Source organism: Mycobacteriales bacterium, assembly GCA_036497565.1.
Classification (GTDB): Bacteria; Actinomycetota; Actinomycetes; order Mycobacteriales; family QHCD01; genus DASXJE01.
In genome coordinates this window covers 57,672-110,226 of record DASXJE010000257.1, presented here as the reverse complement: position 1 = coordinate 110,226, position 52,555 = coordinate 57,672, and the positions used below count along the sequence as shown (strand labels likewise).

49 protein-coding genes and 1 pseudogene (1 of these 50 running past the window's edge) are annotated in these 52,555 nt (G+C 70.6%); 19 read left to right on the top strand and 31 right to left on the bottom strand.

The genetic code is table 11. The features are described 5' to 3' along the window. The 3 genes from VGH85_20795 to VGH85_20785 form a co-directional block, all read left to right on the top strand. On the top strand, nucleotides 1-805 hold an 805-nt coding region (locus tag VGH85_20795), incomplete at its 5' end, for an ABC transporter permease (GenBank protein ID HEY2176252.1). Further along, nucleotides 798-1,652, top strand: a complete 855-nt coding sequence (locus VGH85_20790; GenBank protein ID HEY2176251.1) for an ABC transporter ATP-binding protein — start codon at nucleotides 798-800, stop codon at nucleotides 1,650-1,652. The genes VGH85_20795 and VGH85_20790, both read left to right, overlap by 8 nt. After that, complete coding sequence (locus VGH85_20785) at nucleotides 1,649-2,584, top strand: ATP-binding cassette domain-containing protein (protein HEY2176250.1); 936 nt, start codon at nucleotides 1,649-1,651, stop codon at nucleotides 2,582-2,584. The genes VGH85_20790 and VGH85_20785 overlap by 4 nt, the downstream gene beginning before the upstream one ends. On the opposite strand, the gene VGH85_20780 is transcribed toward VGH85_20785, so the two are convergent. After that, nucleotides 2,581-3,477 (bottom strand): alpha/beta hydrolase, encoded by an 897-nt coding sequence (locus VGH85_20780; GenBank protein ID HEY2176249.1) that lies wholly within the window; start codon nucleotides 3,475-3,477, stop codon nucleotides 2,581-2,583. The genes VGH85_20785 and VGH85_20780 overlap by 4 nt on opposite strands. Before the next feature lie 77 nt (nucleotides 3,478-3,554). Here VGH85_20780 and VGH85_20775 point away from each other — a divergent pair, with 77 nt between their 5' ends. Further along, nucleotides 3,555-4,022, top strand: coding sequence for a MarR family transcriptional regulator (locus VGH85_20775; GenBank protein ID HEY2176248.1), 468 nt, complete (start codon nucleotides 3,555-3,557; stop codon nucleotides 4,020-4,022). A gap of 3 nt (nucleotides 4,023-4,025) precedes the next feature. Here the strand turns inward: VGH85_20775 and VGH85_20770 are convergent, their stop codons facing one another. Next, a complete protein-coding gene (locus tag VGH85_20770) occupies nucleotides 4,026-4,922 on the bottom strand; it encodes a LysR family transcriptional regulator (GenBank protein HEY2176247.1) in 897 nt (298 codons plus the stop codon). Between the two features lie 110 nt (nucleotides 4,923-5,032). Here VGH85_20770 and VGH85_20765 point away from each other — a divergent pair, with 110 nt between their 5' ends. Next, nucleotides 5,033-5,752 (top strand): SDR family oxidoreductase, encoded by a 720-nt coding sequence (locus VGH85_20765; protein HEY2176246.1) that lies wholly within the window; start codon nucleotides 5,033-5,035, stop codon nucleotides 5,750-5,752. Continuing rightward, on the top strand, nucleotides 5,749-6,525 hold the full coding sequence (locus VGH85_20760; GenBank protein ID HEY2176245.1) for an SDR family NAD(P)-dependent oxidoreductase: 777 nt from the start codon (nucleotides 5,749-5,751) through the stop codon (nucleotides 6,523-6,525). Before VGH85_20765 ends, VGH85_20760 begins: the two co-directional genes overlap by 4 nt. A 29-nt stretch (nucleotides 6,526-6,554) precedes the next feature. Here the strand turns inward: VGH85_20760 and VGH85_20755 are convergent, their stop codons facing one another. After that, nucleotides 6,555-9,542, bottom strand: a complete 2,988-nt coding sequence (locus tag VGH85_20755) for a glycosyl hydrolase (GenBank protein ID HEY2176244.1) — start codon at nucleotides 9,540-9,542, stop codon at nucleotides 6,555-6,557. A 318-nt stretch (nucleotides 9,543-9,860) separates the two neighbouring features. Between VGH85_20755 and VGH85_20750 the strand changes: the two genes are divergently transcribed. Further along, entirely contained in the window at nucleotides 9,861-11,189 is a 1,329-nt protein-coding gene (locus VGH85_20750; protein HEY2176243.1) for an MFS transporter, read from the top strand. On the opposite strand, the gene VGH85_20745 is transcribed toward VGH85_20750, so the two are convergent. From VGH85_20745 to VGH85_20730, 4 genes are all read right to left on the bottom strand, one after another. Next, nucleotides 11,186-13,306, bottom strand: coding sequence for a 3-hydroxyacyl-CoA dehydrogenase NAD-binding domain-containing protein (locus VGH85_20745; protein HEY2176242.1), 2,121 nt, complete (start codon nucleotides 13,304-13,306; stop codon nucleotides 11,186-11,188). The two genes, VGH85_20750 and VGH85_20745, sit on opposite strands and share 4 nt — an antisense overlap. Next, complete coding sequence (locus tag VGH85_20740; protein HEY2176241.1) at nucleotides 13,303-14,505, bottom strand: thiolase family protein; 1,203 nt, start codon at nucleotides 14,503-14,505, stop codon at nucleotides 13,303-13,305. The genes VGH85_20745 and VGH85_20740 overlap by 4 nt, the downstream gene beginning before the upstream one ends. A gap of 196 nt (nucleotides 14,506-14,701) precedes the next feature. Next, nucleotides 14,702-15,886 carry an HRDC domain-containing protein gene (locus VGH85_20735; protein HEY2176240.1) on the bottom strand — a complete coding sequence of 395 codons (1,185 nt, stop codon included), beginning with the start codon at nucleotides 15,884-15,886 and terminating at the stop codon, nucleotides 14,702-14,704. An 89-nt stretch (nucleotides 15,887-15,975) separates the two neighbouring features. Then, entirely contained in the window at nucleotides 15,976-16,638 is a 663-nt protein-coding gene (locus VGH85_20730; protein ID HEY2176239.1) for a response regulator transcription factor, read from the bottom strand. 297 nt (nucleotides 16,639-16,935) lie between these two features. Between VGH85_20730 and VGH85_20725 the strand changes: the two genes are divergently transcribed. Genes VGH85_20725 through VGH85_20715 form a run of 3 tightly spaced genes read left to right on the top strand, consistent with a single transcriptional unit; the run spans nucleotide 16,936 to nucleotide 19,618 of the window. Continuing rightward, the gene (locus VGH85_20725; GenBank protein HEY2176238.1) at nucleotides 16,936-17,121 is read left to right on the top strand and encodes a hypothetical protein; all 186 of its coding nucleotides are present in this window, start codon (nucleotides 16,936-16,938) and stop codon (nucleotides 17,119-17,121) included. Then, nucleotides 17,118-18,539, top strand: coding sequence for a hypothetical protein (locus VGH85_20720; GenBank protein ID HEY2176237.1), 1,422 nt, complete (start codon nucleotides 17,118-17,120; stop codon nucleotides 18,537-18,539). Before VGH85_20725 ends, VGH85_20720 begins: the two co-directional genes overlap by 4 nt. Then, nucleotides 18,536-19,618 (top strand): ATP-binding protein, encoded by a 1,083-nt coding sequence (locus VGH85_20715; protein HEY2176236.1) that lies wholly within the window; start codon nucleotides 18,536-18,538, stop codon nucleotides 19,616-19,618. Before VGH85_20720 ends, VGH85_20715 begins: the two co-directional genes overlap by 4 nt. Here the strand turns inward: VGH85_20715 and VGH85_20710 are convergent. Continuing rightward, a complete protein-coding gene (locus VGH85_20710; protein HEY2176235.1) occupies nucleotides 19,615-20,199 on the bottom strand; it encodes a DUF3000 domain-containing protein in 585 nt (194 codons plus the stop codon). The two genes, VGH85_20715 and VGH85_20710, sit on opposite strands and share 4 nt — an antisense overlap. 366 nt (nucleotides 20,200-20,565) lie before the next feature. Here VGH85_20710 and hemE point away from each other — a divergent pair, with 366 nt between their 5' ends. From hemE to hemQ, 3 genes are read left to right on the top strand one after another with little or no spacing between them, the layout of a single operon-like run. Then, a complete protein-coding gene (gene hemE, locus VGH85_20705; protein ID HEY2176234.1) occupies nucleotides 20,566-21,642 on the top strand; it encodes a uroporphyrinogen decarboxylase in 1,077 nt (358 codons plus the stop codon). After that, nucleotides 21,642-23,036: a protoporphyrinogen oxidase gene (hemG, locus tag VGH85_20700; GenBank protein ID HEY2176233.1), complete on the top strand. Its 1,395-nt coding sequence runs from the start codon at nucleotides 21,642-21,644 to the stop codon at nucleotides 23,034-23,036. Before hemE ends, hemG begins: the two co-directional genes overlap by 1 nt. Then, complete coding sequence (hemQ, locus tag VGH85_20695) at nucleotides 23,029-23,733, top strand: hydrogen peroxide-dependent heme synthase (GenBank protein HEY2176232.1); 705 nt, start codon at nucleotides 23,029-23,031, stop codon at nucleotides 23,731-23,733. Before hemG ends, hemQ begins: the two co-directional genes overlap by 8 nt. Before the next feature lie 15 nt (nucleotides 23,734-23,748). On the opposite strand, the gene msrB is transcribed toward hemQ, so the two are convergent. Next, a complete protein-coding gene (gene msrB, locus VGH85_20690; protein HEY2176231.1) occupies nucleotides 23,749-24,150 on the bottom strand; it encodes a peptide-methionine (R)-S-oxide reductase MsrB in 402 nt (133 codons plus the stop codon). 38 nt (nucleotides 24,151-24,188) lie between these two features. Next, nucleotides 24,189-24,452: a hypothetical protein gene (locus VGH85_20685; GenBank protein ID HEY2176230.1), complete on the bottom strand. Its 264-nt coding sequence runs from the start codon at nucleotides 24,450-24,452 to the stop codon at nucleotides 24,189-24,191. Nucleotides 24,453-24,560: 108 nt separating this feature from the next. On the opposite strand from VGH85_20685, the gene ligD reads away from it, so the two are divergent. Both ligD and VGH85_20675 read left to right on the top strand, forming a co-directional pair. Continuing rightward, on the top strand, nucleotides 24,561-25,628 hold the full coding sequence (gene ligD, locus VGH85_20680; GenBank protein ID HEY2176229.1) for a non-homologous end-joining DNA ligase: 1,068 nt from the start codon (nucleotides 24,561-24,563) through the stop codon (nucleotides 25,626-25,628). A gap of 150 nt (nucleotides 25,629-25,778) precedes the next feature. Beyond that, nucleotides 25,779-26,987 (top strand): PQQ-binding-like beta-propeller repeat protein, encoded by a 1,209-nt coding sequence (locus VGH85_20675; GenBank protein HEY2176228.1) that lies wholly within the window; start codon nucleotides 25,779-25,781, stop codon nucleotides 26,985-26,987. On the opposite strand, the gene VGH85_20670 is transcribed toward VGH85_20675, so the two are convergent. From VGH85_20670 to glgX, 17 genes are all read right to left on the bottom strand, one after another. Further along, nucleotides 26,984-27,277 carry a hypothetical protein gene (locus VGH85_20670; protein ID HEY2176227.1) on the bottom strand — a complete coding sequence of 98 codons (294 nt, stop codon included), beginning with the start codon at nucleotides 27,275-27,277 and terminating at the stop codon, nucleotides 26,984-26,986. The two genes, VGH85_20675 and VGH85_20670, sit on opposite strands and share 4 nt — an antisense overlap. A gap of 46 nt (nucleotides 27,278-27,323) precedes the next feature. Further along, entirely contained in the window at nucleotides 27,324-28,901 is a 1,578-nt protein-coding gene (locus tag VGH85_20665) for an alpha/beta hydrolase (GenBank protein HEY2176226.1), read from the bottom strand. Nucleotides 28,902-28,906: 5 nt separating this feature from the next. Next, nucleotides 28,907-30,295, bottom strand: coding sequence for an MBL fold metallo-hydrolase (locus VGH85_20660; GenBank protein ID HEY2176225.1), 1,389 nt, complete (start codon nucleotides 30,293-30,295; stop codon nucleotides 28,907-28,909). A 97-nt stretch (nucleotides 30,296-30,392) separates the two neighbouring features. After that, the gene (locus VGH85_20655; GenBank protein HEY2176224.1) at nucleotides 30,393-31,775 is read right to left on the bottom strand and encodes an aminotransferase class V-fold PLP-dependent enzyme; all 1,383 of its coding nucleotides are present in this window, start codon (nucleotides 31,773-31,775) and stop codon (nucleotides 30,393-30,395) included. After that, nucleotides 31,772-32,836 carry an ATP-dependent DNA ligase gene (locus VGH85_20650; GenBank protein ID HEY2176223.1) on the bottom strand — a complete coding sequence of 355 codons (1,065 nt, stop codon included), beginning with the start codon at nucleotides 32,834-32,836 and terminating at the stop codon, nucleotides 31,772-31,774. Before VGH85_20650 ends, VGH85_20655 begins: the two co-directional genes overlap by 4 nt. 116 nt (nucleotides 32,837-32,952) lie before the next feature. Next, on the bottom strand, nucleotides 32,953-33,528 hold the full coding sequence (gene amaP, locus VGH85_20645; protein HEY2176222.1) for an alkaline shock response membrane anchor protein AmaP: 576 nt from the start codon (nucleotides 33,526-33,528) through the stop codon (nucleotides 32,953-32,955). Continuing rightward, nucleotides 33,525-34,061 carry a DUF6286 domain-containing protein gene (locus VGH85_20640; protein ID HEY2176221.1) on the bottom strand — a complete coding sequence of 179 codons (537 nt, stop codon included), beginning with the start codon at nucleotides 34,059-34,061 and terminating at the stop codon, nucleotides 33,525-33,527. The genes amaP and VGH85_20640 overlap by 4 nt, the downstream gene beginning before the upstream one ends. 5 nt (nucleotides 34,062-34,066) lie before the next feature. Then, the gene (locus VGH85_20635) at nucleotides 34,067-34,480 is read right to left on the bottom strand and encodes an Asp23/Gls24 family envelope stress response protein (protein ID HEY2176220.1); all 414 of its coding nucleotides are present in this window, start codon (nucleotides 34,478-34,480) and stop codon (nucleotides 34,067-34,069) included. Beyond that, nucleotides 34,477-34,650 (bottom strand): hypothetical protein, encoded by a 174-nt coding sequence (locus VGH85_20630; GenBank protein ID HEY2176219.1) that lies wholly within the window; start codon nucleotides 34,648-34,650, stop codon nucleotides 34,477-34,479. Before VGH85_20630 ends, VGH85_20635 begins: the two co-directional genes overlap by 4 nt. 49 nt (nucleotides 34,651-34,699) lie before the next feature. Then, entirely contained in the window at nucleotides 34,700-34,945 is a 246-nt protein-coding gene (locus VGH85_20625; protein ID HEY2176218.1) for a hypothetical protein, read from the bottom strand. Further along, nucleotides 34,938-35,243 (bottom strand): Asp23/Gls24 family envelope stress response protein, encoded by a 306-nt coding sequence (locus VGH85_20620; GenBank protein HEY2176217.1) that lies wholly within the window; start codon nucleotides 35,241-35,243, stop codon nucleotides 34,938-34,940. The genes VGH85_20625 and VGH85_20620 overlap by 8 nt, the downstream gene beginning before the upstream one ends. Next, entirely contained in the window at nucleotides 35,240-35,728 is a 489-nt protein-coding gene (locus VGH85_20615) for an Asp23/Gls24 family envelope stress response protein (GenBank protein ID HEY2176216.1), read from the bottom strand. Before VGH85_20615 ends, VGH85_20620 begins: the two co-directional genes overlap by 4 nt. A 107-nt stretch (nucleotides 35,729-35,835) precedes the next feature. Continuing rightward, nucleotides 35,836-36,600, bottom strand: a complete 765-nt coding sequence (locus VGH85_20610; protein ID HEY2176215.1) for a pyrimidine reductase family protein — start codon at nucleotides 36,598-36,600, stop codon at nucleotides 35,836-35,838. A 170-nt stretch (nucleotides 36,601-36,770) separates the two neighbouring features. Further along, on the bottom strand, nucleotides 36,771-37,967 hold the full coding sequence (locus VGH85_20605) for a hypothetical protein (protein ID HEY2176214.1): 1,197 nt from the start codon (nucleotides 37,965-37,967) through the stop codon (nucleotides 36,771-36,773). A 224-nt stretch (nucleotides 37,968-38,191) separates the two neighbouring features. Then, entirely contained in the window at nucleotides 38,192-39,931 is a 1,740-nt protein-coding gene (gene treZ, locus VGH85_20600; protein ID HEY2176213.1) for a malto-oligosyltrehalose trehalohydrolase, read from the bottom strand. Nucleotides 39,932-40,042: 111 nt separating this feature from the next. Further along, complete coding sequence (gene treY / locus VGH85_20595) at nucleotides 40,043-42,319, bottom strand: malto-oligosyltrehalose synthase (GenBank protein HEY2176212.1); 2,277 nt, start codon at nucleotides 42,317-42,319, stop codon at nucleotides 40,043-40,045. A gap of 1 nt (nucleotide 42,320) precedes the next feature. After that, the gene (gene glgX / locus VGH85_20590) at nucleotides 42,321-44,429 is read right to left on the bottom strand and encodes a glycogen debranching protein GlgX (GenBank protein HEY2176211.1); all 2,109 of its coding nucleotides are present in this window, start codon (nucleotides 44,427-44,429) and stop codon (nucleotides 42,321-42,323) included. 367 nt (nucleotides 44,430-44,796) lie between these two features. On the opposite strand from glgX, the gene uvrB reads away from it, so the two are divergent. Continuing rightward, nucleotides 44,797-46,932 (top strand): excinuclease ABC subunit UvrB, encoded by a 2,136-nt coding sequence (uvrB, locus tag VGH85_20585; GenBank protein ID HEY2176210.1) that lies wholly within the window; start codon nucleotides 44,797-44,799, stop codon nucleotides 46,930-46,932. A gap of 10 nt (nucleotides 46,933-46,942) precedes the next feature. Here the strand turns inward: uvrB and VGH85_20580 are convergent, their stop codons facing one another. Together VGH85_20580 and VGH85_20575 are read right to left on the bottom strand one after the other, a co-directional pair. Further along, entirely contained in the window at nucleotides 46,943-47,317 is a 375-nt protein-coding gene (locus tag VGH85_20580) for a cupin domain-containing protein (GenBank protein HEY2176209.1), read from the bottom strand. 115 nt (nucleotides 47,318-47,432) lie between these two features. Continuing rightward, on the bottom strand, nucleotides 47,433-47,759 hold the full coding sequence (locus VGH85_20575; protein HEY2176208.1) for a DUF3817 domain-containing protein: 327 nt from the start codon (nucleotides 47,757-47,759) through the stop codon (nucleotides 47,433-47,435). A gap of 216 nt (nucleotides 47,760-47,975) precedes the next feature. On the opposite strand from VGH85_20575, the gene VGH85_20570 reads away from it, so the two are divergent. Then, nucleotides 47,976-49,289 (top strand): MFS transporter, encoded by a 1,314-nt coding sequence (locus tag VGH85_20570; GenBank protein HEY2176207.1) that lies wholly within the window; start codon nucleotides 47,976-47,978, stop codon nucleotides 49,287-49,289. A gap of 52 nt (nucleotides 49,290-49,341) precedes the next feature. Then, nucleotides 49,342-50,502 carry a mandelate racemase/muconate lactonizing enzyme family protein gene (locus VGH85_20565; GenBank protein HEY2176206.1) on the top strand — a complete coding sequence of 387 codons (1,161 nt, stop codon included), beginning with the start codon at nucleotides 49,342-49,344 and terminating at the stop codon, nucleotides 50,500-50,502. Nucleotides 50,503-50,514: 12 nt separating this feature from the next. Here the strand turns inward: VGH85_20565 and VGH85_20560 are convergent. Further along, nucleotides 50,515-51,156, bottom strand: a pseudogene (locus tag VGH85_20560) (phosphoribosyltransferase). A 198-nt stretch (nucleotides 51,157-51,354) separates the two neighbouring features. Here VGH85_20560 and VGH85_20555 point away from each other — a divergent pair. Next, nucleotides 51,355-52,347: a TerC family protein gene (locus VGH85_20555; GenBank protein ID HEY2176205.1), complete on the top strand. Its 993-nt coding sequence runs from the start codon at nucleotides 51,355-51,357 to the stop codon at nucleotides 52,345-52,347. A gap of 22 nt (nucleotides 52,348-52,369) precedes the next feature. Here the strand turns inward: VGH85_20555 and VGH85_20550 are convergent, their stop codons facing one another. After that, nucleotides 52,370-52,555 carry the final stretch of an amidohydrolase family protein gene (locus VGH85_20550; GenBank protein ID HEY2176204.1) on the bottom strand. 1,032 nt of this gene lie beyond the right edge of the window, so only the last 186 of its 1,218 coding nucleotides appear in the window; its start codon lies off the right edge, out of view — the gene reads right to left on this strand; its stop codon occupies nucleotides 52,370-52,372.

The following is a 52,555-nucleotide window of genomic DNA, read 5'->3' as shown; positions in this document are numbered from 1 at the left end:
GTTCCTGGTCGTTGTGTTCGGGGCGCTGCACTCACCGATCGTCAGCATCCTCGGCGGCGGCCAGGACCCGATGGCGATCGGTTTCGCCCAGCGCTGGATGACTCCGAGCGTCGACCACCCGCTCGGCACCGATTCGGTCGGGCGGGACGTACTTGCGCTGACCGTGACGGGCCTGTGGACGTCGCTGAAGATCGGTGCGCTCGCGGGAGTGCTGTCCACCGTCATCGGGGTGATCATCGCCTTTCTCGCGGCGTACAAGGGCGGTTGGTTCGACTCCGTCCTGGCCTCGGTGACCGACCTCTTCCTGGTCATCCCGACCTTCCCGCTGCTGATCGCCTTCTCGGGTTTCGCGAAGAAAGTCAGCCTGCTGGAGATCGGCATCATCCTCGCGGTCTTCAGCTGGGCGGGCGCGGCGCGGGCGATCAGGTCGCAAGTGCTGAGCCTGCGCAGCCGCCCCTACATCGACCTGGCGAAGGTCACCAAGGCGCGCGACATGGAGGTGATCGTCTTCGAGTTGTTGCCGAACATGCTTCCCTACATCGCGCTCGGCCTCGCCTTGGCGGCGATCGGCTCGATCTTCGGCCTGGTCGGCCTGGAGATCATCGGGCTCGGGCCCAGCGGCCTGGTCGACCTCGGGCTGCTGATCAACACCGCCGTGTCGAGCGGCGCCCTGAGCCTCGGCGCGTGGCCGATCTTCGTGGCGCCGATCCTGCTCATCACGATCCTGTTCTTCGCGCTGAACCTGATCAACGTCGGGCTCGACGAGGCCTACAACCCCCGTCTTCGGAAGGTCGCCGGTGTTTGAGACATCCCCAGTTCTGGAGATCCGCGACCTCGTCGTCCATTACCGGACGACCCGCGGCGAGGTCGCGGCCGTCGACGGCGTGAACCTGACCGTCAACCGGGGCGAGATCCTCGGCATCGCCGGCGAGTCCGGCTGCGGGAAGAGCACGATGGCCATCGCCATCCTCGGGCTGATCCGTGCGCCGGGCTACATCGTCCGGGGCGAGGTGATCTTCCATCCCGACGGGGGCGAGCCGGTCGACCTGCTCAAGATGCCCGAGCGGGAGCTGCGGACCATCCGGTGGGGCAAGCTTTCCTATCTGCCGCAGGCGTCGATGAATTCGCTCAATCCTGTGGCCCGGATCCGTGACCAGTTCGTCGACGTGATGCGCGAACACGGTGAGAGCGACAACGCGCGGATGCGAAACCGGATCGTCGAGCTCCTCGGCGAGGTCGGACTGGAGCCCGCCGTAGCGGAGATGTATCCGCACGAGCTGTCCGGGGGCATGAAGCAACGGACGCTGATGGCGATGGCGGTGTCGCTGAACCCCGACCTGCTGATCGCCGATGAGCCGACCACGGCGCTCGACGTCACCATCCAGCGGGTGATCATCCAGAACCTCGCGGATCTGTCCGCGCGGCACGGCGTGACGCTGCTCGTCATCACCCACGACATGGGCGTGCACGCGCAGCTCGACGACCGGGTCGCCGTCATGTACGCCGGGGACGTGGTGGAGATCGGAGACGTGCGGCAGGTGTTCAAGGAGCCGGCGCACGACTACACCCGGAGCCTGATCGGGTCGATCCCCACCCTCGAGGTGCGGCGGCAGCCGACGCCCGCCAGTCCGATCGAGGTGGTGAGCCAGTGAGCGGGGACGCGACGCCCAAGAAGATCGCGGTCGAGAACGTCACCCAGATGTTTCCGGGGCGGCTCGGTGTCAAGGTGCGGGCGGTCGACAACGTCAGCTTCACGCTGTCCTCGGAGCCGGCGACCATCAGCAGCCTGGTCGGGGCGAGCGGCAGCGGCAAGAGCACCCTGGCCCGGATGATCCTGGGCCTGCAGAAGCCGACGGCCGGCCGGGTCACCTACTGCGGCAAGGACATCTTCAAGCTCTCCCGCCGCGAGCGTGACCAGTTCCGCCGGGACGTGCAGCCGGTGTTCCAGGACCCGTACTCGATCTTCAATCCCTACTATCGGGTCGACCGGGTGCTGTGGAAGGCGATCAAGAAGTTCCACCTGGTCGACGGCAAGTCCGACGCCGAGGCACTGATCGAGCGGTCCCTGACGGCGGTCCGGCTGAAGCCCGGCGAGGTCCTCGGCCGGTATGCCCACCAGCTTTCCGGCGGCCAGCGCCAGCGGTTGATGCTGGCCCGGCTGCACATGCTGCAGCCTTCCTTCGTCATCGCCGACGAGCCGGTGTCGATGCTCGATGCCCAGGTACGTAAGCACTTCTTGGACATCATGATCGAGTTCCAGCAGACCTACGGCATGACGACGCTGTTCATCACGCACGACCTCTCGACGGTCGCCTACGTCGGCGGCGACATGACGACCATCTTCAAGGGCCGGCTCGTCGAACAAGGTCCGGTCGAGCAGGTGATGACCCGGCCGAGCCACGCCTACACCAAACTGCTGCTCGCCTCGGTGCCGACACCGGATCCCGACCAGCGTTGGACCGACCGGGTCGACCTGTCCACCGGCGAACCGCGCATGGTGCCCGGGGACGGGCCACCGCGCATCGTGGCCGGTGACGAGGAGCAGGAATCGCCCGCGTCGGTCAGCTCCCGCGAATCACGCTAGCCGCCGAGGAAGTCGACCAGGACGCGGTTCAACGGCGCGGCGTCGACCTCCGGAAGCGAGTGGTGTGAGGCCGCCGGGAGGGTGTCGGTGACGACGTCCGGCAGCAACCGTACGGCGTTGGCCGCCACCTTGCCGACGTCGTGCGTCCTGCTCCGGCCGGCGAGCAGCACCAGCGTCGGCACGGTGCAATCGCGCAACCGCCCTGCTGCCGGCCGCCGGGCCATGACCACCTTGGACTTGGGGAAGTCGGCCGCCCCGAGCGAGGCGAGCCTGAGCCATGCCGGGTCCACCGGCAGACCACCGGTCTCCCACTCGACGAACGAGCGCTCGCGGGCGGCCGTCGGCCGGACCAGCAGCGGCACGGCCCGCAGGAGGTATCGCAGGCTGGTCCCGGCGAAGCACTGGTTGGGGTCGAGCAACGCCAGCCGGCCGATGTGGTGCGGCGCATGCAGAACGTAGTTGAGCGCGAGGTAGCCGCCGTAGGAGTGCCCGCACAGGTCCGCGTGGGCGAGGCCGAGGCCGTCGAACAGCCCGTCGAGCCAGTCCATCAGGTCCGCGAGCCGGCGGATGGGCCGGCCGTCGTGCATGCTCCGCCCGGCGTCCCCGATCGTGTCGACGGCGTAGACCCGGTGCCTGCGGGTCAGGTCCGCGACGTTGCCGAACCAGACGGTGGAGGTCGAGCCGGCGCCGGAGAGCAGGACCAACGGCACCCCGTCCGCCGGGCCGGCGATCTGCACGTGGGTGCTGCCGTAGGGCGAGGGCACGTCGCGCGACTCGACGGCGACCGGCCACTGCCCGAGGACCGCGTCGTAGGCCGCGAAGAACGCGGTCCCGGCCGGTGTCGTGGCGAAGGTGTGCGTCGCGGTGGAACCCGACGGCGAATCGTCGGCCATTGGTCTCTCCCGTCACGGTATTATCACGGTCGTCGATAATCTCGATGGTCGAGATATTACCTCGGAGGGGTGATGCGGTGAACCCGGGTAGGCAGGATGAGGACCCGGCGACCGGGCTGGTCCATCTGCTGCGCGGCCTCACGGTCGAACTCGACCTCTTCGGGGCGGAGTTCGCCCACCTGCACCGGCTGCACACCACGGACCTGCGCGCGCTGATCCACCTGCTGGACGCCGGCCGATCCGGCATCACGGCGACTCCGGGCTGGCTGGGCGAGCAACTGGGCCTGAACTCCGCGTCGATCACGGCGCTCGTCGATCGGATGGAACGGCTCGGCCACATCCGGCGGGTGCGGGACACCGCCGACCGGCGCCGGGTGATCCTCGTCGTCGAGGATCAAGCCGTCGAGCTCGGCTGGTCGTTCTTCGGGCCGCTGATCGCGGCGATGGTCACCGCGATGACGTCGTTCGACGAGGCCGAGTTGGCGACCGTACGCCGATTTCTGCTCAGCATGTCCGATGTCGTCGCCGCGGCGCGGTCAGGGTGAGGCCTATGGTGCGGGGTCGGCGGCTGTGGGCGGTGTTACCGCGGCCCGGGCGATCTGCGTGAAATCCTCGATGTCCTCGCGTCTGCGGCCCTTCGCCCAGACGAGCACCACTCGACTGGGTGCAACGTCCGGGACGTGTACGTAGACGACGTCCGCGCGGACGTAGTAGAGCGCGGTCGAGCGCGGGATGATGGCGATTCCGCGCTCCGCGGCCACGTGTTCAAGCTTCTCCTCCATGCTGCCGATCGCTCGTCGCTGCACCGGAGCGCCGCTGCGGAACTCGGTCGCGACAGCCCTCCACTCGGGCACGAGCTCGGGAGCCTCGAGCAGATGCAGGTCGGCCAGTTCGGCCACCGGAAGCGAGTGCCGGACCGCGAGGGGGTGCCCGGCGGGCAGCGCGACCATCCGGTCCTCGGTGAACAGCGGAAGCTGCGAGAGATTGCGCTCGTCGAACGGTGCACGCACGAAACTGACATCGACGCGGCCGTCGTGCACGACATCGGTCTGATCGGCCCACGACGTGCGCAGGACGTCGATGTCCATGCCGGGGTGCCGCTCGCGGAACCGCCGCGCCGCGGTCGTCACGACCAGTCCCGGCATGAAACCGATCGTGAACCGCGAAGTCCCACGTTCGGCGATCCGAACCCGTCGCTGCAGGGCAATCGCCGCCTGCAGAACGGGACGCGCGTCCTCCAACAGCTGCCGCCCGGCCGCGGTGAGGTCCGTGCCCCGCGCCGAGCGGGTGAACAGCGTTGCGTGCAGTTCCGCCTCCAGCGCTCGGATCTGGCGGGTGAGCACCGGCTGGGCGATGTGCAGTTGCTCTGCCGCTCGGGTCAGGTTGCCAGTCTCGGCGACCGCGACGAAGTAGCGCAGTTTGCGCACGTCGAGGTCGCTCGGCACACATCGACCATACCCGCCGGGTATCGATCACGACCGGACAGGTCTTGGACGAAACGTCCGGCGTGCGCCGAGAGTGGACTTCGACGATCACCAGCGAAAGGCATTCAGCAATGAGTATCTCCGGATCCCGTGTTCTCATCGTCGGCGGCACGTCAGGCATCGGGCTCGCTGTCGCGACGGCCGTGGTCGAACGCGGCGCCACCCCGATCGTCGCCTCGCGGCGCCCGGCCAGCGTCGACACCGCGCTCGCGGCCCTCCCCGAGAAGGCCGAAGGCGCAACGGTCGACCTCACCGACGAGGCATCCGTCATGGCGCTGGTGCAGCAACACGCGCCGCTCGATCATGTCGTCTACACCGCCGGCGAGCCGCTGGAACTCGTCCCATTGCGGGACCTCACCCCCGACATCGTCCGGTCCTTCTTCGAGACACGTTTCCTCGGCGCGATCGCCGTCGTACGCGCCGTTGCTCCGCTGCTGCGGGCCGGTGCTTCCATCACGCTGACGAGTGGCACGGCGGGCGATCGTCCGGGGGCGGGCTGGGCCCTCGGGGCGAGCGTGTGCGGGGCGATGAGTGCCCTGACCCGTGCCCTCGCCGTCGAACTCGCCCCGGTGCGGGTCAACGCCGTAGCGCCGGGAGTGGTGCGCAGCCCGCTGTGGGCGGGCATGTCCGAGCAGGACCGCGCCGCGATGTACGACGACGTCGCCGCCGCCACACCGCTGGGCCGGGTGGCGGAGGTCGAGGACGTGGCGCTGGCCTACGTCTACGCGATGCAGCAGGTTCACGGCACTGGCATCGTCATCACCGTGGACGGCGGGACGGTGCTGGCGTGAACGGCTCGATCCTTGTCACGGGTTCGGCCGACGGACTCGGCCTCGCCGCTGCTCGCGAGCTGGTCGCCGACGGCTATGCGGTAATAGGGCACGCCCGGAACTCCGCGCGCGCCGCACAGCTGCGGGCCCAGGTGCCCGATCTCGACGACGTCGTCATCGCCGACTTCGCTGCGCTCGACGAGGTCCGCGCCATGGCCGCCACGCTGGCCGACCGTGGAGCCTTACAGGCGATCATCCACAACGCCGGAGTCGGGTATCGGGAGCGGTGTCGCATCGAGACCGTGGACGGCCACGCTCACGTACTGCAGGTCAACGTCCTCGCGCCGTACCTGCTGACGGCGTTGCTGCCGAAAACCCAGCGGCTGGTCTGGCTCAGCTCCGGGCTGCATCGCGACGGTGATGCTTCGGTCGATGACATCGACTGGGCCCACCGCGCCTGGAACGGATTCCAGGCCTATGCCGACAGCAAGCTCTTCGACGCGACCCTGGCGATGGCGCTGGCCCGCCGGTGGGCGCAGGTGCTGTCCAACGCCGTCGAGCCGGGCTGGGTGCCCACCAGGATGGGCGGCCCTGGCGCCCCGGACGACCTCACGCTTGGCCACGTCACCCAGGCTTGGCTGGCCGGGGCGGTCGATCTCGAGGCGCAGTGCAGCGGCGACTACTACTTCCACATGGAGGCGGCCCCAGCGCATTACGCGATCCGGGACCACGAATTCCAAAACGAACTGCTCGACGCCTGTGCCCGATTGACCGGCGTCTGCCTTCCCGACTGATCGGTTCATCGGCGGGCGGAAGCTCGCGGTCACTCCTCCGGATTGCCGGGCGTCGGTTGGTTCATGCTCGTTTCACGGAGGAGTCGCACGGGTCCCAGGAGGCCGTGGTCGTGGACGGCTGTCGTCTGCATGGTCGGTGGCTTGCCGAGGATGCGTGCCCCGACGTCGTCCAAGTTCTCGTAGTAACCGCGCGCTAGCAGCCGATTGTTCAACGAGCTTGCGACTCGGATCGTCACTGTGTTGATGCCGGCGTGCATCTCGCTGGTGACATCGACGATGGGGCGCGAGGTGTCGAACCCGATCGGGTCGCCATCGTTGACGCTTGCCGCGCCGAGACCGCCGCCGGTCGAGCCGAGCTCCAGGACGTACCGTTCTCCTTCCTGTGGTCCGTGCTCGAGCGGCAGGCTGGCGGTGTACTCGCCGATTCCGGATACGTCGGGCCCGATCGTCGAAATACTCTGCCAGGGGCGCAGTTTGCCGTTACCGCCGTCCAGACGGGTGATGCGGGTGGTCGGTCGTGTTTCGCGGGTCACGTAGCCGAGTCCGCGGTCCTCGGTGATCAGCTCGCGGTCGCCGGCGTCCCAGCTCTCGACGGTGATGGCCCACTCGGAGAGTTCCGCCAGGGTCTCGCTCCGAGCCGGTTTGAGATCAGAGTGGCCGGGGACCGAGCGGTCGAGAGTGAACAGGGCCGTCTCCCCGGGTGCGAGGTCGACGGTGACGATGCTTCGGCCCTGCGTCTGCTCGACGCTGCCGGTATGCGGAAGGATGGCACCTGTCCATACGTCGACTCGGTAGACCGCTCCGGCGCCGGGGAGAGCTACCTGGACCGTGGTCGGCTCGCCGGTTTCGTAGCGGAAGTGGTAGAGGTACAGGTGCAGAAGGTCCCCGTCCTCGCGCAGGTGGGACAGCACATTGGGGTTGTCGCTGGTGAACTCAGCTCGTCCGATCACGCCGAGGCTTCTGAGTGTGGCGACAGTGCCGCTCGGATCATCGATCTCAGCAACCGTGGGAAGCGCAGTCAGCGCTTTCATCGTTTCGGCGAGCTCGCCGTCGCGCCCGTCGAGGCCCGGTGTGCGGGCAGCGGCATGGTCATGGTGCCAGTACTGCCCGTCGAACAGCTGCTTCAACTCGCGGGCCCCGTGCACGATGACGACCTTCAAGCCTTGGCGGGCCCACTCGAGAACCCTTCCTGCCGCGTCGGCGTCGAGTTCGCTCTGGAAGACGATCAGCGCCTGATAACCCGGGCCGTTCGGTTGAACCAGCCCGGCGGCGAAGGACACCTCGTCGCGCAGGAGCAGCGTTCCATCGAAGAATTCGTAGGTCCATCCGGCGTCCTGCATGCCCAGGTCTTGCCACCAGTGGTTCTGCCGATTCCGCATCCACCAACGACCGTAGGCATCTTCGTCAGGGACCCGATTGCCCTCGTGATCGAGAAAGGCGAAGCCCGACATGTTGTCGGTGAAGTGGTCGGTGCGCAGGATACCGACGTCGACCCGTGGTTTTCCCTGGCGGAGCATGTACTGGTAGCGGCTGACGGCCGCGGTCCACAGCGGGTAGAACTCCGCGGACGGTTGTCGGGTGTCGAAACGCTCGGAGAACATCGGCCACATGCCCTCGTGACCTGGCCATTGGGTCGTGCCTTCGGCGCCGGCGGTGCTGGCCCATCCGTGCAGGACCGTCTTGGTGATCCCCGCGGCGAGCTGAGTTGCGATGATCTGGTCGTAAAACCTGTGATCGAGGATGTGGTTGCGGGTCGTCGCGCCGGTCTCGGACGAGTACTGCTTGCCGAACAGGTGAGCGGGACCGGCCATCAGCCGGTACGCGTCGATCTGGGAGCCGAATTCGAGGGATTCCGTCTCGATTCCGTCGACCTCCGGACCGGGCCGGGTCAGCTCGAACGGCAGTCCGTAGCTGATCTCGGAACGAAGCCCCATGCCGTTGGCGTGCAGGAATGCCGCGAAGGGTCGCAGCATGTTCTCGATGTAAAGGTCTGTGAGGGTGCGGACGTAGTCGAACCGCACCTTCTCCACCTCGCCACGCTGCTCCTCGAGCGCCTGGTTGTGATAGACCGTGCCGGCGGCCATGCTCGGCACGGTTCTGGCGAGGAAGGGCAGCCACGGGCCGATGTCGTATCCGCGGCGACGCTGGAATTCGGCGCGGACGGTACGTCCCCAGAACAGTCCTGCAGCCCCGAACGTCGACAGCTCCAGAGAGTCCATATACATCTGGACCCGCGGGTTGCGGCTGATCTGTCGGCGCAGTGCCGGGGTGAGCACAACGGTGTTCCAGTAGTCGATGACGGCTTCCGCCCCGTCCGGGTCGAGGTAGTTCACCGTGTAGTTGACGGACGCCGACGGAGAGGCGGTCTGACCAGTTCCGTGCATCCAGTAGGTGAACAGCCGCCACCTGCCGGGCTCGGGGGCCGTCCAGTTCAGCGACTCGCCGTGCACCTGGTCCGTCAGGTCGATCACCGACCCGGCGTCGAGGATCGCTCCGGTGGCTGTCTCCTCGACGACACGAGCGGCAACGACGGCAACAAATGTCAGTGCCTGGATGGGGCCGCGCTCTCCGGGGATCATGCTGGTCTCCGGTCTGGCGTTCGGGTCGACCCGGGTCAGCGCGCCGTCGCGCGAGGCGCCGGCCGGTAGGTGTTCGATGGCGACGTCGAGTTCTTGGGCCGCCGCCGGATGGTCCGGACCGATAGTGGGGAGATTCGCGTTCGACCAGTTGGTGCCCGAGGTGAAGCTCACCGACATGTCGCGTCTGGTCGTCTCCTCGACGACGATCTGGGAATCGTGGACCCATTCTTCGGAGCCCCACCCGTAGCGGGCGTGGTCGATGTTCTCCTCATCCATGGCGAGGAACTCCATGCCGCCAAAGCCCAGTTGGTGCGCGGTGTCGATCTCATGCCGCAGCGTGGCGTCGGTGTGGAGGCCTTCGGCCAGCCACCACCGCACCTCAGGGCGGTACTCGATCGAGGGACGTCGTAGCGAACGGCTGAGGTCATCGATCGTCATGGTGTTGTCCTTTTGCGAAGGCGTGGCGGTCCGGCTGAGCTGTGTCGAGGGTGTGCCCGCAGGCCAGCATGCCTGACGCAGACCCGGCGGCCGGCGTCGAGGTAAGTGTTACCCGGCCGAGATCATCGCCGGCCCCGGGGGAAATCGCTTTCCGATCATTCGGTGACTGCGCGTGATATTGCGCGGGGTATCGACCGAGGATGTGCACACCACGTCACCTCCCGAGATGCCGGTCTGCGGATACCTCGGCATACTCGCCGGTCGCGGGCTGCGTGACGCCCGCCGAAGTGTCATCCGCCCGCGACGGAAGGAGCCTTCATGACGACCAACGTCGAGACCGGTGCCCACGAAGCGCCAGCGGGGCGCACGAGATGGACGCGACTGATCCCGATCGCCATCGTCGTCTACATCATCTCCTTCATGGACCGGACGAACATCGGCTTCGCGTTCGACGGGATCGGGAAGGATCTCCACGTCTCCGCCGGAGCCGAGGGACTCGCGGGCGGAATCTTCTTCATCGGTTATCTCGTCATGCAGTTGCCCGGCGGACACTTGGCCGAGCACTGGTCGGCGAAGAAGTTCGTCGGCATCATGATCCTGGTCTGGGGCGTCTTCGCCGTTCTTTCCGGCCTGGTGCAGGACTACACACAGTTGCTCATCGTCAGATTCATGCTCGGTGTCGCCGAGGGCGGTATCTGGCCGGCGATCCTCGTGCTGATCAGCCACTGGTTCCCGGCCCGGGAGCGGGCCCGGGCGTACGCATTCTGGATCATGAACATCGCCATCTCGTCGATCATCACCGCGCCGCTGTCCGGCTGGATTCTGTCCTTCAGCGACTGGCGCATGCTGTTCGTCGTCGAGGGGATCTTCCCGTTCCTGATCGCGGCGCCGCTGTGGTTCTGGTTCGCTGCGGACCGGCCGAGTGACGCCGCCTGGTGCAGCCGGGAGGAGCGGGACTACATCGAGACGTCGCTGGCCGCGGACAACGCCGGCCAGCCGGCCAACGCCGGTTATCGGCAGATCCTGCGCAGCAGCGTCGTGTGGAAACTGGTCGGCGTGTATTTCCTGATCCAGATCGGCTTCTACGGCCTCAATCTCTGGCTGCCGCACGAGGTGGAGCAGGTCACCGGGGGCGGATCTGTGGCGGTCGGGTTCCTGACCGCGGTGCCGTACGTCTTCGCGATCGTGGGTCTGTGGATCAACGGCCGCGCCGCGGACCGGAACGGTCGTTACCGCCTGCACGTGTTCGTGTCGATGGTGGTCGGCTCGGTCGCGCTCGTCCTGTCGGTCGGCGTCGGCAACATCGCCGCTGTGTCGATCCTGTTCCTGAGCTTCGCCATGATGGGAGCCTTGGCCTACGACGGCCCGTTCTGGGCCAGCGCGTCCCGCGCCGTACCGGTCGCTCTCGCCGGTGGCGCCATGGGTCTGATCAACGCGCTGGGTAACCTCGGCGGCTTTGCCGGCCCGTATCTCGGTGGCTGGCTGCAGGATCGGACCGGCGGCAGTTTCTTCGCCACGTCCCTCGTGCTCGCCGTCGCCCTGTTCCTCGCCGGCCTGGTGATGATCTGGGTGGGTCGCCGCGGCGACCGGGACGGTGGCGTCGTCGCCGTCGACACCCGCGAGGGTGCGAAGGCGGGAACCAACTAGGCGGGCACGCTCGCCCCGCCGGATTGCTGGAAACGCCTGCCGCGTACCCGTTCCGAGACGCCGGTCCGGTCGAGGTACGGCGTGATCCCGCCGAGGTGGAACGGCCAGCCCGCGCCGAGGATGAGGCACAGGTCGATGTCGGCCGGCGCCGCGACGACGCCCTCGTCGAGCATCAAGCCGATCTCCTCGGCGAGCGCGTCCAGCGAGCGGGCGCGTAGCTGCTCGACGGTGCTGGGGTCGCCGCCCTGCTCGATCAGGGCGGCGACCTCCGGGTCGACCGTCGGAACGCCGTCCGCCCAGAGATAGATGCCGTTCTTGCCGGCGGCAACGACGCGGGCGAGATTGTCGCTGACCGCGAAGCGGTCGGGGAACGCGGTGTGCAGGGTCTCGGCCACGTGCAGCGCCACCGCCGGCCCGACGAGAGCGAGCAGCACGAACGGCGTCATCGGCAGGCCGAGCGGTGAGAGCGCCCCGTCGGCGACCTCGATCGGCGTTCCCTCGTCGACGCTCGCGATCACCTCGCCGAGGAATCTGGTCAGCAGCCGGTTGACCACGAACGCCGGCGCATCGGCGACGAGCACGCACGACTTCTTCACCTCGCGCCCGACCGCGAGTGCCGTCGCCAGGGACGCATCGTCGGTCGCCGGCGTGCGAACGACCTCGACCAACGGGAGAACGGCGACCGGATTGAAGAAGTGCAGCCCGACGAGCCGCTCGGGGTGCGCTATGCCCGCGCCCATCCGGGTCACCGACAGGCTGGAGGTGTTGGTCGCCAGCAGGCAGGTCGGGGAGACGACACCTTCGACGTCGGCGAAGACCTTCTGCTTGACCTCGAGATCTTCGAACACCGCCTCGATCACGAGATCGGCGTCGGTGAAGGACGGTCGCAGGTCCGGTGAGCCGCTGACCAGTGCGGTCAGCCGGGCGGCCTCGTCCGCGCCCACCCGACCCAACGCTTGGAGCTTCTCGATCTCGGAATGGACTGCCGCGACCCCCGCCTCGACCCGTGCGGCGTCAACGTCGGTGAGCACGACCGGCACCCGCAGCCGCCGGACGAAGAGCAGGGCGAGCTGGCAGGCCATCAGGCCCGCTCCGACGATCCCGACCTTCGTCACCGGCCGGGCCAGTGCCCGATCCGGTGCGCCGACCGGGCGCCGGGCCCGTCGCTGCACCAGATCGAAGGCGTAGGCCCCGGCCCGGAACTCCTCGCTCATGATCAGGTCGGTCAGCGCCTCGTCCTCGGCCGCGAAGCCCTCGTCGAGGGTCGATGCGCGGGCCGCGGCGATCAGGTCGAGCGCACGGTACGGCGCAGGCGCCGCTCCGTGCAGCTTCGCGTCGGCACCGGCCCGACCTCGACGTACTGCGTCGTCCCACCCGGGACCGCGGTCGACGGCGCGTCGATCGACGTGGTGGTCGCCGCGCAGGATGCCGGCCGCCCACTCCAGCGACCGCTCCAGGAAGTCGGCCGGATCGAACACGGTGTCGGCGATGCCGAGCTCGAGCGCCTGTGCCGGCTTGAGCATCCGGTTGTTGGCGAGCGCGTTGTCGACGATGACCCGCACTGCGCCGTCGGCGCCGATCAGGTTGGGGAGCAGCCAACAGCCGCCCCAGCCGGGCACGATGCCGAGGAAGCACTCCGGGAACGCCAGCGCGCCCGCGCCCGAGGACAGCGTGCGGTAATGACAGGCCAGGGCGAGTTCGAGTCCACCGCCGAGCGCCACGCCGTTGACGAACGCGAACGTCGGCACGGTGCTCTCGCGGAAACGCCGGAAGACGCGGTGCCCGAACCGGGCGACGTCGCGTGCCTGTTCGCGGCCGGTCACCCGGGCGGCGCCGTCGAGGTCGGCTCCGGCGGAGAAGATGAACGGCGTGCCGGTGACGCCGATCGCCGCCACACCGGGGGAGTGCGCCTCGATCTCGTCGACGGCGGCGTCGAGTGCGGCCAGGCCGCCCGGACCGAAGGTCGCCGGACGGGTGTGGTCACGGCCGTTGTCGAGGGTGATCAGGGCGACCGGTGCGGGCACGCCGGGAACGTCGAGATAGCGCACCCGCGCTTCGGTCACCACCTCGTCGGGCCAGGACCCGGCCAGGGAGGTCGCGGAGTCCGCCGTCGTCACTGTTGCCCCTTCCAGTGCGGGTTCTCCCAGATGACGCTGCCGCCCATCCCGATGCCGACGCACATGGCGGTGAGGCCGTAGCGCACCTCCGGGTGGTCGGTGAACTGCCGCGCGAGCTGGGTCATCAGCCGTACGCCGGAGGACGCCAGCGGGTGCCCCACCGCGATCGCGCCGCCGTAGAGATTGACCCGCGGGTCGTCGTCGGCGATCCCGAAGTGATCGAGGAAGGCCAGCACCTGAACGGCGAACGCCTCGTTGAGCTCGAACAGACCGATGTCGTCGAGGGACAGGCCGGTGCGGGCCAGGACGCGTTCGGTGGCCGGGATCGGGCCGACGCCCATCACCTCCGGCTCGACGCCGATGTAGCCGAAGCCGACCATGCGCATCGCCACCGGGAGCCCGAGTTCGCGGGCCGTGTCCTCACCGGCGACGATGCAGCCGGCGGCGCCGTCGTTGAGGCCGGCGGAGTTGCCGGCGGTCACCCGGCCGTGCGGCCGGAACGGCGTCGGCAGCGCGGCCAGATCCTCGACCGTCGTACCTGGACGTGGCGGTTCGTCGACGGTTGCGAGCCCCCACCCGAGCGCGGCCGACCGGACCGCCACGGAGACCAGGTCCGGCTCGATCTTGCCGTCCGCGTAGGCCTTGGCGAGCTTGGCCTGGCTGGCGGCCGCGAACCGGTCCGCCCGGGCGCGGGTGATGCCCGGCATCCGGTCGTGGAGGTTCTCCGCGGTCTGTCCCATCACCAGCGCCGACGGATCGACCAGCCGTTCGGCGAGGAACCGCGGGTTGGGGTCGACGCCGTCGCCCATCGGATGGTGGCCCATGTGCTCGACACCGCCTGCGATGGCGACGTCGTAGGCACCGGCGGCGATTCCGCTCGCGACGGTCGTCACGGCTGTCATGGCGCCGGCGCACATGCGGTCGATCGCGAAGCCGGGCACCGAGGCCGGCAGGCCGGCCAGAAGCGCCGCCGTGCGGCCGATCGTGAGGCCCTGGTCGCCGGTCTGCGTGGTGGCCGCGACGGCCACCTCGTCGACCCGCTTCGGCGGCAGTTCGGGATGGCGGCGCAGCAATTCACGGATGACCCGGACGATCATGTCGTCCGCGCGGGTCTCGGCGTAGAGGCCCGTCGGGCCGGCCTTGCCGAAGGGGGTACGGGCGCCGTCGACGAAGACGACCTCACGCCGGCTGGCGAGCATGGACCCTCCCGGGTGGGCAACGGCGGGCAGAGCCGATGTTACCGGTCAGTAGCGAGCCGGCCGGCCCGGTTCGGGACAGGTCACAGCACGAACCGGAAGACGAGGAAGAGGCCGATCGCCACCGCGGCGAACAGGAAGCACCAGCCGACGTCCTGTGCCCGGCCGTTCCCGGTCGACCCGGCCTGGGGCCCGGTGGTCACGACTGCTGTCCCTGCTGCTGTCTGTGCTGCGCGGCGTCCAGCGCCGCCGCCAGTGGTGCCGCGGTGAGGTCGATCTGCCACGGCCGCGCGGCCCGGTCCCGGAGCACCGCCGCGACGGCGTCCGCGGTGAGCGGCTCGGGCGGGCGCCACGCCAGCCGGCGTACGGCGTCGGGCGCGACGAGGTTCTCGGTCGGGATGGCGAGGTGCTCGGCGAGGCCGGTGGTCGCGGCCCGGGCCGCGACCAGGCGGGCGGCCGCCTCCGGATCGCGGTTGGCCCACCGGTTGCTCGGCGGCGGAGTCTCCGCATCGTTGACCGGGGTCGTCGGCGGGAGGTCGGCCGCCGGCAGGTCCCGAGCCTCGGCGATCGCGTGCCACCAACGTTCGAGGAGCCGGCGGTTGCCACGCCCGGAGAAGACCGGCAGTGCCCGCAGTTCCTCGGCCGACGCCGGATCCGCCAGCGCCGCCGCGATGATCGCGGAGTCGGGGAGCACCCGGCCGGGCGCCAGATCCCGCTGTCGGGCGATCTCGTCGCGGGTGAACCACAGCGAGCGGACGGTCGCGAGCGCGCGGGCGTTGCGGATCTTGTGGATCCCGGATGTGCGGCGCCAGGGGTCTGTGCGCGGCGCCGCCGGGGGTGCGGCGACGAGGGCGGCGAACTCCTGGGTCGCCCAGTTCAGCCGGTCGGCCGCCACGAGCGCGGCGTACAGCCCGTCGCGGAGCTCGACGAGCAACTCGACATCGAGTGCGGCGTAGACCAGCCAGTCGTGGGGGAGCGGCCGGGTGCTCCAGTCCGCCGACCCGTGGCCCTTCTCCAGGCTCATCCCGAGAACCCGCTCGAGGATCGAGGCCAGCCCGACCCGCGGGTAGTTCAGGAGCCGGCCGGCCAGCTCGGTGTCGAAGAGGGTGCGCGGCCGGGCACCGAGTTCGGCGAGGCAGGGGAGGTCCTGGCTCGCGGCGTGGATCACCCACTCGGTATCGGCCAGCGCCCGGTCGAGCTCGGACAGGTCCGGGCAGCCGAGCGGGTCGATGAGGATCGTCCCGGCGCCGGCACGTCGGAGTTGCACCAGATAGGCGCTCTGGCCGTAGCGGTAGCCGGAGGCGCGTTCGGCGTCGACCGCGACCGGTCCGGTGCCCGCGGCCAGCCGCTCGCACGCAGCCGTCAAGCCGGCAGCGGTCGTCACCGGATCAGGCACACCGTCCCGTGGCGCATGCAACACCGGTACCGGTGGTGCGGACGGGGCGTCGGTCGGGGTGGGCTCGGCAGCCAACGTCAGCGGATGACCCCCGCGCGCATCACCAGGGCCACCATCTCGGCCCGGTCACCGGTCCCGAGCTTGCGGGCGATCCGGGCCAGGTGGCTCTTGACCGTCAGTGCAGACAGGCTCAGGGCGTCGCCGATCTCCTTGTTGGACTTGCCGTCGGCGACGAGTCGGAGCACTTCGACCTCGCGGGCCGACAGGTCGGACACGCCCGAGTCGCTCCGGCCGCCGCGCAGACCGGCGGCCAGGAGGGAAGCCACCGAGGGATCGGCGTAGACGCCGCCGTCGAGGACCCGCCGGACCCCGTCGGCGACCACGGATGGGGACGCGGATTTGAGCAGATAGCCCTGGGCGCCGGCGACGAATGCCGCGCGGACGGAGTAGGGATCGTCGGCGGCGGACAGCACGACCAGGCGGGTCCAGCCCGCCTCGCGCAGCTCGCCGAGCAGGTCCAACCCGTTGCCGTCCGGGAGCCCGAGGTCGAGGACACACAGGTCCAGCGGACCGGTGGAGTGGGCTCGCGCCCGGGCCTCGGAGATGCTCGCCGCCTCATAGACCTGGGAAGCACCCATGGTCTGCAGGCGCGTGATGATCGATTCCCGGAGAAGAGGGTGATCATCGACGACGAGGGCGGTGAACTGGTCGCCGGTGAACGGTGGCGACGTCACGGGCATCGGGGTCGCCTCGGCTGTTTGACCGCTGGCGTTCTCTACTACCACCCTGGGTCCTCCCTGTCCGTGCCGTCCGCCGGCAGTGTCTTCGATCCCCGGCGTGTGTCGAACGCCGTACGATCGGTCCATATGGAACGGCCACGATGATCCCGTTGACCACTAGGAATGCTACTCCGTTCGGGGTATTTTGTGCGGGGGTTGCGTGGGCATGAGAACTCCACGGACCACGAGGTGGACGAGACCGGCTCACCGCGTTCGATCGGCGAGACGCGGGCGCCGCTTGAGAAAAGAGGTGCCTCTATGCGGCGCTTGATAGCGCGGATTACGGCGACGTTGGCGGCCCTTGGGCTCGCCGTGGGCATCGCGGTGACCGGTGGGCATGCGGTACGGCCCGCCGACGGATCGTCCTGGAGCCTTGCCGGCTCGTCCTGGAGCTTCTCCACGGTCCAGCAGCCGCACGTCTGGGGACCCGCGGACCGGCGGTGAACTCTCGGCAGAAGATCCTGCTGACAGCCGGGCTGCTCGGGGCCGCTGCTGCGGTCCTGTGCGTGCGCCTCGGCTGGGGCTCGCCGGCGTGGTGGGCACTCCCCGCCTTCGTCGCGGCCGTGACCGCGGCCGAATTCGCCACCGTCCGGATGGTGATCGGCCGGCAGGGGTATTCCGTCGCGTTGACCGACGCCTTCGTGGCGATCGGTTTCGTCCTCGCCCCCGGTGCGTGGATCCCGCTCGGGGTGTTGCTGGCGTTCCTGCTGGCCAACGCCCGGCGGTCGCCGTGGATCAAGCTGGTCTTCAACCTCACCCAGTACCCGTGCGCCATCGCGGCCGGGCTGCTGGTCACCCAGACCCTCGGCAGCGGGATAGCGCAGGCCGCGGTCGGCCTGGTTGTCTTCGCCTGCCTCAACTACCTGCTGGTCGCGATTCCGATCGCGATCACCGCCCACCGTCCCTACGCCGCGGTCGTCGCCGAGACCAGCGGCCTGGGCATGATCCACGTCGCCGGCAACATCTCCCTCGGCCTGCTCGCCGCCTGGCTGGCCGAGAACGCGCCCCTCGGCTTGCTCGGTCTCGTCGTTCCGCTGGTGCTGCTGTGGTGGTCCTACCGCCAGCAGACGGAGCGCACGGCCGAGGCGAGACTCTTCGCGGAGTTGGCCCGCGGCCGCGAGCAGATCGCCGCCACCTCGGTCGACACGTCGGCACACGTCCTGCTCACCGCGGCGGCCCGCCTCTTCGGCGGGGCCGAGGTCGAGATGCTGCTCCGGCACCCCGACGGACCGGTTCGGTATGTCGGCGACGAGCACGGCGTCATCCGCAGGGAGCGGGTCGACAGCAGCGCCTTCGCCGCCCCGTGGGTGCTGCGCACGATGGGCGCCCGGGGCGTGCTCACCGGCGTGGACGCCGATCGTCCCTTCTGCTCGGCGGTGCTCGGCGATCCGGGCCGGCCCCTTGCGGTGCTGATCGCCCGGCGACCGAAGCGGGCCGGCGGATTCGAGCGGCTCGATGCCCGGCTCGCCCAGGTGCTCGTCGGCCAGGCCGAGGCCTGGTTGTCGGTCGCGGATCTGGCCGCCCGACACGACGTGGCGATCGGGCAGGTCGAAGCCTACGGTGACGCCGCCCGTGCGCTCGGCGACCTGGGTGCCTATACGGCGCCCGCGCTCGTCGTCCTGCGTGAGTCGGCCGAACGGCTGTCCCGACTCGCCTTTTCCTTCACCGGCCCCGATCCTGTGCGGGACATCGTCGATGAGCTGCACGCGGTCGAACGCGCCGTCGCGTCCCTGCTCGGTGCGGTGGCCCTGACCAGCGAACCCGAGCTGATCGGCCCCGCCGACCATCATCGCGCCCCCACGGTGGGCACCGACTCCGAGTGGACGACGACAGGACGGCTCGACGCAGTCGAGACCCGGTGAGCCGCGGGGGTCGACCGCGGCTGTTGCCGCTGCCTGCCTGGGTGGCGGTGGTCCTCTTCACGACCATCCTCGCGGTGCTCGTCGTCGTGGGGGTCATCCTTCGCCTCGGCGGGAACGGGTCCCTGGTCGCGGCGCTCGCCGCGGGGCTCGGTGTCGGGCTGCTGATCACCGCCGCCGGAGCCTTTGTCGCGCACGGCATCGGGCTCGACATCCGCCGGCTGGCGGCCTCCGCGGTGCACCGGTCGTCCCCGGCCGATCCGCGGGGTCTCTCCGTCGCCGCCGAGCGGATCAGCGAGCTGCAGGAGATGGGGCGGCTGCTCGACGCGCTGCAGTTGCGGGCCCGCGTCGCCGAGGAGATGGCCGAGCAGGCGCAGCGTTCGGCGCACACCGCCGGTGCCGGGATGTTCGAGCTACTCTCCGGGCTGGTCGCCGCCGAGGAGGCCACCCGCGGACAGCTCTCGGCCGATCTGCACGACACCGTCGCCCAGACCTTGATGGCGGCCCGCTCCCTGCTCGGGAACCCGGAGGGTCAGCCCGGGGCGTGGGAGCGGGTACGCGAATTCGTGGAGGACGCGGAGGAGCAACTGCGGGCGGCGATGGCCAGGACCAGGCCCCCGGAACTCCGCGACGGCGACCTGGCGTCCGCGGTCGCGGGCCTGCGGCGGGAGATGGCGGCGCGCTACCTGCTCGACGTATCGCTGAGATGGCCGACCGAGCCCTACCCGCTTCCCCTGGTGTCGGCCGTGACCATCTACCGGTTCTTCCAGGAAGCCCTGCTCAACGTGGTCAAGCACGCCGATGTCGACGAAGCGCATGCCTCGCTGGCGATCGAGGGCGACTACCTGATCGCCCGGGTCACCGACGACGGTCCCGGCTTCGATCCGGACGCCGTGCAGTCCACCGGGGGCAGGCACGTGGGGCTCGGTCTGCTGCGCGAGCGGGCCCGCCTGGCCGGCGGGAGTTTGGTGGTCACCTCGGCCATCGGCCAGGGGACGGTGCTGACGCTCCGGCTTTCGCTCACCCCGCAGTCACCCACCCGCGATCCCGGGCGCATCACCACCTCGAGCGAGCTGCCCTAGGGCTGGCGCGCGATCCCGGCGCGGCCCGGCAGGCTCACCACTCCGGACGGCGGGAGACCGGCGGCGGTGCACAACAGATCTGCCCACGCCGACAGGTGCGGACGCAGGTCGGAATCCAGCGGGGTCCAGGATGCGCGGATCTCCACGCCGACGGTGTGCGCCGGCCCGGCGAGGTCGCCGAACCGCGCGGACGCGGTCTGTGTCACCGTGCCGCCCGCGGCGGTATAGCGGGCGCCCTTGTCGGTGAGGGACTCGACCAGCCAGCTCCAGGCGACCTCGGCAAGCAGCGGATCGTTGGCCATCTCGGTGTCGAGCTCGGTGCTCGCATAGGTCACCAGGCGCAGCGTGCCGCCCCAGGCGCCCACGCTGTCCGGATCGCCGAGCAGCACCAGCCGGCCGCTGGCCGGAACGTCGGTGCCGAGCTCGACTTCCGCGGTGATCGCGTGCGACCACGGGGCGAGCCGTTGCGGCGGACTGATCTCTTCGAGGACGACCTCAGGACGCAACGCGCACGATGCGAGGCTGGCGACAGCACGCGCGAACTCGATGGGCGCCGCAGCACTCCGATGAGACCCGGCCACGAGTCGAGCCTACGGCTGCCTGCGGGCCCGGGAGGCCCGGCGCGCCGGATGAACGCTCACGCGGCCACGTGCACAGTGCGTTCCGTGGCCGGTGTGGTCGCAGTGTCGCGAGTGACAGCGGTGACAAGCGCACCACAGCCCACGCACACCAGGTCTGGGCAGTCCGCGCCGTGCCCGTCGACACACGGTGGGACTTCGAACGCCTCGTGTTGCCCGCATATCGCGCAGTGACGCCAGGTCAGCGACGTCGTGAACATCGCGTCCTCACCTTCCTCACTGGTCCCACCGGCGACGGTGCCACGGGCGGGTGACGGTTTCGCGTAGGCGCCGCGGCGTGTCGGAGCCTGCATGCGACGATGAGTCGTCATGGTCCCCAGCCCGCGAACCGGCGCCGCCGCCGCGCCCGCCACCCCGCCGGCCGTCCAGGAGTCGTCGCTGCTCCGGGCCGCCCGCGGCGAGCCGACGTCGACCACCCCGGTCTGGTTCATGCGGCAGGCCGGCCGGTCGTTGCCGGAGTACCGCGCCGTACGGGACGGGATACCGATGCTCGAGGCGTGCCGGCGACCCGACCTGATCGCGACGATCACCCTGCAACCGGTGCACCGGCACCGGGTCGATGCCGCCGTCCTGTTCTCCGACATCGTGGTGCCGCTGGTCGCGAGCGGACTCGACATCGAGATCGCGCCAGGGGTGGGGCCGGTACTGGCCGATCCGATCCGTACCCGGGCCGATCTGGTGCGGGTCCGTCCGCCCGACCCCGAGGAGATCGGGTTCGTCGCCGACGCGGTCCGCCTCGTGGTCCGCGACCTCGGTGGCATCCCGCTGGTCGGCTTCGCCGGTGCGCCGTTCACGCTGGCCAGCTACCTCGTGGAGGGCGGTCCATCCCGAACCCACGCCCGGACCAAGGCGCTGATGCACGGCGAGCCCGAACTGTGGGCCACCCTGCTCGATCGACTGGCCGACACCGCGCTGATGTCCCTGCGCGCGCAGGTCGAGGCCGGTGCCGCCGTGGTGCAGCTCTTCGACTCCTGGGCCGGAGCGCTCTCCGACGCCGACTACCGGCGTTTCGTCCTGCCGCACAGCCGCAAGGTCCTCGACGGCCTGGCCGACCTGCCGGTACCCCGCATCCACTTCGGGGTCGGCACCGGCGAGCTGCTGCCCGCGATGGCGGAGGCCGGCGCGGACGTCGTCGGCGTCGACTGGCGGATCCCGCTCGACGAGGCCGCCCGCCGGGTCCCGGGCCACGCGCTGCAAGGCAACCTCGACCCGGCGCTCCTGCTGGCCGACTGGGACGTCGTGGAGCGGGAGGTACGCCGGGTCCTCGACGAGGGCCGTGCGGCGCCCGGCCACATCTTCAACCTCGGCCACGGCGTACTCCCCGAGACCGATCCGCAGGTGCTGACCCGGGTCGTCGAGTTGGTGCACGAGGTCACGACACGCTGATGGCTCACGTCGTCGTCGTCGGCGCGGGGATCGCCGGGCTCTCGGCCGCCTACGCGATCGCGCAGGACGATCCGGCCATCGAGATCACCGTCGTCGACGGGGCCCGCCGCATCGGCGGCAAGCTGACCGCGGGCGAGATCGGCGGGACCGTCGTCGACGCCGGTGCCGAGGCGATGCTGGCCCGCGCGCCCGAGGGCGTCGAGCTGGCCCGCGCCGTCGGGCTGGGCGACGACATCGTCCACCCGGCGACCGGGTCCGCGTCGCTCGCGGTGGACGGGGGCCTGCGGCCCATTCCCGGCGGCACGGTGATGGGCGTGCCGGCCGACCTGGCAGCCGTTGCCGCTGCCGGGGTGCTCACCGCCGCCGCCATGCGGGCCGTGTCCGCCGAGCCGGAGCATCCGGGTGAGCCGGTGACCGACGACGTGTCCGTCGGCGACCTCGTCGGGTCCCGCCTCGGGACCGAGGTGGTCGACCGGCTCGTCGACCCGCTGCTGGGCGGTGTCTACGCCGGCCGGGCGGGCGTGCTCTCGCTGCAGGCGACCGTGCCCACCCTCGCCGGCGCGATGCGCGACCACGGATCGGTCGTCGCCGCGGCCCGCGCCGCGTTGGCAGCCACGCCACGGCGTGACGGCCCGGTCTTCGCGACGCTGCGCACCGGTCTCGGGACGCTCCCGGCGGCGGTGGCCCGCGCGTCCGGCGCACGGCTTCTGCTCGGCCTCCCGGTGCGCCAGATCCAGGCCACCGGCGCCGGTTTCCGGGTCGTCTTGGGGCCGGTGCCGGACCCGACCGTGCTCGACGCCGACGCCGTGATCGTCGCGGTCCCGGCGCAGAAGGCGGCCGGGATGCTCGGGGACCTCACGGCGTGGGCGGCGCACGAGCTCAGCAGGATCGACTACGCCAGCACGGCCCTGGTCACGCTGGCCTACCCCGCCGCGGAGCGGTGGCCGGCCGGCAGCGGCGTGCTCGTCGCACCCACCGAGAATCGGGCGGTCAAGGCGCTCACCTTCAGCTCGCAGAAGTGGGCGCACCTCGCCGGCGGGCCGGCGATCGTCCGCGCCTCGGTGGCCCGGCACGGCGAGGAGCGGGTGTTGCAGCGCCCCGACGACGAGTTGGCCGACCTCGTCATCGCCGACGTCGCGGCGCTGACCGGGGTCGTGACCCGGCCGGCCGAGATGCGGGTCACCCGCTGGGGCGGGGCGCTCCCGCAGTACGCGGTCGGTCACCTGGACCGGGTGCGCCGGATCCGGGCCGAGGTCGACCGGGTGCCGGGGCTGGCGGTCTGCGGCGCGGCGTACGACGGGGTCGGGGTGCCCGCCTGCATCCGCACGGGACGGCAGGCCGCGTCCCGGGTGCTCGCCCACCTCGCCGTCGAGCGACAATCAGAACATGGCTGACGGAAAGAAGGCGCGCGAACTCAACGCCCAGGTGCGCTACACGATGTGGTCGGTGTTCCGGGCCCGCACCGACGCTCAGCGGCTGCCGGACGACGACCGCCGGCAGGTCGCGGAGGAGGTCGACGCGCTGTTCGAGCAGATCGGCGCGAAGGACGTGGTGGTGCGCGGCAGCTACGACGTCTCCGGCCTGCGCGCCGACGCCGACTACCTGATCTGGTGGCACGCGCCGCGCGCCGAGGACCTGCAGGAGGCCTACGCGCGGCTGCGGCGGACCCGGCTCGGGCGGGCCAGCGAGCCGGTGTGGTCGGCACTTGCCCTGCACCGGCCGGCGGAGTTCAACAAGAGCCACCTGCCGGCTTTCCTCGCCGGTGAGGAGCCCAAGCGGTTCGTGTGCGTCTATCCGTTCGTGCGCTCGTACGAGTGGTACCTGCTCCCCGACCAGGAGCGGCGCTCGATGCTCGCCGAGCACGGCGTGATGGCCCGCGAATTCCCCGACGTCCGGGCCAACACGGTCGCGTCGTTCGCGCTCGGTGACTACGAGTGGGTGCTGGCGTTCGAGGCCGACGAGCTGCACCGGATCGTCGACCTGATGCGGCACCTGCGGGGCGCCGCCGCGCGTCGGCACACCCGCGAGGAGACGCCGTTCTTCACCGGCACCCGCAAGCCGCTGAGTGAGTTGGTCACCGCCCTGCCGTAGCGGGGCACCGTCGGCTCAGGCCTCGGCCGGCTCCAGGGTGAGGCTGACCGAGTTGATGCAGTAGCGGTCGCCGGTCGGCGTCTGCGGTGCGTCGTCGAACACGTGCCCCAGGTGGGAGTCGCAGGTGGCGCAGCGCACCTCGGTGCGGGTCATGCCCAGACTGCGGTCCTTGATCAGCTTGACGCGGTCCTCGGCGAGCGGGGAGAAGAACGACGGCCACCCGCAGTGGGAGTCGAACTTCGTGTCGCTGCGGAACAGTTCGGTGCCACAGGCCCGGCACCGGTAGACGCCGACGGTCTTCGTGTCGACGTATTCGCCGGTGAACGGGCGCTCGGTGTCCGCCTCACGCAACACGGCGTACTGCTCCGGCGTCAGCTGGGCGCGCCACTCGTCCTCGGTCTTCTTCACGGTCTCCATGCCACCACGGTACGGCGGCCCGCCAGTGGCCGGCAGGCTCAATTGCCGAGGAGCAGGCCGAGCAGGGTGATCACGCCCTCGACCACGGCGACCGCGAGGGGCAGCAGCAGGGCGACCACCACGACCTTGGCGACGAGCCGGCGCCAGCCGCGCGCCCGCGCCGCGCCGACGGCGAAATCGCCCACACCGGCGATGTAGCCCTCGACGCTGTACGGGGACGGCCGCCGCTCCTGCCCCGGCTCGACGAAGCGCACATAGGCCTCCGTCGTGGCCCGGGCCCGGTCCTCGTTCGCGGTGCCCATCCGTTGAGTGTGACGCAGCGGGGCGCCGTGGGCCAGCGACGTCGGAAATGCCCGGTCGCGATGTCTTATTCGGCCCGGCCGGAGCGCGTGATCGCCTACCGTGGCGGCATGCCAGCAGCTGCCGCGGAGATCGAGGTCGGGCCCCGGGTGGTCCGCGTCTCCCACCCGGACAAGCTCTACTTCCCGGAGCGGGGGATCACCAAGCTCGACGTCGTGCAGTACTTCCTCGCGGTCGGCGACGGGATCCTCGCTGCCCTCCGTGACCGCCCGACCACGCTCGAGCGCTGGCCAGGCGGCGTCTTCGAGGGGGCGAAGCTGTCCACCCGCCAGGACAACAAGGGCGACGCCTTCTTCCAGAAGCGCATCCCCAAGGGCGCCCCCGAGTATGTGGAGACGGCCCGCATCGCCTTTCCCAGCGGCCGGTTCGCCGACGAGGTGTGTGCCACCGAGCTGGCGGTGATCGCCTGGGCCGCCAACCTCGGGACCCTCACCTTCCATCCCTGGCCGGTCAACCGGGTCGACGTCGACCACCCGGACCAGATGCGGATCGACCTCGACCCGCAGCCGGGCACCGACTTCTCCGACGCCGTCCGGGTCGCCCATGAGCTCCGGAACGTCCTGGACGAGTACCAGCTGGTCGGGCACCCGAAGACCTCCGGCGGGCGCGGGCTGCACGTCTACGTGTCGATCCAGCCGCGCTGGACCTTCACCCAGGTACGCCGGGCCCTCATCGCCGTGGGGCGCGAGCTCGAACGCCGGATGCCCGACCGGGCGACGATCAAGTGGTGGAAGGAGGAGCGCGGCGAAAAGATCTTCATCGACTACAACCAGGCCGCGCGTGATCGCACGATCGCCTCGGCCTATTCGATCCGGCCGACCGCGAAGGCGCTGGTCTCCGCTCCCGTCCATTGGGAAGACATCGACGACATCCGGCCGGACGACTTCGACGTCTTCACCATGCCGCCGCGGTTCGCCGCGGTCGGCGACCTGCATTCCGGGCTGGCCGGGGAGGCGTTTTCCCTCGAGCCGCTGCTCGACCTCGCCGCACGCGACGAGCGTGACCACGGCGCCGGCGATCTGCCGTACCCGCCGGACTATCCGAAGATGCCGGGCGAGCCGATGCGGGTCCAGCCGTCCCGGGCCAGGCCGCTGACCAGCGACAACACCACTCCGTAACGACGCACCCCGGGAACCCGCGATCATCGGTGTTGCGTATGCGCTGCCGGGGGTACGCTCGCCGCGGAGTTCGGCCAGGAGATGTCGGGGAGATCCGTCGAACGGCGTATTTAACGCTGGACTCCCTGATCAGGGGTATGGGGGGCCGACATGAAACTATTCGCTCGCTCGTCGGGCATTCTGGCGGCGGCAGCGTCCGTCCTGCTGCTGTGGAGCGGTGCCGCGGCATCGGCGGCGGCGCCGGCATCACCGTGGCCGATGGGCGACCACGACGCCGCCCGCAGCGGGCTCAACGCCGCCGAGACGGCGCTGTCGTCGACCTCGATCCACGGCCTGCACCTGCAGCACACCGTGACGCTGGCCAGGTCCAGCTCCGGCGGGTGCGGCGGGTCCAGCCCGGCCTTCCCAGCCGAGGTGGGCAACGTCCTTTACCTGGTCAACGGCGGCGCCAACAGCGTCTCGGCCTACAACGTGACCACCGGCGCCCGGATCTGGAACCACGCGCTCGACGCAGCCGGATCGTCGATCTACGTCGGCCTCGCGGTCGTCGGCGGTCGGGTCTTCGTCGGTGGCGTGGACTGCGAGTCGCAGAGCGACCCCAACGGATTCGTCCGCGCCTTCAACGCCACCACCGGAAGTCAGCAGTGGAACGTCGGGACCCTCGGAGCCGCTGCGGACATCGCGGTGAGCAACGGCAAGGTCGTCACCACCGGCTCCACCGTGGGGTCCGGCGCAACGATCAACGTCCTCGATCCGGCGACCGGCAAGAAGGTCTGGAACAAGACCTACGACAGCAGCTGCGCCGGGTTCTTCACCACCACCGTCGTGTCGCGGGGACACGTCATCTTCTGCTCCGAGGACTTGAACGGGAAGGGCACCCTGCACGCGCTGTCGCTGGCGAACGGGGCGCAGGCCTGGAGCAAGGCCGGGATCTATTCGAACCTGCGCGGTGACACCGATGCGACCAGCGCCGCGGACCTCTACGCCGACAACCCGTCGGGTCACCTCACCGACCTCGCACCGGCGACCGGTGCCGTGAAATGGACGTCCACGTCCGAGACCGGCGCCCCGCTGGCGGTCGGCAAGAAGCGCCTCTACATCTCCTGCAACGGCACGGCCCTGTGTGCCCTCCCCAAGGCCGGCGGAGCCCGGCTCTGGAAGGCGAACGTCGCCCCGACGCATGTGGCGGTCGCCTCCGACCTCGTGTACCCGGCGCCGGGCGGACCGTTGCTCGCCAACACCGGTGCACACGTCGCCGTCACCGGCTACCCCGCCGCGGCCACGTCGGTGATCATCGCCAACGGTCGGCTGATCTCCTCCGGCGCCGGCAGGACGGTGTCGATCTTCGGGTTGTCCTAATGGGGAAGGGACTCCCGCCACAGGTCGAACTGCTCGGGCGTACGCACGCCGTGGTCGAGCACCGACCGGTAGACGTCGTAGCTGCGGACGCTGGTGCCGTAGTCGTCGCGGCCGGCCCAGGCATGCTTGATCTGCAGGATCGCCGTGCGGGAGTCCGGGTCGAGCCGGGCGGGCATCGTCGGTTCGCCGATCTTGCCGAGCAACGGACCCAGCTGCAGGTCGGCGTGCACCACGACCGCTTCGGCCTGCAGTTCGTCCTGCGCTGCCAGCAGCTCATCGGATGTCGTCACGCCCGTCATCATCCCAACGGGCGTCCTACCGCCGGATCGAGGTCGGCTAGGACCGGGGGCAGACCGTCCCTCGAGGGGGCAGTGTGAGGTCGATGAGATAGGCGTCGACGTGTTGGCGCACGCACGCCGTCTGCGGATACGCCGTGTGCCCTTCGCCGTTCCAGCTCAGTAGTACGCCGGAGCCCAGCTGACCGGTCAGGGCTTGCGCGGCGGCGTACGGCGTGGCTGGATCGTGCAGAGTGCCGACGACGAGGATCGGCGGGGCACCGGCCGGATGCACGGTCGGATAGCGGTTCGCGGGCTCCTCCCATTCGGCGCAGCCCAGCAGGCCGATGGCCTGGCTGGCGCCGAACAGCGGGTATTTCGCCCGCCAGACAGGCAGTTTCGCGCGGGCCGTCGCCACCGTCGCCCGTGGCGAGGTGTCCCCGCAGTTGATGACCACGTTGGCGTCGAGCAGGTTGCTGTAGTGCCCGTTGCCCATCCGCTCGGTGTACTGGTCGTCGAGGGCGAGCACCTTCCGCGAGTCGCCGTGCGCCGCGGCGTAGAGCGCCTTCGAGAGTTTCGGCCAGTCGCTCTGGCTGTAGAGGGCGGAGGCGACCGCGAGTTCGACGTTGCCGGCGGTGGCCCGGCGTGGGTCGCCGGCCTTGCTGGTCGGGATCGGATGCCGTCGGGCGTCCGCAAGCAGACCGGTGACGAACTGTCGCGGGTGCGGCGCGATCGGGCAGTCGTGGGCGCGGCAGTCCGCGGCGTACTGGTCGAACGCCGCCTCGAAGCTGCGGGCCTGCGACTCGGCGGCGGAGACGTCGCTCTGCCGGGGATCCACCGCGCCGTCGAGCACCATGGCACGGATCCGGTGCGGGAACAGCTGCGCGTAGACCGCGCCGAGCAGCGTCCCGTAGGAATAGCCGAGGTAGTTCAGCTTGGAGTCGCCCACGGCCTGCCGGACGAGGTCGAGGTCGCGTGCGGTCTCCTCGGTGTCGTAGAGCGGCAGTTTCGCGCCGTACGCCGCCCGGCAGCCCTCGGCGATCTCCTTGGCCAGCCGGATCTGCGCCGCGAACTGGGCGGCGGTGCGCGCGTCGGGATCGGCCGCGACCGTCTTGTCCTTCAGCGCCGCCGGGATGCAGTGCAGCGCTCCGGACGCGCCGATCCCGCGCGGGTCGAACCCGACGATGTCGAACCGCTGCAGGATGCTGATCGGAAGGCTCAGGCTGGAGCCGACTGCGGCGTCGAGGCCGGACCCGCCCGGGCCGCCGGGATTGATGATCAGCGAGCCGATCCGGTCGTGCTGGCGCTCGTAGTGGGCGCGGACGACGGTGAGCGTGACGGTGGCGCCGTCGGGGTGGCGGTAGTCCAGGGGCACCCGCATCCGGCCGCAGCCGAACTGCAGCGGCCGGCTGCTCCCGCCGTGGTGACCGATCGCCTTCTTGATCGCCGAGGTGCAGTCGACGAACTGGATCAGGCCGATGGATGGCGTTGCGGGGGTCGGCTGCCCGGACCCGGCCGCCGTCGGCGAGGGGGCCGAGGAGGCCGCGGTGGGGCGGCCGCCGGTCGACGTCGTACACGCGCTGAGCATCAGTGTGGCCGCGACCGCCGCGACGGCACCCGCCCGGCCCGCTGTCCTCATCGGACCTAGCCGGTGACCGGGCTGCCGGCCGCCATGACCGTGGACGGCCGCATTCCCAACCCGGCGGCGGCGGCCCGGTCGAAGTCGTCGTCGACGGCGATCACCTCGCGGCCGGCGGCGGCGAGGAAGGACGCGGCGACCGACGCGCGGTATCCGGAGGCGCAGTGCACCCACACCTCGCCCGCCGGCACCCGGCCGAGCCCGCCGGGCAACTCGTGCAGCGGCACGTGCACGGCGCCGTCGATGTGCGCCTCGCGCCACTCGAGCTCGCGGCGTACGTCGAGGATCACGACGGGGCGGTGGTGACGCACCGCGGTCAGGTCGGTGAAGGTGGCGCGCGCAAAGGTGTCGAGCCGGCCCTCCGTCCAGTCCTGCGGCCCGCCGGTCGCGGACGCGTCCACCCGGTCGATCCCGATCCGCATCAGTTCGCGCTGGGCCTCGGCGACCTGCTCGGGTGTGTCGCCGAGCAGCGTCAACGGCGTGCCCCAGGGGATCAGCCAGCCGAGGTAGGTCGACATCTTGCCGTCGATGCCGAAGTTCAGGCTGCCGCGCACGTGCCCGGCGGCGAAGGCGACCCGGCCACGCAGGTCGACGACCCACTCGCCGCGGTCGATCCGCCGGTGGATCTCGCTCGGATCGGCCGGCTGCGGCGGGCTCAGGTCGGCGGGCGCCGGACCGGCGGCGTTCATCGGGCCCATGCGGGCGTAGTAGGCGGGCCAGACGTCGAGACCGGCGATCAGGTCGGCGACGTAGCGCTCCCGCTCCTCGGTGAGCACCGGGTTGGACCGCCGCTCCTGCTCGATGGTGGACGAGGTCACGTCGGACTGGGTGGCCGAGCAGAAGCTCCCGAACCCGTGGGTGGGCAGGATCGCGGTCCGCCCCGCGAGCCGATCGCTCAGCCGATGCGCCGACTCGTGCTGCAGGCGGGCCAGCGTGGCGGTGTGTTCGGGGCCGAGCAGGTCGGGGCGACCGGTCGAGCCGAACAGCAACGAGCCGCCGGTGAAGACCACCGCGGGCTCGCCGGGCGATTCGAGCACGTAGGACAGGTGGGTGAAGGTGTGGCCCGGGGTGGCGAGCACCTGCACCCGCATGTCCGGACCGACCTCGACCACGTCGCCGTCGCGGACCGCGATCCGGTCGAAGGCCACGTCGTCCTCGGCGTTGACGTGGTACGCCGCCCCCGTGGCCTGCGCCAGCGCCAGCCCGCCGGTGACGTAGTCGTTGTGCAGATGGGTCTCGAAGACGGCCACGATCTCGACCGCGGCGTCGCCGGCGAGCGCGAGCACCCGGTCGATGTCCCGCTGTGGGTCGACGACCAGAGCGACCCGCCCGTCGTGCACGAGGTAGCTCCGGTCTCCCAGCGTGGGGGTGTCGATCGCGACGATCGTGGCCATGGCCGGTCCTCCCGGGACGTCGTACGTGAAGGACGTCCGACACCTAACGCTAACCAACCGATCACCGGAATCCGGCGGTTTGGCCGCGACGCCCCGCTCAGGCGGGTTGCGTGGGCCGCGGATCCGCCGCCGAATGGGCCCGGCGCAGGGCGGTGACGAGGTGGTCGATGTCGGCCGTGCCGGTCATCCAGCCGGAGACCGACACCCGCACCGCCCGCCGGCCCTGCCACGTGGTCCCCCCGAGCCAGGCCGCACCCTCGCGACTCACCCGGTCGGCGACGTCGTCGGTCACCGCGTCGTCGTCGGAGAACCGCAGCAGGACCTGGTTGAGCACCACGTCGTTGAGCACCTCGACGCCGGGATCGTCCCTGACGGCCTCGGCGACCCGCCGGGCGTGGCCGCAGCACCGCTCGACCAGATCGGCCACGCCGTCGCGTCCCAGGGCACGCAGCGCCGCGTAGACCGGTACTCCGCGGGCCCGCCGGGACATCTCCGGCACGAAGTTGAACGGGTCGTCGGTACTGGCCCGCAGGTAGCTTGCCGTACGGCTCATCGCCGCCCGGTGCGCGTCGGGGCGGGCCACGATCGCCAGGGCGCTGTCGTAGGGCACGTTGAGCCACTTGTGCGCGTCGACCGCCCAGGAGTCGGCGCCGTCGTGTCCTTGGGTCAGGTGGGCGAACCGCGGGCTGGCAGCGGCCCAGAGGCCGAACGCGCCGTCGACGTGCACCCATGCCCGGTGCGCCCGGCCCGCGGCCACGATGTCGGCGAGCGGGTCGACCGCCCCGGTGTTGACGTTGCCGGCCTGGGCGCAGACGATCGCCGGCCCCGTGCCCGCGTCGAGCGCGCGCTTCAGGGCGTCGGGTCGCATCGCGCCGTTGGCGTCGACCTCGACCCGGGTGAGCCGCTCGGAGCCGAAGCCGAGCAGCCGGAGCGCGCCGAGTGCGGAGACGTGCACCTCCTCGCCCACCAGCACGCGGACCGGGGGCGCCCCGGTGAGCCCGTTCGCCTCGACATCCCAGCCGACCTCCGCCAGCACGTGGTGGCGGGCGGCCGCCAACCCCACGACGTTGCCGGTGGTGGCGCCGGTGACGAAGCCCACGGTCGCGTCCCGGGGCAGGCGCAGCGCCTCGAGCGCCCAGCGGCCGGCGGTGCCCTCGATCGCCGCCGTCGCCGGCGAGAGCGCGACCAGCCCGGCGTTCTGGTCCCAGCTGGACACCAGCCAGTCGGCGCCGACCGCGACGGGCAGGCTCCCGCCGACGACGAACCCGAAGTATCTCGGCCCGGGGCTGGCGATCAGACCGGGTTCGGCGGCCGCCGCGAGCTCCTCGACGACCTGCTCCGGGTCGGTGCCGTGCTCCGGGAACGGCCCGTCGAACCGGGCCCGGGCCGCGTCCGGATCGTCGGTCGCACCCACCCGGCGACCCGGCAGGGAGTCCAACCAGTCGCCGGCCAGCTCCGCGGCGCGGCCGAGGACGGTCATTGCAGGACCTCGGCCAGGTCGTAGCGGACCGGCTCCTCCAGCTGCGCGTAGGTACACGACGCGGGGTCGCGGTCGGGTCGCCAGCGGACGAAGTGGGAGGTGTGCCGGAAGCGGGTCCCCTCCATGTGGTCGTAGCGCACCTCGACCACCCGCTCGGGGCGCAGCGGCTGCCAGGACAGGTCCTTGCCGGCGTTCCACCGGCTCGTCGCACCAGGCATCCGCTGCGGCTCGGCCTCCTGGGCGCTGGCCCACTCCGCCCACGGATGCCCGTCCGGGTCGGCCATCCGGTAGGGCTCGAGCTCCTCGACCAGCTCCTTGCGGCGGGCCATCGGGAACGACGCCGCGACGCCGACGTGCTGCAACGCACCGGCGTCGTCGTACAGGCCGAGCAGCAGGGATCCCACGATCGGCCCCGACTTGTGCCACCGGAAGCCCGCCAGGACGCAGTCGGCGGTGCGTTCGTGTTTGACCTTCTGCATCAACCGCTCGCCGGGCTGGTATTGCAGCTCGTGGGCCTTCACGACCAGCCCGTCGAGCCCGGCGCCTTCGAACTGGTCGAACCAGGTGCGGGCCAGCGCGGAGTCGTCGGTGCAGGCGGTCAGGTAGACCGGCGGCCGGGCCGGGGCCAGCGCGTCGGCGAGCCGACGCCGGCGCTCGGCGTAGCGCGTCGTCAGCATCGACTCGTCGCCGAGCGCGAGCAGGTCGAACGCGACGAACGACGCCGGTGTCTGCTCGGCCAGCATCCGGACCCGTGAGTCGGCCGGATGGATGCGGTTGAGCAGTGCCTCGAAGTCGAGCCGGTCGTCGTGGGCGATGACGATCTCCCCGTCGAGGACGCAGCGCGGCGGGAGGTTGGCGAGCAGCGCGTCGACGACCTCCGGGAAGTAGCGGTTGAGCGGCCGTTCGTTGCGGCTGCCGAGCACGATCTCGTCGCCGTCCCGGAACGCGATGCAGCGGAAGCCGTCCCACTTCGGCTCGTAGGTCAGCCCGGTCCCGTCCGGAATGGTCTTCACGGCGCGGGCGAGCATCGGGGCGATCGGGGGCGAGACGGGCAGGTCCATCCGCACATCATGCCGCGCGGTGCCCCGATCCGCGGACCTCTTGATCGTGATCGGATTTGTACGGCGTGTCGCGGCTTTATCCGATCACGATCATGGAATTACCACGGGGGTGCGGGTCAGCGGACGCGTTGCCGGTCGTCCGCGTCGACCTCGATCCGCAACCAGGTGGTGAGCTGGTCGCGGGCCAGGGCTCGCCGGGCGTGGGCGATCACGTCGTCGTCGAGCTGCCGGCTCACCTCGCCGAGGTCGGCCGCCTGCCGCAGCCAGACCGTGAGCACCAGCTCGGGGTCGGTCACGTCCCGGGTCAACCGGGCCCGTGCCCGCCCGACGCCGGGTACCGCGGTCGTCTCCTCACGGACGGCATCGGTGAGCGCCGAACCGGTCAGTACGAGGTCGCCGGACTGGGCCCGCTCCATGGCGATCGAGCGGATCCGTTCGACCCGCAGCTGCACGATCAGCCAGTACAGCGCCAGGATGCCGAGTACGAACCCCACCGCGCCGACGGTCGGCCACAGCCAGCCGGCGCTGCGGTAGACGGTCTGGGTCGTCGCGTGGTCGACCACCGCGCGGTGCGCGCGGTCGGCCCCGAAGATCCCGGTGCTCAGCAGCACCGCCCCCACCCCGGCGAGCAGCAGGATCACCCCGATCACGGTCAACACCACGCGGTTGAGCCGGTTGGTGCGGTTTCTCATGTCCGCCTCCGCGGCCCGGAGACGTGGATCCGTACCTCGGGCGGGTTCTGCAGGGGCAACTGGCGGAGTCGCGCCGCGATGGCCGTACGCAGCGTCTCGGAGATGACATCCGGATCGCCGATCCGGATCTGCGCATTGACCCGCGCCTTGCGCCGTCGGACCTTCGCCTTGGCCGAGCCGACGCCGTCGACCGCCGCCGCCTCGTTCTCCAACGCGCGGGCGAGGGAGCGTCGCGAGGTGGTCGCGTGGATCTCGGGTCGGGTGAAGATCATCCGCAGCGATCGGTCCCGGTCGGCCGCGGCGGCGAGGATGAGCAGCAGCCCGACCACGATGACGCCGATCGAGATGAGCAGGACGGGGGTGTCCTTCCACGTGTGCGCCCGCAACGTCGTCAGCCATTGGTCATAGGGCACCAGCAGGGGAGGGGTCGCCCAGTTGGTCTGCGCGACGAGTACTTCGACGGCGGTGAGCAGGCCGGCGCCGGCGATGGCGAGCGCGAGGATCGCGGCGAGCAGCCGGTTGACGATGCGCATCGCCGTCACCGGATCCGTCGTTCGGCGGACGGCGGGTGCAGGCTCGTCACGTCGACGTCGCAGCTGGTCACGGTGATCTCGGCGAGCTCACGGAGCCGGTCGGTGACCCGTCGGCGTACCTCGGCGACGACGTCGGGGATCGGCTCGGGGTAGCGCGCGGCGACGTCGAGATGCAGCCGGGCGAACTGGCCGTACAGGCGCGCGGTCGCGTGCACGTTGGGCGTCGCCGAGCGGGACCGACTGCGCGGTGACTCCCGGACGATGCCGGAGACCTCGCCCGCGGCCGCCTGCGCGATCCGCTCGATCGTCTTCGGGGCGATCACGAGATGCCCGCGCTCCTCCGCGGGAATGCGCGCGTCGGTCGCGATCACCGCCGTCGTCGTGGCGGCGGGATCGACGGAACCGGAATCGTCGGTCACGAGCGGCGCCGGAAGACCGATTCGATGTCGAACTCGGACTCGATGACCCGGCCGACGATGAAGCCGATGATCCCGAGCACGAGGACGACGATGAACGCGCTGAAGCCGCCGAAGGCACCGGCGAAGCCGAGCGCCATACCGACCGCGATTCCCAGCTGTGACGGTGACATTGTCTCCTCCTTCGGGTCGCGCGCCGGCAGGCGCGCGGTGGGCGCGGTGTCAGCGCACCCGCGGTGGACGGCGGCGTTGTGCGTACCACCGCACCATCCGGTCGACCACGGCCAGGAGGCCGTGGGGGGTACGCCGGAATACCACGTCGGCGGCCAACCGGGGATCGTCGGCGCGGATCACGGCCGGGCGGTAGGCGGCCAGACCGGCGACGAACGTCGCCTGATCGCCTCCCACGTCGGGGTGGTGGGTGCGGACGAACTCCCGGAAGTCGCTCCGGCGGGGCCGGTCATCCATGTGCGCCCTCCTCAGGCGTGAGCTCCACGTCCTCGATGACGACGTCGATCGCGAACCCGGGCGCGTAGAGCGCCGCCGCGGCCCGGACCGTCTCGGCGAGCGCGGGCGTCGGGACGCCGTACCGGGCCACGACGTGCACCACGACCCGCTCCTCGCCGATCTCGACGCCGCTGACCTTCCGCCCGGGCAGGTAGGTCGCGATCTCGCCGAACCGCCCGGCGTACATGCGAGCCACGCCCGGCGTGGCACGGACGGCGGTGACCAGTCCGTCCGCATCGGGCTCGGTGCGGGCACTCACTGGACCCGTGTCGGCTGCTCCGGCTCTTCCTCGCCCGGCAGGTGGATGTCATCGACGCTGATGTTGACTTCGATGACGTCGAGGCCGGTCATCCGTTCGACGGCGGTGATGACGTTGCGCCGTACGCCGTGCGCGAGTTGGGCGATCGCGACGCCGTACTCCACGACGATGTCGAGGTCGATCGCCGTCTGCTTCTCGCCCACCTCCACAGACACGCCCTGGGTGACCGCGGGGCCACCGCTACCGGGGATGCGTTCCCGCAACGACCCGAACGCCCGCGCCGTGCCGCTCCCCAGCTTGTAGACACCGGCGACCTCGCGGGTCGCGATGCCGGCGATCTTCTGCACGACCGAGTCCGCGATCGAGGTCCGCCCCTGCGGGCTGTCCAGGGCGGCCACCTGGGTGACGGCCGAGGCGGTCCCACCGACGTTCTGATCGGGTGGTGTGCTGCTCGAGACCGCGTGCGCCGGTTTGTCCTGTGCCATGGCAGGTCCTCATCTCTTCGCGGCAGTGACGTTGTCTCCGGGGGCGTCGCCTCCGGTCAATGGATGCGTCCTGTGGTCAGAATGTCGCACTTTCCGGGTCGATGTGATCAGACCGACACATCTGCGGTGAGGTAGCGGAGGAACAGCGCGCCGTCCTCCTCGAGCAGATGCCGAACCGTGAGTGTGGTCGGGTCGGCGATGGGTCCGGCCGTGAGCCGATGGGAGGCCGCGCCGACGAGGGTCGGGACGATCGTCAGGCAGAGCTCGTCGAGGCGCTGGGCAGCGAGGACGGTGCGCAGGAGCGTCGGTCCTCCCTCACACGACACCCGGGTGAGCTTCCGTGCGGCGAGCTCGTCGATCGCCGCGGTGATGTCGACCGCGTCGTCGCCGGCGACGATGACATCGGCGACCTCGGCGAGCGCGGCCCGCCGATCCTCCGGCGCGGAGCGGTGCGTCACGACGATGGTGCGGAGCTTGTCCGGGGCGAACAGCGGCGACGCCGGGTCGAGGTCGAGCCGCCCGCTGACGACGGCGATCCGCGGCAGCGGCGCCAGCCCCAGCGACCGGCGGCGCGCCCGCCGCACCTCGTCGGCCTCCGCCGGGCGGTAGCGCTCGACCCGGGCGGTGCCGGCGCCGACCAGGATGACGTCGGCCATGTCACGCAGGAGCGCGAACAGCCGGCGGTCGGCGGGCGTCGACAACCCGCCGGAGCGGCCGTTCAGGCTCGCGGCGCCGTCGGCGCTGGTGATGAAGTTGGCCCGCACGTACGGGGCCGGACCGCGCGGGACGGCGTACGCCGCCACCAGGTCGTCGTCGGTGAGTGGGCCGGCGTCCGGCGTTTCGGCGGGTTCGGCAGGAAGAAGGCGGCGCACCGGCCCATCCCACCACACCCCATTCCGCGTCAACGTGACGTTGATGCGGCTAGAGCGCGTGAACGTCACGTTCACGCGGAATAGCGGGCGCGGGAGGAGCTACGGAGATGACAACGGCGCCCGGGAGGGAAGGGAGACTCCCGGGCGCCGTCGCTGCGGGGTGTTGCTCGTCAGAAGGCGCCGACGCCGTTCGGTGTGCCGAGCCCGGTCGGTCCGTCCCAGCCGGCACGGGCCGTGCACAGCTGGCTCGGTGAGCAGGATCCGTTGCTGCCCGAAGTCACGTCGAAAAGCTCACCCGCGTTGCTGTACGGCGTGCTCGGGGTGACGCTCGACGCGTTGCCGGCCAGACCGATCACACCGGCGATGATCGGCGCGGAGGCGCTGGTCCCGCCGTAGACCTGCCAGCCCGGTGCCTGGTAGGTGTCGTAGACCGCGACACCGGTCTCCGGGTCGGCGACGGCAGACACGTCGTTCATCGCCCGCTTGCTGCAGCCGGTGTTGAACGAGGCCGCACCGGAGATCGCGGCGTTGTACGCCGAACAACCGCTTCCGGTGCCGCCCGAGCTGTTGTTCCACACCGTCTCGCTCCAGCCGCGTGAGCTGGAGTCGCGGGTCAGCGCCGTACCGCCGACCGCGATCACCGACGACGACGAGGCGGGATAGGACGCGCCGACGTAGCCGCTGTCACCCGCGCTGGCCGTGATGGCGACGCCGGGGTGGTTGTAGTACTGGCCGAACTGCGCGTCCGACGCGTCGCTGCCGCCGTAGCTGTTGCTCACGATGTCGGTCTTGGACGCTGCGGTGTTCTCGGCCGCCCCGAGGTCGGCGAAGGATGCCGAATCCGCCTCGACCAGGTCGATGTGGCAGCCGGGGCAGGTGGCCGACACCATGTCTAGGTCGAGGGAGATCTCCCCGGCCCAGCCCGCGTCCGGAGCGGGGTAGGAGCCCTGCTGCCCGCTCTGGTTGAGCTTGGTGAAACAGCCGTTGGCGGTCGTGCACGCCGGAAGGCCGTACTGCGCGCGGTAGGCCGCGAGGTCGGACTCGGCATTCGGGTCGTCCTGGGCGTCGACGATGGCGACCGTCTGTCCGGAGCCACCGGCCGGCAGGTTGTAGGCCGACTGCAGGTCACTGGGTCCGTAGCCGCTCGGGGCGGCCGCGGCGGCGGCCGGCTGGACCGAGTGGCTCCGGTGCACCGCGAAGCATCTGGCCTGCCCGCGGGGAGCCGATTGGCCGCAGTTGGCGACGTATGTCTGGGCCTGCGCGCTGCTCGTGGCCGTGCTGCCCGGGGAGGCACCGGCGGTGCCGGCCCACACCGCCGAGGCGAGCACGGCGACCCCTATCGCGCCGAGCCTCGTCCACTTTTTCATCTATACCTCCTGGTTTATCCCACTACCTCGACCTTATCGCTGGGCCAGATAGTGCAGTACTTCGGCCTCGCGCGGTATCCACATTTGGCCAAGCATCGGTAAAGGATCGGCAAACAGCGGCCGATCCGGGGCGCCCACGGTCGGAGTACGGCCGAATCAGCGAACAGCGTATCTACATGGAGCCAACCGGCCGTTACGTCCAGTAGTGAACGCCAGGACGAGGGTCAGGCGAGAGCCAGCACTGCGACCGACTCACCGTCGATCTCGACGATCCCGTCGCGGTAGACGAAGCCCGACGTCGAGGCGAGCAGGACCTCACGGGGGGTGCCGTCGATCGGCACCGGCTGCCGGTCGGTACTCAGGTTGCAGGCGACGGCGATCGCGTCGCGGTGCAGCACCAGCCAGCGGGACTCGTCGTCGTAGCGGACGTGCACCCGCCCGAGGCGTGGGTCGCTGAGCTCGGGGCGGGAGCGGCGCAAGGCGAGCAGCCGCGTGTAGAAGTCGAGCATCCCGGAGTGGACCTCGTCGTCGAGCTCCCGCCAGTCCAGCCGGGAGCGTTCGAAGGTCTTCTGGTCCTGGGGATCCGGGACGTCGTCCGCGGCCCAGCCGTGCTCGGCGAACTCGGCGCGCCGTCCGTCGGCCACCGTCGACCCCAGCTCCGGCTCCGGGTGGCTGGTGAAGAACTGCCACGGGGTCGAAGCGGCCCACTCCTCACCCATGAAGAGCATCGGCGTGAACGGCGCGGTCAGCACCAGCGCGGCGCCCACCTTGACCAGCCCGTCCGACAGGGTCGCGCTGATCCGGTCGCCGATCGCGCGGTTTCCGATCTGGTCGTGGTTCTGCAGGTAGCCCAGGAAACGCCAGGCCGGGGTCCGGGCGATGTCGACCGGTCGACCGTGGATCCGGTGCCGGAAGCTCGACCACGTTCCGGCGTGGAAGTACGCCTGGCGCAACGTGGTGGCCAGCGTCTGGAGTGAGCCGAAGTCGGCGTAGTAACCCTGGCGCTCGCCGGTGAGTGCGGTGTGCAGCGCATGGTGGAAGTCGTCGCTCCACTGCGCCGCCAACCCGAATCCGCCCGCCTCGCGCGGAGTGATGAGTTTCGGGTCGTTGAGGTCGGACTCCGCGATGAGGGTCAAGGGGCGACCCACGTGGGCCGACAACGCATCGACCTCGGTGGCCATCTCCTCCAGCAGATGCACCGCCCGCCGGTCGGCGAGCGCATGCACGGCGTCGATGCGCAGACCGTCGATGTGGTAGTCGGACAGCCACATCAACGCGTTGTCGATGATGTGCCGGCGGACCGGGTCGGAGTCCGGACCGTCGAGGTTGACGTTGCGACCCCAGGTGTTGGCCGCCTCCGTGAGGTAGGGGCCGAACCGGTCGAGGTAGTTGCCGGACGGGCCGAGGTGGTTGTAGACGACGTCGAGGATCACCCCGAGCCCGCGCGCGTGGCAGGCGTCGACGAGGCGCTTCAGGCCGTCCGGGCCGCCGTAGGGGTCGTGCACGGCGTACCACCCGACGCCGTCGTAGCCCCAGTTGCGGTCGCCGTTGAACGCATTGACCGGAAGGAGCTCGACGAAATCGACGCCGAGCTCGACCAGGTGGTCGAGCCGTCCGGCCGCGCCGTCGAACGTGCCCTCCGGGCTGAAGGTGCCGACGTGCAATTCGTAGATGACACCTCCGGCGAGTTGCCGACCGGTCCACCCGCCGTCCCGCCAGTCGTAGCCGGCCTGGTCGTAGATGCGGCTCGGCCCGTGCACGCCGGTCGGTTGCCAGAGTGAGCGGGGATCGGGGATGGCCGTCGGGTCGTCGTCGAGGACGAACGCATACTCGGTGTCGTCGGGGAGGTCCGGGATGTCGACCCGCCACCAGCCGCCCGGGCCGTGGGTCATCTCGGTGTCGTCGTCCCCGATGCGGGTGCGCACGTGCCCGGGCCGTGGCGCCCACACCTCGAAGGTCGTCATCGGGGTCCTCTCATCGGTATCGCGAACGTGCGGAAGTCCTACCCGGCCGACCCGCGATCGGGCAAGGCGGGTCCGCCCGACCCGCGACCCTCGTCACCCGGGCGTTCGGCGTCACCCGGCGGTGAGCAGCGCCACCGGGTAACGGTCGAGCAGATCGCCGACCGGGACCGGTCCGGCGTCGTAGGCGGCGCCGGTCAGTACGTCGGTCCAGCCCTCGCCCGGCAGGGTCAGCGTGGTGTCGAGCCAGCCGGCCGCGCGGTCCAGGCCGGCCGGCCCCAGGGTGGCCACCGTGATCGCGCCACCGCGGTCGAAGGCCAGCACCTGCTCGGCCGCCGGACCCGCTGCCGACAACGGCACGTAGCCGGTGAACAGTTCCGGCTGGTCCCGGCGGAGCCGGAGCGCACGGGAGGTGACCAGGAGCTTCGCGGCACCGCTGTCGTCGACCTCGGGGAGCAGCCCGTCGTCGAGTGCGGCGAGCAGCGCGCGGCGCCGGGTGAAATCGACCGGCCGCCGGTTGTCGGGATCGACCAGCGAGTTGTCCCAGAGCTCGCTGCCCTGGTAGACGTCCGGGACACCGGGCATCGTGAGCTGGACGAGCTTGGCGCCAAGCGAGTTCGACCATCCGTACGGCGTGATCCGACCGACGAACGCCTCGACGTCGGCCCGCAGGTCCGGGTCGTCGTACACCCGGTCGGCGACCGCGTGCATGGCCTGCTCGAACCTCTCGTCGGGGTCGTCCCAGGACGTCGCGGTCCGGGCTTCGCGGGCCGCCTTCTCCAGGTAGGCGTGCAGCCGATCGCGCTCGATCGGCCAACTCCCGGCCACGGTCTGCCACAGCAAATTGGCGAAGGCCCCGTCGGGCAGCGGGGCGGCAGCCGTCCACCGGCGGACCGCGTCGGCCCATTCCCCGGGGAGTTCGGCGAGTACGGCGAGCCGGGCCCGCACGTCCTCCGCGCGCTTGGTGTCGTGGGTCGACAGCGTGGTCATCCCGGCCGGGTGGCGGTCGAGGCGGCGCCGGGCCGCCGCGTGGAAGTCGGTGACCGACCGGCCGATCCGGGCCGGGTCGCCGCCCACCTCGTTGGCCGCGACGAACCGGGTCGCCCGGTAGTACGCCGTGTCCTCGACGCCCTTGGCCATCACCGCGCCGGACTGCTGCTGGAACCGGATCGCCAGTTCGTCGGCCGGATCGTGCAGCCGGGGGGACAGCGCCTCGAGCACCCCGGCCAGGTCGGGCCGCCGCCGGACCGCCTCGGCCAGTGCGGTCGCCAGATCGGTGCCGCCGACGTCGGGCAGGTAGGAACGGTAGACCGGGAAGCAGGCCAGCGCCTCGGCGATCGCCTGGTCCGCGTCGGGGGTCTCCGGCACCAGCCGGGCCATCCGCGCGACCTCGGCACGTTGCATGTCGCTGGCGACGTCGAGCTTGCAGTCGTGCACCAGGTCGTCCCACGAGGGCTGCGGCCCGGCCAGCTCGGTCTGCAGCGCAGACAGAATCGGCTCGCCGGCGCGGTCGACGAAGACCGAGTCGACCTCGGTGAGCGCGTCGTATCCGGTGGTTCCGGCACAGGGCCACGGCGCGGGAAGGACCTCGCCGGGCTCGAGGATCTTCTCGACGATCAGCCACTGCGTCGGCGCGACACCGGCCAGCCGTTCGAGGTAGCCGGTCGGATCGGCCAGGCCGTCCGGGTGGTCGATGCGGATCCCGTCGAGGTCACCCTCCGTCGCCCACCGCAGAACCTCCCGATGGGTGGTCTCGAAGACCTCGGGCTCCTCCACCCGGATCGCGGCCAGCGTCGAGACGGCGAAGAACCGCCGGTAGTTGACCTCGGCGTTGCCCCGACGCCACGGCACGAGCTCGTAGTGCTGGTGGTCGTGGACCTCACGCGGTGTGCCGCCTCCGGTCCCGACGGCGAGCGGAAAACGGTGTTCGTAGTAGCGCAGCTCGCCGTCCTCGACCCGGAGGTGGTCGAGCTCGTCGGGCGCGTCGCCCAGGATCGGAAGGACGAGTCGGCCGCGGGACCAGTCGATGTCGAAGTAGCGCGCGTAGGCCGACTGGGGACCCAGCAGCAGCACGTCCCACCACCACTTGTTTGCCGACGCGTCGGCGACCCCGACGTGGTTGGGCACGATGTCGACGACCATCCCGAGCCGGTGCGCCTTGAGCGCGCCGCACAGGGCGTGCCGGGCGGCCTCACCGCCGAGCTGCTCGCTCACCCGCGAGTGGTCGACGACGTCGTAGCCGTGCATCGAGCCCGACGTCGCCTCGAGCAGCGGTGACGAGTAGAAGTGGCTGACGCCGAGGTCGGCGAGGTATTCGGCGACACCGGCCGCCTGCCACAGGTCGAAGGACGGGCTGACCTGCACGCGATACGTCGCATGGGGGACCGGCACGTCAGGAATCCTTCCGTAGCACGAGCAGCGAGCGTGCGTCGACCGTCACGGTCTGTTCGGCCTCGACCGCCTCGGGATCCTCCAGCTCCGGACGGGCGGTGTCGAGCACGATTTCCCAGGTCGTCGCGTATTCCTCGTGCGGCATGGTGAAGTCGATCCCGGCGTCGTGCGCGTTGAAGCAGAGCAGGAAGGAGTCGTCGACGATGCGCTCGCCGCGCGCATCCGTGTCGGGGATGCCTTCGCCGTTGAGGAATACGGCGACGGACCGGCCGAAGCCGGAACCCCAGTCCTGCTCGGTCATCTCCTCACCGGACGGGGTGAGCCAGCCGATGTCGCGCAGCGGTTCGCCGCCGCCGCGGCGGATCGGCCGTCCGTCGAAGAAGCGGCGCCGCCGGAAGACCTGGTGCTCCCGCCGAAGGTCCGACAGTCGGGCCGTGAACTCGATCAGCTCATCGTCGACGTCTTCCCAGTCGACCCAGGTGATCTCGTTGTCCTGGCAGTAGGTGTTGTTGTTGCCGCGCTGGGTGCGGCCTAGCTCGTCGCCGTGCAGCAGCATGGGGACACCGAGGGACAGCAGCAGGGTGGCGAGGAAGTTACGTCGCTGCTTTCCGCGCAGTGCGAGGACATCGGGATCGTCGCTCGGCCCTTCCACGCCGCAGTTCCACGATCTGTTGTGGCTCTCGCCATCGCGGTTGCCCTCGCCGTTGGCTTCGTTGTGCTTGTTGTTGTAGGAGACGAGATCGGTCAGCGTGAATCCGTCGTGGCAGGTGACGAAGTTGATGCTGGCGATCGGACGTCGCCCCGACTGGGCGTAGAGATCGGCCGATCCGGTGATCCGGGCGGCGAATTCCCCCAGCGTCGCCGGCTCGCCGCGCCAGAAATCCCTGACCGTGTCGCGGAACTGGCCGTTCCACTCCGTCCACTGTGGAGGGAAGTTGCCGACCTGGTAGCCGCCGGGGCCGACGTCCCATGGCTCGGCGATCAGTTTCACCTGGCTCACCGTCGGGTCCTGCTGCACCAGGTCGAAGAATGTCGACAGTCGCTCGACGTCGTAGAACTCCCGGGCGAGCGCGGCCGCAAGGTCGAAGCGGAACCCGTCGACGTGCATCTCGGTGACCCAGTAGCGCAGCGAGTCCATGATCAGCTGCAGGGCGTGGGGATGCCGGACGTTGAGGGAGTTTCCGGTGCCCGTGTAGTCCATGTAGAACTCGGGCTTGTCCTCGACGAGCCGGTAGTACGACGCGTTGTCGATGCCGCGGAACGACAGCGTCGGGCCGAGGTGGTTGCCTTCGGCGGTGTGGTTGTAGACGACGTCGAGGATGACTTCGATCCCGGCCTCGTGCAGGGCCTTGACCATCGCCTTGAACTCCGGCACCTGCTGGCCGGCCTGCCCGGTGGCGGCGTAGGCGTTGTGCGGGGCGAGGAAGCCGATCGTGTTGTAGCCCCAGTAGTTGCGCAGGCCGCGCTGGACCAGGCCGTGATCGTGGACGAACTGGTGCACGGGCATGAGTTCGATGGCCGTGATGCCGAGCCGGTTCAGGTGATCGATGGTCGTCGGGTGTGCGATCCCGGCGTAGGTGCCCCGCAGCTCCTCGGGAATCTTGGGGTTGCGGTAGGTCAGTCCCCGCACATGCGCTTCGTAGATGAGCGACTCGTTGTAGGGGCGCTTCGGTGCGCGGTCGTTGCCCCAGTCGAAGAACGGGTTGACCACGACCGACTTCGGCATGTGCGGGGCGGAGTCGGTGGTTTCCTGACGGTCCCGCGCGTCGAACCGGTAGCTGAACAGCGACGGGTCCCAGTCGATGTCGCCCTCGATCGCCTTCGAGTAGGGGTCGAGGAGCAGCTTGGACGGGTTACAGCGCTGGCCCGCCTTGGGGTTGTAGGGGCCATACACCCGGTAGCCGTAGCGCTGGCCGGGGAGGACGCCCGGCAGGTAGCCGTGCCACACGAAGCCGTCGACCTCCGGGAGCACGACCCGCTCCTCGGTGCCGTCCTCGTCGAAGAGGCACAGCTCCACCCGCTCGGCGACCTCCGAGAAGATCGAGAACGTGGTGCCCGTCCCGTCGTGGGTGGCGCCTAGCGGGTAGGAAGGCCCTGGCCAGACCTGCACGATTGCTCCTTTCACCGGGGCGTGTATCCCCGCGTACGACGTCTCGGCTCCCTGACCGTAGTGCAGCCACCCGTCGTCGGCCCGCCGAAGGCCCCGCCGGGGGTGGCCAGGTGATTGTGGTCACCAGGCGTCACACCGGCCGCCGGTGGGTCACTCCCCGGCGGGTCCGGTGGCGGGCTCGGGCGGACGCGGCTTCTGGTGCTGGCAGTCGCACCAGGAACCCCCGCGGCAGCGCTCGTGGCGACGTTCCCGGCATTCCTTGCAGATCACCCGCCCAGTGTGCCCCCGCCCGCTACGGGCCGGCCTGGATCCGGGGTCCGGACGGCGGCCGGCGGAAACTGTCGGACGCCCGTCGTACCGTGGTCGTGTGAGAGCAGTCAACGATCCGGAGCAGCCCCCCGTCCCGTCGACCGGGCGGTTCGAGGTCGTCAGCGACTTCCAGCCGTCGGGCGACCAGCCGACCGCCATCGACGAGCTCGAGCGGGCCGTGACCGAGGGTCAGCGCGACACCGTGCTGCTCGGCGCGACCGGGACCGGGAAGTCGGCGACGGCCGCCTGGCTGATCGAGCGGGTCCAGCGACCGACGCTGGTGATGGCGCCCAACAAGACCCTGGCCGCCCAGCTCGCCAACGAGTTCCGGGAGCTGCTCCCGAACAACGCGGTCGAGTATTTCGTGTCCTACTACGACTACTACCAGCCCGAGGCCTACGTCCCGCAGACCGACACCTACATCGAGAAGGACTCGTCGGTCAACGACGAGGTGGAGCGGCTGCGCCACTCGGCCACCAACAGCCTGCTCACCCGGCGGGACGTCGTCGTCGTGGCCACCGTCTCCTGCATCTACGGCCTGGGGACGCCGGAGGAGTATGTCGCCCGCTCGGTCCGGCTGGAGCCCGGCGAGGAGGTCGATCGCGACGTGCTGCTCCGGCGCCTCGTCGAGGAGCAGTACACCCGCAACGACCTGGCGTTCACCCGGGGCACCTTCCGGGTCCGTGGCGACACCATCGAGGTCTTCCCGGTCTATGAAGAGCTCGCGATCCGGATCGAGATGTTCGGCGACGAGATCGAGCGGCTCTACTACCTGCACCCGCTCACCGGAGAGGTGGTGCGGGAGGTCGAGGAAGTGTTCATCTTCCCGGCCACGCACTACGTCGCCGGCGCGGAGCGGATGGAGCGGGCCATCGCCGGCATCGAGGCGGAGCTGGCCGAGCGGCTGACCGAGCTCGAGTCGCAGGGCAAGCTGCTGGAGTCGCAGCGGCTGCGGATGCGGACGACGTACGACGTCGAGATGATGCGGCAGGTCGGCTTCTGCTCCGGGATCGAAAACTACTCGCGGCACATCGACGGCCGGGCCGCGGGGAGCGCCCCCTCCTGCCTGCTCGACTACTTCCCCGAGGACTTCCTGCTCGTCATCGACGAGTCCCACGTCACCGTGCCGCAGATCGGTGGGATGTACGAAGGCGACATGTCCCGCAAGCGGACCCTCGTCGACCACGGGTTCCGGCTGCCGTCGGCGACCGACAACCGGCCGCTGAAGTGGGACGAGTTCGCCGACCGGATCGGGCAGACGGTCTACATGTCGGCGACGCCGGGCACCTACGAGCTCGGCCGTACCACGGGCAAGGTTGTCGAGCAGGTCATCCGGCCCACCGGGCTGGTCGACCCGCAGGTGGTGCTCAAGCCGACCAAGGGCCAGATCGACGACCTGGTGCACGAGATCCGCGCCCGGGCCGAGCGCGACGAGCGGGTGCTCGTCACGACCCTGACGAAGAAGATGTCCGAGGACCTCACCGATTACCTCCTCGAGCTGGGCATCCGGGTGCGCTACCTGCACTCCGAGGTCGACACGCTGCGCCGGGTCGAGCTGCTCCGGGAGCTGCGCAAGGGGGAGTTCGACGTCCTCGTGGGCATCAACCTGCTCCGGGAGGGCCTCGACCTGCCCGAGGTGTCGTTGGTCAGCATCCTCGACGCCGACAAGGAAGGGTTCCTGCGCAGCGGCACGTCGCTGATCCAGACGATCGGCCGCGCCGCCCGCAACGTGTCCGGTCAGGTGCACATGTACGCCGACAACGTCACCCCGTCGATGCAGCACGCGATCGACGAGACCAACCGCCGGCGGGACAAGCAGATCGCCTACAACCTCGAGCGTGGGGTCGACCCGCAGCCGCTCCGGAAGAAGATCGTCGACATCCTCGACGACATCTACCGCGAGGCCGAGGAGACCGAGCTGGTCGGCGGGTCCGGCCGGCAGCAGTCCCGCGGCAAGGCCCCGGTGCCGGGCCTGTCCTCCCGCGGCAAGTCCGCCGGGCGGGAGGTCGGGGTGCACGCCAAGGAGCTGGCCGGTATGCCGCGCGCCGAGCTGGCCGACCTGATCCAGCAGCTCAACGACCAGATGCTCGCCGCTGCGCGTGAGCTGCAGTTCGAGCTGGCGGCCCGGCTGCGCGACGAGATCGGTGAGCTCAAGAGGGAGCTGCGCGGAATGGACACCGCCGGGGTTCGGTAACGGCCGGTGGTCAGCCGTCCTTGGCGAACTCGCTGGCGCCGTACCAGTCGATCAGGACGACGTCTTCCTCGCCGATGACCCACGCGTCGTGCCCTTCGGGGAGCGAGGTGACGCCGCCGGCGTGGGAGTCGAACTCGCCGCCGTCGGCCATGAGCAGGTGCAGGGTCCCGCTGACCTGGTACTGGAAGTGCGGCGCCTCGCACCAATCGGTGCCGGCGATCGGCTTGACGTGGCTGCTCCACCGCCAGCCCGGGTGCAGCACCAGGCGCCCGATCGAACCGCCGGCCATGTGCAGCAGTTCCGCGCGGCCGTAGTCGAATTCGCGGACCTCGTCCGGCTGGGCGAACGTCTTGGATTCCACGGCCGGCCCGGCGTGTGCGCTCATGGTCTTCCTCTCAGCTCCCCGAACCCCGGGACTCGTCCCGGAGACTGATCTGCATCCAGCATGAGCCGCGGCGGTGCACCGATCAACCACGTTGGATGGTCCGGTGGTGGTGCGGTCAGCGGGGAGGCGCCGCGACCGGCACGTCGCCCTGCTCCCGCGCGTCGCGGGTCACCTTGCGTTCGGCGACGAAGGAGAGGAACGGGACCGTCCCGGCGAGGCAGACGAGCACCAGCTTGACCGGTGACCACCGGGCCCGGAAACCGAGCTCCGCGGTCGCCAGCAGGTAGACGATGTAGAGGAAGCCGTGGATGGGCCCGACGATCTCGACGACCGTCTTCTGGTCGGCGGCGTACTGCAGCGGTACACCGACGAGAACCAGGATCAGCAGACCGGTCCCGACGACCCAGGCGATGATCCGATAGCGGATCAGGGCGCCGTTCACGGGCGGTGCGGGGGCGGTCGGAGGGGCACGGATCGAGGCTACCCGGCGGCCTCGACGGCGCCGCCGCGGACCCGGCCGGTCCCGTTCGTCCGGAATAAGTCGGTCGCGTCGGGGGTCGGGGAAGGTGGCAAGATTCTCCGAGGGTCAACGGGTGGACACGATGAGGAACGGTGGCGAGGGTCCGGTGAGCGGTGTCGTCCTGCGGTACCGCAGGTCATGACGGACCGCGGTTCGCCCACGGTCCTCCCCGCAGCCGATCCTGTCCCGCCGTCGGCCGCGGGGGTCACCTCATATCTGCGGATCCTGCGACACGGTCCGGCTGCCCGGCCCTTCGCCGCGGCGGTGATCGCCCGGCTGCCGATCTCGATGGCGCCCCTCGGCACCCTGCTCCTCGTGCAGCACGTCCGCGGGTCCTACGGCGTCGCCGGCCTGGTGACCGGAGCCTTCGCTCTCGGGACCGCGGCCGGCACCCCCATCTGGGGCCGGCTGATGGACCGCTTCGGGCAACCGAAGGTCGTCATCCCCACGTCGCTGGCCAGCGCCGGATTTCTGGTCGCGCTCGCGATCTCCGCAGCGCTCGGCGGGGCCGACGGCCTGCTCATCGCGCTGGCCGCCGCGACCGGGATCACGTTCCCGGCGATCGGTCCGGCCATGCGGGCCGCCTGGCGGGTGGCGCTGAAGGACGAAGGGCTGCGTCGTGCGGGCTACGCCCTCGACGCGGTGGCGGTCGAGTCGATCTTCATCGGCGGGCCGCTGCTGCTCTCGCTGCTGCTCGCGGTGACACCCCCCGTCGTACCGCTGCTGGTGACGGCCGGGCTGCTGGCCGGCGGCGGCGTGGCCTACAGCCTGACCGCTGCGGCGCGCACCTGGCGCCCGGCGCCGCACCAACCGCCGACCGACGGGCGGCCGGTCGGTCGCTTCACCGCCTCGGCGGTGGCCGCCGCCGGCATCCCGGCGGTGCTCGGGGTGACCGCGATGATGAGCGTCGGCTTCGGCCACCTCGACACCTCGATCGCCGCCACCGCCCGCGAGGTTCTCGGCGACCAGGCGCGGCTCGGGCTGCTCTTCGCGGCGATCGCCGGCGGCAGCGCCACCGGCGGCCTCTGGTACGGCGCGCACCGCTGGGCCCCCGGGCACGAGCACCGGCGACTGCCCATCTCGCTCGGGCTCTTCACCCTGGGCCTCGTGCCGCTCTCGATCCTGCTGGGGGCGGGGGATCCGCACCTGTGGATCCTGCTCCCGTTGCTCTTCCTGGCCGGCCTGTCCATCGCGCCGAGCCTGATCATGTTGCAGAACCTCATCGACGCGCTCGCACCCACGCACCGGGTGAACGAGGCGCAGGCCTGGCTGTCCGCGGCGAGCACGACCGGGGCGGCTACCGGGACGGCGATCGCGGGCATCGTCATCGACGCCGCCGGCGTGCCCTGGGGGTTCGCCGGCGCCGCGGCGGCGGTCGCCGTCACCTGCCTGATCGCCCTCGCGAGCCAACGCACCTGGCGAAGTTTCGTCGCCCCCACCACCGGGCCGTGATCTCGGGCGGCGGCCCACCCACCCGTGACCCTCTCTGGAAGGACGGCACGCAGTGCGCATCACGGCGGTCAGGACCTATCCCGTCTGGATCGGCTCCCGTCTTCAACTGCTGGTGAAGGTGGAGACCGACGATGGCCTGCACGGCTGGGGGGAGAGCGGGTTTTCCAGCCGGGAGCGGGCGGTGACGGGCGCCGTCGAGCACTTCAGCCACTTCCTGATCGGCCGCGACCCGATGCGGGCCGGGGCGCTGTGGCAGGAGATGTACCGCGGGCAGTACTTCGAGGGCGGCCGGGTACTGACCGCCGCCATCTCCGCGATCGACATCGCGCTCTACGACATCAAGGGCAAGGCGCTGGGGGTCCCGGTCTACGAGCTGCTCGGCGGCCGCCAGCGGGACACGGTCGAGGGCTTCGCCTCGGTGGACGGCCGCGACCCCGGGCTGATGATCGGGCGGGCCCGCACGCTGATGAGCCAGGGCTGGCGCTGCCTGCGGCTCGGCATGAGCATGTCGCCGTTCGACGACCCGACCGTCTACGACCCGTGGATCTCGCTGACCGAGACCGCAGACGCGTTGGTCTCCGCGCGCCGCGAGCTCGGACCGGCGGTGACGCTCGGGATCGACTACCACCACCGGCTCAGCGTCGCCGAGGCCGCGTCGTTCTGTCAGCGCATGCCGATCGGCACCCTGGACTTCCTCGAGGAGCCGATCCGGGACGAGACGCCGCAGGCCTACGAAGCACTGCGCCGGCTGACCCCGGTGCCCTTCGCGATCGGCGAGGAGTTCGCCTCGAAGTGGCAGTTCCTGCCCTACATCGAAGGCGGCCTGGCGCAGTACGCGCGGCTGGACATCTGCAACGTCGGCGGCTTCACCGAGGCGATGAAGGTCGCCGGCTGGTCCGAGGCCCATTACATCGACCTGATGCCCCACAACCCGCTCGGTCCGATCTGTACGGCCGCGACGGTGCACCTGGCCGCTGCGACCCCCAACTTCGCGTGGCTGGAGTGCCGCGAGTCGGCGGGGGAGGAGACCCGCTTCCACGAGTCGCCGATCTTCGTCGACCGGGTGGCGCTGGCCGGGCACTCGTACCCGGTTCCGGACCGGCCGGGCCTCGGCGTCGACGTCGACGAGGACGGGTTGGCCGAGGCGGTCAGCGAACGCTGGTGGGAGTCGCCGCACCTGCGGCGGCCGGACGGCTCGCACACGAACTGGTGATCGGCCGCCGGGTCAGCGCGGACCGGGCCCGCGTGACCCGAGGTGGCCGGTGAACCAGTCGGCTGCGAGGTCCGCAACCGATTCGAGCGTCCCCGCCTCGGCGAACAGATGGCTCGCTCCCGGAACCACCGCCAGCCGGTTCTCCCCGGTGAGCCGCCGCTGCGCGCTGCGGTTGAGGTCGAGCACCTGTGGGTCGTCGCCGCCGACCACGAGCAGCGTCGGCGCCCGCACCTGCGACAGCCGGTCGGCGGCGAGATCGGGCCGGCCGCCGCGGGACACCACGGCGGCGATGTCGGCGTCCGGCTCGCCCGCCGCCCACAGCGCGGCGGCGGCGCCCGTACTCGCCCCGAAGTAGCCGACCGGCCGCCCCGCGCACCCACGCTCCCCGCGCACCCACGCGGTCACCTCGGTGAGCCGCCCGGCGAGCAGCGCGATGTCGAAGACATTGGCCCGGTCCCGCTCCTCGGCCGGAGTGAGCAGGTCGAAGAGCAGTGTCCCGAGCCCGGCCCGGTTGAGCGCGGTCGCGACCAGCTGGTTACGCGGGCTGAGCCGGCCGCTGCCGCTGCCGTGGACGAACACGACGAGCCCCCGGCCGTCGTCCGGCGGGGTCAGCAGACCCGCCAGCCGGACCGGCCCGGCCGGTACCTGCACCTCAGCACTCATCGCGGCTCGCCCGAGGCCGGTGCCCGATTGGCATCGCGGATGGGCATCCGGGACACTGTGTGGGCAGGAGGGGAGTATCCCGACGCGGCGGAATCGTCATCACGGTCGAGTTCGACCCGGTGCCGCCGGCCATCCAGGTGGGAGAGACCTCCGGTAGGTGACGTGTGACGTCCGACCGGAGGAGAGTGCATGAACATCCCCCTGTGGGTCTGGGGTCTGACCGTCGGCGTTCTGGTCGCCGTACTCGTCTTCGACCTGGTGGTCATCGGTCGCCGTCCGCACGAGCCCTCGCTGCGGGAGTGCGGGATCGCGATCGCGGTGTACGTCGGCCTGGCGGTCGCGTTCGGCATCGGCGTCTGGGTGCTGGCCGGTTCGACCCACGGGAAAGAGTTCTTCGGCGGCTGGCTCACCGAGTACAGCCTTTCCGTCGACAACCTGTTCGTCTTCGTCATCCTGATGGCGCGGTTCGGGGTGCCGCGAGCTCTGCAGCAGACGGCGCTGATGGTGGGGATCATCCTCGCGTTGGTACTGCGCGGAGTGTTCATCGCGGTGGGCGCCGCAGCCATCTCGGCATTCTCGTGGGTGTTCTACCTCTTCGGCGCGTTTCTCGTCTACACGGCCGTGCAGCTCGCGCGGAACAAGGACGACGACGGGGAGACGCGTGACAACGCCGTGATGCGCTGGCTGATGCGGCGGCTGCCCTTGACCGAGGACTACGCGGGCGTGCACCTCTCGACCGTCCGCGACGGCCGGCGGCTCGCCACGCCGATGTTGATCGTGATCATCGCGCTCGGCACCACCGACCTGCTGTTCGCGCTCGACTCGATCCCGGCCATCTACGGCCTCACCAAGGCTCCGTACCTGGTCTTCGCCGCAAACGTCTTCGCCCTGATGGGACTGCGGCAGCTCTACTTCCTGATCGGGGGTCTGCTGAGCAGGCTCGTCTATCTCTCCATCGGCCTGTCGGTGATCCTCGGCTTCATCGGCGTCAAGCTGATCTGCGAGGCGCTGGCCGGCAGCGGCCTGTCGTGGGCGCCGCACATCGGCATCGAGGTGTCGTTGGGGGTCATCGTCGGGGTGTTGCTGGTGACCACTCTCGCCAGCATCGTGAAGACCCGGCGGGACCCGTCCGCGGTGCGCGCGATGCCGGGTTCGCAGACGGGGCACGGCGGAGACGGCTGAGGGCCGCGACGCCGTTACGCCGTTACCCGTCGGCGCGTCCGGCGACGAGCTGCCCGTCCTGATAGACCGACCGGATCCGCTCCCGCAGCGAGCCGACGTCGTACGGATCGCCGTCGACGACGACCAGGTCGGCCCGCTTGCCCGGCGCGACCGACCCGAGGTCGGCGTCGACCCCGAGCAGTTCGGCGGCGCTGAGCGTCGTCGCGCG

What these genes read in the sequence shown, in the direction of transcription:
- VGH85_20780 (HEY2176249.1), bottom strand. Translation starts at nt 3,477, where the DNA reads ATGGCCGACGATTCGCCGTCGGGTTCCACCGCGACGCACACCTTCGCC.
- VGH85_20765 (HEY2176246.1), top strand. Translation starts at nt 5,033, where the DNA reads ATGAGTATCTCCGGATCCCGTGTTCTCATCGTCGGCGGCACGTCAGGC.
- VGH85_20755 (HEY2176244.1), bottom strand. Translation starts at nt 9,542, where the DNA reads ATGACGATCGATGACCTCAGCCGTTCGCTACGACGTCCCTCGATCGAG.
- VGH85_20750 (HEY2176243.1), top strand. Translation starts at nt 9,861, where the DNA reads ATGACGACCAACGTCGAGACCGGTGCCCACGAAGCGCCAGCGGGGCGC.
- VGH85_20740 (HEY2176241.1), bottom strand. Translation starts at nt 14,505, where the DNA reads ATGCTCGCCAGCCGGCGTGAGGTCGTCTTCGTCGACGGCGCCCGTACC.
- VGH85_20730 (HEY2176239.1), bottom strand. Translation starts at nt 16,638, where the DNA reads ATGCCCGTGACGTCGCCACCGTTCACCGGCGACCAGTTCACCGCCCTC.
- VGH85_20725 (HEY2176238.1), top strand. Translation starts at nt 16,936, where the DNA reads ATGCGGCGCTTGATAGCGCGGATTACGGCGACGTTGGCGGCCCTTGGG.
- hemE (HEY2176234.1), top strand. Translation starts at nt 20,566, where the DNA reads ATGGTCCCCAGCCCGCGAACCGGCGCCGCCGCCGCGCCCGCCACCCCG.
- hemG (HEY2176233.1), top strand. Translation starts at nt 21,642, where the DNA reads ATGGCTCACGTCGTCGTCGTCGGCGCGGGGATCGCCGGGCTCTCGGCC.
- hemQ (HEY2176232.1), top strand. Translation starts at nt 23,029, where the DNA reads ATGGCTGACGGAAAGAAGGCGCGCGAACTCAACGCCCAGGTGCGCTAC.
- msrB (HEY2176231.1), bottom strand. Translation starts at nt 24,150, where the DNA reads ATGGAGACCGTGAAGAAGACCGAGGACGAGTGGCGCGCCCAGCTGACG.
- VGH85_20685 (HEY2176230.1), bottom strand. Translation starts at nt 24,452, where the DNA reads ATGGGCACCGCGAACGAGGACCGGGCCCGGGCCACGACGGAGGCCTAT.
- ligD (HEY2176229.1), top strand. Translation starts at nt 24,561, where the DNA reads ATGCCAGCAGCTGCCGCGGAGATCGAGGTCGGGCCCCGGGTGGTCCGC.
- VGH85_20675 (HEY2176228.1), top strand. Translation starts at nt 25,779, where the DNA reads ATGAAACTATTCGCTCGCTCGTCGGGCATTCTGGCGGCGGCAGCGTCC.
- VGH85_20665 (HEY2176226.1), bottom strand. Translation starts at nt 28,901, where the DNA reads ATGAGGACAGCGGGCCGGGCGGGTGCCGTCGCGGCGGTCGCGGCCACA.
- VGH85_20660 (HEY2176225.1), bottom strand. Translation starts at nt 30,295, where the DNA reads ATGGCCACGATCGTCGCGATCGACACCCCCACGCTGGGAGACCGGAGC.
- VGH85_20655 (HEY2176224.1), bottom strand. Translation starts at nt 31,775, where the DNA reads ATGACCGTCCTCGGCCGCGCCGCGGAGCTGGCCGGCGACTGGTTGGAC.
- VGH85_20650 (HEY2176223.1), bottom strand. Translation starts at nt 32,836, where the DNA reads ATGGACCTGCCCGTCTCGCCCCCGATCGCCCCGATGCTCGCCCGCGCC.
- amaP (HEY2176222.1), bottom strand. Translation starts at nt 33,528, where the DNA reads ATGAGAAACCGCACCAACCGGCTCAACCGCGTGGTGTTGACCGTGATC.
- VGH85_20640 (HEY2176221.1), bottom strand. Translation starts at nt 34,061, where the DNA reads ATGCGCATCGTCAACCGGCTGCTCGCCGCGATCCTCGCGCTCGCCATC.
- VGH85_20630 (HEY2176219.1), bottom strand. Translation starts at nt 34,650, where the DNA reads ATGTCACCGTCACAGCTGGGAATCGCGGTCGGTATGGCGCTCGGCTTC.
- VGH85_20625 (HEY2176218.1), bottom strand. Translation starts at nt 34,945, where the DNA reads ATGGATGACCGGCCCCGCCGGAGCGACTTCCGGGAGTTCGTCCGCACC.
- VGH85_20615 (HEY2176216.1), bottom strand. Translation starts at nt 35,728, where the DNA reads ATGGCACAGGACAAACCGGCGCACGCGGTCTCGAGCAGCACACCACCC.
- VGH85_20605 (HEY2176214.1), bottom strand. Translation starts at nt 37,967, where the DNA reads ATGAAAAAGTGGACGAGGCTCGGCGCGATAGGGGTCGCCGTGCTCGCC.
- treZ (HEY2176213.1), bottom strand. Translation starts at nt 39,931, where the DNA reads ATGACGACCTTCGAGGTGTGGGCGCCACGGCCCGGGCACGTGCGCACC.
- VGH85_20580 (HEY2176209.1), bottom strand. Translation starts at nt 47,317, where the DNA reads ATGAGCGCACACGCCGGGCCGGCCGTGGAATCCAAGACGTTCGCCCAG.
- VGH85_20570 (HEY2176207.1), top strand. Translation starts at nt 47,976, where the DNA reads ATGACGGACCGCGGTTCGCCCACGGTCCTCCCCGCAGCCGATCCTGTC.
- VGH85_20555 (HEY2176205.1), top strand. Translation starts at nt 51,355, where the DNA reads ATGAACATCCCCCTGTGGGTCTGGGGTCTGACCGTCGGCGTTCTGGTC.